This window comes from Paenibacillus sp. NPDC057934 (genome assembly GCF_042887565.1).
GTDB lineage: Bacteria > Bacillota > Bacilli > Paenibacillales > Paenibacillaceae > Paenibacillus_AQ.
Genome location: NZ_JBHVPB010000017.1, coordinates 1 through 55,380 on the forward strand (window position 1 = coordinate 1; position 55,380 = coordinate 55,380).

The 55,380-nt window shown below is 47.0% G+C and carries 73 protein-coding genes and 1 other annotated feature (1 of these 74 only partly in view); of the genes, 4 read left to right on the forward strand and 69 right to left on the reverse strand.

The features are described 5' to 3' along the window. Positions 1-332 precede the first annotated feature (332 nt). Both ACFVRY_RS27455 and ACFVRY_RS27460 read right to left on the reverse strand, forming a co-directional pair. The gene (locus tag ACFVRY_RS27455) at positions 333-563 is read right to left on the reverse strand and encodes a hypothetical protein (protein WP_066367494.1); all 231 of its coding nucleotides are present in this window, start codon (positions 561-563) and stop codon (positions 333-335) included. Positions 564-737: 174 nt separating this feature from the next. Beyond that, on the reverse strand, positions 738-1,349 hold the full coding sequence (locus ACFVRY_RS27460; RefSeq protein WP_387503483.1) for a stage II sporulation protein M: 612 nt from the start codon (positions 1,347-1,349) through the stop codon (positions 738-740). A 110-nt stretch (positions 1,350-1,459) separates the two neighbouring features. On the opposite strand from ACFVRY_RS27460, the gene pdaB reads away from it, so the two are divergent. Further along, on the forward strand, positions 1,460-2,266 hold the full coding sequence (gene pdaB / locus ACFVRY_RS27465) for a polysaccharide deacetylase family sporulation protein PdaB (RefSeq protein ID WP_066367506.1): 807 nt from the start codon (positions 1,460-1,462) through the stop codon (positions 2,264-2,266). 63 nt (positions 2,267-2,329) lie between these two features. Here pdaB and ACFVRY_RS27470 read toward each other — a convergent pair whose 3' ends face one another. Continuing rightward, positions 2,330-3,151 carry a PPK2 family polyphosphate kinase gene (locus ACFVRY_RS27470; RefSeq protein WP_066367508.1) on the reverse strand — a complete coding sequence of 274 codons (822 nt, stop codon included), beginning with the start codon at positions 3,149-3,151 and terminating at the stop codon, positions 2,330-2,332. Between the two features lie 150 nt (positions 3,152-3,301). After that, positions 3,302-3,892, reverse strand: a complete 591-nt coding sequence (locus tag ACFVRY_RS27475) for a KinB-signaling pathway activation protein (protein WP_387503518.1) — start codon at positions 3,890-3,892, stop codon at positions 3,302-3,304. A gap of 129 nt (positions 3,893-4,021) precedes the next feature. Between ACFVRY_RS27475 and gerD the strand changes: the two genes are divergently transcribed. Next, positions 4,022-4,708 carry a spore germination lipoprotein GerD gene (gene gerD, locus ACFVRY_RS27480; RefSeq protein WP_387503484.1) on the forward strand — a complete coding sequence of 229 codons (687 nt, stop codon included), beginning with the start codon at positions 4,022-4,024 and terminating at the stop codon, positions 4,706-4,708. Positions 4,709-4,784: 76 nt separating this feature from the next. On the opposite strand, the gene ACFVRY_RS27485 is transcribed toward gerD, so the two are convergent. The 40 genes from ACFVRY_RS27485 to ACFVRY_RS27680 form a co-directional block, all read right to left on the reverse strand. Continuing rightward, a complete protein-coding gene (locus tag ACFVRY_RS27485; RefSeq protein WP_387503485.1) occupies positions 4,785-5,897 on the reverse strand; it encodes an Mrp/NBP35 family ATP-binding protein in 1,113 nt (370 codons plus the stop codon). Between the two features lie 62 nt (positions 5,898-5,959). Beyond that, complete coding sequence (gene cwlD / locus ACFVRY_RS27490) at positions 5,960-6,733, reverse strand: N-acetylmuramoyl-L-alanine amidase CwlD (protein WP_387503486.1); 774 nt, start codon at positions 6,731-6,733, stop codon at positions 5,960-5,962. A 76-nt stretch (positions 6,734-6,809) separates the two neighbouring features. After that, positions 6,810-7,982: a sulfate adenylyltransferase gene (gene sat / locus ACFVRY_RS27495; RefSeq protein ID WP_387503487.1), complete on the reverse strand. Its 1,173-nt coding sequence runs from the start codon at positions 7,980-7,982 to the stop codon at positions 6,810-6,812. A gap of 38 nt (positions 7,983-8,020) precedes the next feature. After that, positions 8,021-8,713, reverse strand: a complete 693-nt coding sequence (locus ACFVRY_RS27500; protein ID WP_387503489.1) for a phosphoadenylyl-sulfate reductase — start codon at positions 8,711-8,713, stop codon at positions 8,021-8,023. Positions 8,714-8,891: 178 nt separating this feature from the next. Further along, the gene (gene rpsI, locus ACFVRY_RS27505; RefSeq protein WP_175370335.1) at positions 8,892-9,284 is read right to left on the reverse strand and encodes a 30S ribosomal protein S9; all 393 of its coding nucleotides are present in this window, start codon (positions 9,282-9,284) and stop codon (positions 8,892-8,894) included. 20 nt (positions 9,285-9,304) lie between these two features. After that, positions 9,305-9,742: a 50S ribosomal protein L13 gene (gene rplM, locus ACFVRY_RS27510; RefSeq protein ID WP_066367540.1), complete on the reverse strand. Its 438-nt coding sequence runs from the start codon at positions 9,740-9,742 to the stop codon at positions 9,305-9,307. A gap of 195 nt (positions 9,743-9,937) precedes the next feature. Then, entirely contained in the window at positions 9,938-10,729 is a 792-nt protein-coding gene (truA, locus tag ACFVRY_RS27515; protein ID WP_387503490.1) for a tRNA pseudouridine(38-40) synthase TruA, read from the reverse strand. Between the two features lie 185 nt (positions 10,730-10,914). Next, complete coding sequence (gene rplQ, locus ACFVRY_RS27520; protein ID WP_066367544.1) at positions 10,915-11,280, reverse strand: 50S ribosomal protein L17; 366 nt, start codon at positions 11,278-11,280, stop codon at positions 10,915-10,917. 33 nt (positions 11,281-11,313) lie between these two features. Beyond that, a complete protein-coding gene (locus ACFVRY_RS27525; RefSeq protein ID WP_066367546.1) occupies positions 11,314-12,258 on the reverse strand; it encodes a DNA-directed RNA polymerase subunit alpha in 945 nt (314 codons plus the stop codon). A gap of 130 nt (positions 12,259-12,388) precedes the next feature. Continuing rightward, the gene (gene rpsK, locus ACFVRY_RS27530) at positions 12,389-12,784 is read right to left on the reverse strand and encodes a 30S ribosomal protein S11 (protein ID WP_066367554.1); all 396 of its coding nucleotides are present in this window, start codon (positions 12,782-12,784) and stop codon (positions 12,389-12,391) included. Between the two features lie 19 nt (positions 12,785-12,803). Then, complete coding sequence (gene rpsM / locus ACFVRY_RS27535) at positions 12,804-13,172, reverse strand: 30S ribosomal protein S13 (protein ID WP_066367557.1); 369 nt, start codon at positions 13,170-13,172, stop codon at positions 12,804-12,806. A gap of 19 nt (positions 13,173-13,191) precedes the next feature. Continuing rightward, complete coding sequence (gene rpmJ / locus ACFVRY_RS27540) at positions 13,192-13,305, reverse strand: 50S ribosomal protein L36 (RefSeq protein ID WP_003322638.1); 114 nt, start codon at positions 13,303-13,305, stop codon at positions 13,192-13,194. 53 nt (positions 13,306-13,358) lie between these two features. Continuing rightward, positions 13,359-13,574 carry a translation initiation factor IF-1 gene (gene infA, locus ACFVRY_RS27545; protein WP_006212898.1) on the reverse strand — a complete coding sequence of 72 codons (216 nt, stop codon included), beginning with the start codon at positions 13,572-13,574 and terminating at the stop codon, positions 13,359-13,361. Positions 13,575-13,576: 2 nt separating this feature from the next. Beyond that, positions 13,577-13,885 (reverse strand): hypothetical protein, encoded by a 309-nt coding sequence (locus ACFVRY_RS27550; RefSeq protein ID WP_379205163.1) that lies wholly within the window; start codon positions 13,883-13,885, stop codon positions 13,577-13,579. 11 nt (positions 13,886-13,896) lie between these two features. Next, positions 13,897-14,649: a type I methionyl aminopeptidase gene (gene map / locus ACFVRY_RS27555; protein WP_387503491.1), complete on the reverse strand. Its 753-nt coding sequence runs from the start codon at positions 14,647-14,649 to the stop codon at positions 13,897-13,899. Between the two features lie 4 nt (positions 14,650-14,653). After that, on the reverse strand, positions 14,654-15,298 hold the full coding sequence (locus ACFVRY_RS27560; protein WP_066367572.1) for an adenylate kinase: 645 nt from the start codon (positions 15,296-15,298) through the stop codon (positions 14,654-14,656). A gap of 96 nt (positions 15,299-15,394) precedes the next feature. Next, complete coding sequence (secY, locus tag ACFVRY_RS27565) at positions 15,395-16,693, reverse strand: preprotein translocase subunit SecY (protein ID WP_387503492.1); 1,299 nt, start codon at positions 16,691-16,693, stop codon at positions 15,395-15,397. Continuing rightward, on the reverse strand, positions 16,693-17,133 hold the full coding sequence (gene rplO / locus ACFVRY_RS27570; protein ID WP_066367583.1) for a 50S ribosomal protein L15: 441 nt from the start codon (positions 17,131-17,133) through the stop codon (positions 16,693-16,695). Before rplO ends, secY begins: the two co-directional genes overlap by 1 nt. A gap of 41 nt (positions 17,134-17,174) precedes the next feature. Beyond that, a complete protein-coding gene (rpmD, locus tag ACFVRY_RS27575; RefSeq protein ID WP_175370341.1) occupies positions 17,175-17,360 on the reverse strand; it encodes a 50S ribosomal protein L30 in 186 nt (61 codons plus the stop codon). Positions 17,361-17,374: 14 nt separating this feature from the next. Beyond that, positions 17,375-17,872 carry a 30S ribosomal protein S5 gene (gene rpsE, locus ACFVRY_RS27580; protein WP_066367590.1) on the reverse strand — a complete coding sequence of 166 codons (498 nt, stop codon included), beginning with the start codon at positions 17,870-17,872 and terminating at the stop codon, positions 17,375-17,377. Between the two features lie 27 nt (positions 17,873-17,899). Beyond that, on the reverse strand, positions 17,900-18,268 hold the full coding sequence (rplR, locus tag ACFVRY_RS27585) for a 50S ribosomal protein L18 (protein ID WP_387503493.1): 369 nt from the start codon (positions 18,266-18,268) through the stop codon (positions 17,900-17,902). Positions 18,269-18,351: 83 nt separating this feature from the next. Further along, on the reverse strand, positions 18,352-18,894 hold the full coding sequence (rplF, locus tag ACFVRY_RS27590; protein WP_066367610.1) for a 50S ribosomal protein L6: 543 nt from the start codon (positions 18,892-18,894) through the stop codon (positions 18,352-18,354). Positions 18,895-18,924: 30 nt separating this feature from the next. After that, positions 18,925-19,323, reverse strand: a complete 399-nt coding sequence (gene rpsH / locus ACFVRY_RS27595) for a 30S ribosomal protein S8 (protein ID WP_387503494.1) — start codon at positions 19,321-19,323, stop codon at positions 18,925-18,927. A 32-nt stretch (positions 19,324-19,355) separates the two neighbouring features. Further along, positions 19,356-19,541: a type Z 30S ribosomal protein S14 gene (locus tag ACFVRY_RS27600; protein ID WP_036589425.1), complete on the reverse strand. Its 186-nt coding sequence runs from the start codon at positions 19,539-19,541 to the stop codon at positions 19,356-19,358. Positions 19,542-19,589: 48 nt separating this feature from the next. After that, positions 19,590-20,132, reverse strand: coding sequence for a 50S ribosomal protein L5 (gene rplE / locus ACFVRY_RS27605; protein ID WP_066367613.1), 543 nt, complete (start codon positions 20,130-20,132; stop codon positions 19,590-19,592). A gap of 30 nt (positions 20,133-20,162) precedes the next feature. Next, entirely contained in the window at positions 20,163-20,516 is a 354-nt protein-coding gene (gene rplX, locus ACFVRY_RS27610) for a 50S ribosomal protein L24 (RefSeq protein ID WP_083205138.1), read from the reverse strand. A 49-nt stretch (positions 20,517-20,565) separates the two neighbouring features. Beyond that, a complete protein-coding gene (gene rplN / locus ACFVRY_RS27615; protein WP_066367616.1) occupies positions 20,566-20,934 on the reverse strand; it encodes a 50S ribosomal protein L14 in 369 nt (122 codons plus the stop codon). Positions 20,935-20,972: 38 nt separating this feature from the next. Continuing rightward, complete coding sequence (rpsQ, locus tag ACFVRY_RS27620; protein ID WP_387503495.1) at positions 20,973-21,239, reverse strand: 30S ribosomal protein S17; 267 nt, start codon at positions 21,237-21,239, stop codon at positions 20,973-20,975. A 43-nt stretch (positions 21,240-21,282) separates the two neighbouring features. Continuing rightward, the gene (gene rpmC / locus ACFVRY_RS27625) at positions 21,283-21,480 is read right to left on the reverse strand and encodes a 50S ribosomal protein L29 (RefSeq protein WP_066367623.1); all 198 of its coding nucleotides are present in this window, start codon (positions 21,478-21,480) and stop codon (positions 21,283-21,285) included. Continuing rightward, positions 21,470-21,904, reverse strand: coding sequence for a 50S ribosomal protein L16 (rplP, locus tag ACFVRY_RS27630; RefSeq protein WP_066367625.1), 435 nt, complete (start codon positions 21,902-21,904; stop codon positions 21,470-21,472). The genes rpmC and rplP overlap by 11 nt, the downstream gene beginning before the upstream one ends. Positions 21,905-21,906: 2 nt before the next feature. After that, on the reverse strand, positions 21,907-22,572 hold the full coding sequence (gene rpsC, locus ACFVRY_RS27635; RefSeq protein WP_066367628.1) for a 30S ribosomal protein S3: 666 nt from the start codon (positions 22,570-22,572) through the stop codon (positions 21,907-21,909). 14 nt (positions 22,573-22,586) lie between these two features. Beyond that, entirely contained in the window at positions 22,587-22,919 is a 333-nt protein-coding gene (gene rplV / locus ACFVRY_RS27640; protein ID WP_036680546.1) for a 50S ribosomal protein L22, read from the reverse strand. A 31-nt stretch (positions 22,920-22,950) separates the two neighbouring features. Next, positions 22,951-23,229 carry a 30S ribosomal protein S19 gene (gene rpsS / locus ACFVRY_RS27645; protein WP_019908227.1) on the reverse strand — a complete coding sequence of 93 codons (279 nt, stop codon included), beginning with the start codon at positions 23,227-23,229 and terminating at the stop codon, positions 22,951-22,953. Between the two features lie 75 nt (positions 23,230-23,304). After that, entirely contained in the window at positions 23,305-24,135 is an 831-nt protein-coding gene (gene rplB, locus ACFVRY_RS27650; protein ID WP_066367631.1) for a 50S ribosomal protein L2, read from the reverse strand. A gap of 27 nt (positions 24,136-24,162) precedes the next feature. Beyond that, a complete protein-coding gene (rplW, locus tag ACFVRY_RS27655) occupies positions 24,163-24,456 on the reverse strand; it encodes a 50S ribosomal protein L23 (protein ID WP_019908225.1) in 294 nt (97 codons plus the stop codon). After that, entirely contained in the window at positions 24,456-25,079 is a 624-nt protein-coding gene (gene rplD / locus ACFVRY_RS27660; RefSeq protein ID WP_066367633.1) for a 50S ribosomal protein L4, read from the reverse strand. The genes rplW and rplD overlap by 1 nt, the downstream gene beginning before the upstream one ends. Positions 25,080-25,104: 25 nt before the next feature. Further along, on the reverse strand, positions 25,105-25,728 hold the full coding sequence (gene rplC / locus ACFVRY_RS27665; protein WP_387503496.1) for a 50S ribosomal protein L3: 624 nt from the start codon (positions 25,726-25,728) through the stop codon (positions 25,105-25,107). A 41-nt stretch (positions 25,729-25,769) separates the two neighbouring features. Continuing rightward, positions 25,770-26,078 carry a 30S ribosomal protein S10 gene (gene rpsJ, locus ACFVRY_RS27670; RefSeq protein WP_017692074.1) on the reverse strand — a complete coding sequence of 103 codons (309 nt, stop codon included), beginning with the start codon at positions 26,076-26,078 and terminating at the stop codon, positions 25,770-25,772. Positions 26,079-26,323: 245 nt separating this feature from the next. After that, positions 26,324-27,673, reverse strand: coding sequence for a protoglobin domain-containing protein (locus ACFVRY_RS27675; RefSeq protein WP_387503497.1), 1,350 nt, complete (start codon positions 27,671-27,673; stop codon positions 26,324-26,326). 172 nt (positions 27,674-27,845) lie between these two features. Beyond that, the gene (locus tag ACFVRY_RS27680; RefSeq protein ID WP_387503498.1) at positions 27,846-28,586 is read right to left on the reverse strand and encodes a Crp/Fnr family transcriptional regulator; all 741 of its coding nucleotides are present in this window, start codon (positions 28,584-28,586) and stop codon (positions 27,846-27,848) included. A gap of 165 nt (positions 28,587-28,751) precedes the next feature. Here ACFVRY_RS27680 and ACFVRY_RS27685 point away from each other — a divergent pair, with 165 nt between their 5' ends. Both ACFVRY_RS27685 and ACFVRY_RS27690 read left to right on the forward strand, forming a co-directional pair. Next, the gene (locus ACFVRY_RS27685) at positions 28,752-29,213 is read left to right on the forward strand and encodes a V4R domain-containing protein (RefSeq protein ID WP_387503499.1); all 462 of its coding nucleotides are present in this window, start codon (positions 28,752-28,754) and stop codon (positions 29,211-29,213) included. A gap of 17 nt (positions 29,214-29,230) precedes the next feature. Further along, positions 29,231-29,563 carry a cupin domain-containing protein gene (locus ACFVRY_RS27690; protein ID WP_387503500.1) on the forward strand — a complete coding sequence of 111 codons (333 nt, stop codon included), beginning with the start codon at positions 29,231-29,233 and terminating at the stop codon, positions 29,561-29,563. 79 nt (positions 29,564-29,642) lie between these two features. Here ACFVRY_RS27690 and tuf read toward each other — a convergent pair whose 3' ends face one another. From tuf to ACFVRY_RS27815, 25 genes are all read right to left on the reverse strand, one after another. Further along, the gene (gene tuf, locus ACFVRY_RS27695; RefSeq protein WP_066367658.1) at positions 29,643-30,833 is read right to left on the reverse strand and encodes an elongation factor Tu; all 1,191 of its coding nucleotides are present in this window, start codon (positions 30,831-30,833) and stop codon (positions 29,643-29,645) included. 106 nt (positions 30,834-30,939) lie between these two features. Continuing rightward, positions 30,940-33,018 carry an elongation factor G gene (fusA, locus tag ACFVRY_RS27700; RefSeq protein ID WP_387503501.1) on the reverse strand — a complete coding sequence of 693 codons (2,079 nt, stop codon included), beginning with the start codon at positions 33,016-33,018 and terminating at the stop codon, positions 30,940-30,942. Positions 33,019-33,065: 47 nt separating this feature from the next. Continuing rightward, on the reverse strand, positions 33,066-33,536 hold the full coding sequence (rpsG, locus tag ACFVRY_RS27705) for a 30S ribosomal protein S7 (protein WP_019908219.1): 471 nt from the start codon (positions 33,534-33,536) through the stop codon (positions 33,066-33,068). Between the two features lie 43 nt (positions 33,537-33,579). Then, the gene (gene rpsL, locus ACFVRY_RS27710) at positions 33,580-33,999 is read right to left on the reverse strand and encodes a 30S ribosomal protein S12 (protein ID WP_066367672.1); all 420 of its coding nucleotides are present in this window, start codon (positions 33,997-33,999) and stop codon (positions 33,580-33,582) included. 136 nt (positions 34,000-34,135) lie between these two features. Beyond that, entirely contained in the window at positions 34,136-34,387 is a 252-nt protein-coding gene (locus ACFVRY_RS27715; RefSeq protein ID WP_066367675.1) for a ribosomal L7Ae/L30e/S12e/Gadd45 family protein, read from the reverse strand. A gap of 180 nt (positions 34,388-34,567) precedes the next feature. After that, positions 34,568-38,179, reverse strand: a complete 3,612-nt coding sequence (rpoC, locus tag ACFVRY_RS27720) for a DNA-directed RNA polymerase subunit beta' (RefSeq protein ID WP_387503502.1) — start codon at positions 38,177-38,179, stop codon at positions 34,568-34,570. Between the two features lie 114 nt (positions 38,180-38,293). Next, positions 38,294-41,839: a DNA-directed RNA polymerase subunit beta gene (gene rpoB / locus ACFVRY_RS27725; protein WP_387503504.1), complete on the reverse strand. Its 3,546-nt coding sequence runs from the start codon at positions 41,837-41,839 to the stop codon at positions 38,294-38,296. Positions 41,840-42,264: 425 nt separating this feature from the next. After that, positions 42,265-42,861, reverse strand: coding sequence for a class I SAM-dependent methyltransferase (locus ACFVRY_RS27730; protein WP_387503505.1), 597 nt, complete (start codon positions 42,859-42,861; stop codon positions 42,265-42,267). Between the two features lie 141 nt (positions 42,862-43,002). Then, positions 43,003-43,362, reverse strand: a complete 360-nt coding sequence (rplL, locus tag ACFVRY_RS27735; RefSeq protein ID WP_387503506.1) for a 50S ribosomal protein L7/L12 — start codon at positions 43,360-43,362, stop codon at positions 43,003-43,005. A gap of 66 nt (positions 43,363-43,428) precedes the next feature. Beyond that, positions 43,429-43,932 carry a 50S ribosomal protein L10 gene (rplJ, locus tag ACFVRY_RS27740; RefSeq protein WP_175370354.1) on the reverse strand — a complete coding sequence of 168 codons (504 nt, stop codon included), beginning with the start codon at positions 43,930-43,932 and terminating at the stop codon, positions 43,429-43,431. Positions 43,933-43,995: 63 nt separating this feature from the next. Continuing rightward, positions 43,996-44,148, reverse strand: a sequence feature (ribosomal protein L10 leader region). Between the two features lie 68 nt (positions 44,149-44,216). Beyond that, on the reverse strand, positions 44,217-44,909 hold the full coding sequence (gene rplA / locus ACFVRY_RS27745) for a 50S ribosomal protein L1 (RefSeq protein WP_379469887.1): 693 nt from the start codon (positions 44,907-44,909) through the stop codon (positions 44,217-44,219). 80 nt (positions 44,910-44,989) lie between these two features. Continuing rightward, positions 44,990-45,415 (reverse strand): 50S ribosomal protein L11, encoded by a 426-nt coding sequence (gene rplK / locus ACFVRY_RS27750; RefSeq protein WP_387503507.1) that lies wholly within the window; start codon positions 45,413-45,415, stop codon positions 44,990-44,992. A gap of 75 nt (positions 45,416-45,490) precedes the next feature. Continuing rightward, on the reverse strand, positions 45,491-46,024 hold the full coding sequence (gene nusG / locus ACFVRY_RS27755) for a transcription termination/antitermination protein NusG (protein ID WP_066367701.1): 534 nt from the start codon (positions 46,022-46,024) through the stop codon (positions 45,491-45,493). 21 nt (positions 46,025-46,045) lie between these two features. Then, a complete protein-coding gene (secE, locus tag ACFVRY_RS27760) occupies positions 46,046-46,237 on the reverse strand; it encodes a preprotein translocase subunit SecE (protein WP_387503508.1) in 192 nt (63 codons plus the stop codon). 21 nt (positions 46,238-46,258) lie between these two features. Then, the gene (rpmG, locus tag ACFVRY_RS27765; RefSeq protein ID WP_076099620.1) at positions 46,259-46,408 is read right to left on the reverse strand and encodes a 50S ribosomal protein L33; all 150 of its coding nucleotides are present in this window, start codon (positions 46,406-46,408) and stop codon (positions 46,259-46,261) included. A gap of 400 nt (positions 46,409-46,808) precedes the next feature. Beyond that, positions 46,809-47,453, reverse strand: a complete 645-nt coding sequence (sigH, locus tag ACFVRY_RS27770) for an RNA polymerase sporulation sigma factor SigH (protein ID WP_066367714.1) — start codon at positions 47,451-47,453, stop codon at positions 46,809-46,811. A gap of 166 nt (positions 47,454-47,619) precedes the next feature. Beyond that, on the reverse strand, positions 47,620-48,141 hold the full coding sequence (locus ACFVRY_RS27775) for an NYN domain-containing protein (protein ID WP_066367715.1): 522 nt from the start codon (positions 48,139-48,141) through the stop codon (positions 47,620-47,622). 2 nt (positions 48,142-48,143) lie between these two features. Beyond that, complete coding sequence (gene rlmB, locus ACFVRY_RS27780; RefSeq protein ID WP_066367721.1) at positions 48,144-48,905, reverse strand: 23S rRNA (guanosine(2251)-2'-O)-methyltransferase RlmB; 762 nt, start codon at positions 48,903-48,905, stop codon at positions 48,144-48,146. 37 nt (positions 48,906-48,942) lie between these two features. Then, a complete protein-coding gene (locus ACFVRY_RS27785; protein WP_387503509.1) occupies positions 48,943-49,380 on the reverse strand; it encodes a Mini-ribonuclease 3 in 438 nt (145 codons plus the stop codon). Beyond that, entirely contained in the window at positions 49,377-50,786 is a 1,410-nt protein-coding gene (cysS, locus tag ACFVRY_RS27790) for a cysteine--tRNA ligase (RefSeq protein WP_387503510.1), read from the reverse strand. Before cysS ends, ACFVRY_RS27785 begins: the two co-directional genes overlap by 4 nt. A 53-nt stretch (positions 50,787-50,839) precedes the next feature. Continuing rightward, on the reverse strand, positions 50,840-51,535 hold the full coding sequence (gene cysE / locus ACFVRY_RS27795; RefSeq protein ID WP_066367735.1) for a serine O-acetyltransferase: 696 nt from the start codon (positions 51,533-51,535) through the stop codon (positions 50,840-50,842). Between the two features lie 605 nt (positions 51,536-52,140). Continuing rightward, positions 52,141-53,604 carry a glutamate--tRNA ligase gene (gltX, locus tag ACFVRY_RS27800; protein WP_387503519.1) on the reverse strand — a complete coding sequence of 488 codons (1,464 nt, stop codon included), beginning with the start codon at positions 53,602-53,604 and terminating at the stop codon, positions 52,141-52,143. A gap of 52 nt (positions 53,605-53,656) precedes the next feature. Further along, positions 53,657-54,145 carry a 2-C-methyl-D-erythritol 2,4-cyclodiphosphate synthase gene (ispF, locus tag ACFVRY_RS27805; protein WP_387503511.1) on the reverse strand — a complete coding sequence of 163 codons (489 nt, stop codon included), beginning with the start codon at positions 54,143-54,145 and terminating at the stop codon, positions 53,657-53,659. After that, positions 54,142-54,840: a 2-C-methyl-D-erythritol 4-phosphate cytidylyltransferase gene (ispD, locus tag ACFVRY_RS27810; RefSeq protein WP_387503512.1), complete on the reverse strand. Its 699-nt coding sequence runs from the start codon at positions 54,838-54,840 to the stop codon at positions 54,142-54,144. The genes ispF and ispD overlap by 4 nt, the downstream gene beginning before the upstream one ends. A 95-nt stretch (positions 54,841-54,935) precedes the next feature. Further along, positions 54,936-55,380: the 3' end of a PIN/TRAM domain-containing protein gene (locus tag ACFVRY_RS27815; RefSeq protein WP_387503513.1), read on the reverse strand. Its footprint extends 644 nt past the window's final position; only the last 445 of its 1,089 coding nucleotides appear in the window; its start codon lies beyond the right edge, outside the window — the gene reads right to left on this strand; it ends in the stop codon at positions 54,936-54,938.

A 55,380-nucleotide genomic window follows, 5' to 3' on the forward strand; every position in this document is an offset into this window, starting at 1 on the left:
TCATTTTGAAACATCTGACGAGAATTAAAAATTCTCATTTTGAATTCACTTTCGTGAATTCGATACTCACTCGTTGTTCAGTTTTCAAAGATCAATTTCTCGCTCGTCCGCTGCTTAATGTCTCAGCAGCGACCTTTATAATATATCATACTGTTGTGCTTTTTGGCAAGTGTTTTTTTCAAAAAGTTTTTTTCGTTTTTCTTGCCTGCGTTCTCCTTTTTAATAACCAAAAGGGGCGCGAGATATAATTTATCACGGCGCCCCCGTTTTAGTCAAGCTATTATTTTATATTTTTTAACTTGCCTTGAATTCTTACTATAACCTTTCTTTTTTCAATGCTTGAACTGAGAGGACTTCCCGCCCCAAGCATACTTGGACAGCTCTTTCTGGGGAGCGAAACGCGCATACATACGAAATACTGTTTTGTATCTGTTGGCGATAGCATGCCTAATATTCTGATCCAAGCGTTGATCGCTTAAGTCCAACAGCATCTCATCAAGCTCTTTTCGCAAAACATAATCCAGTTCCTTGCACTCCTTCTCGTTGAACAACATCCCCAACATATGCTTGGCCTCCTTCGCAAGGGTTTCATTTTGCAATTACCTCAAATTACAGAAACTGATGGCTATGGAAAAGTAGTTCATTGGACGGTATGGCACACTTTAAGTTGCTTACCTTTTATTTACCCACTTTCCTCAAATACATGACTCTAATGTTATGCTCATTTCCCAGATATTTTATGATAAAAGAGAAAATGTAATTGTGCTTTCAATAATAGCTGCGACAAACAGGAGGATGACGATCCATATGGATGCCGTTAATGTCTGTCTCATAAAGAAAGACCAATCTTCTCCCCTCGTCCCGCTCCTCTCAGCTCTTCTGAAGATACTAGCGACAACCTTAGCTCCAAATTGCAGTCCAAAAGCACAAGCAATAATAATAGCGGGAATCTCAATAATCCCGTGCGGCAACAATCCTTTCACAATCAACGAGAACAAATCTTGGCCTTGAAGTGCCGACAAATGCACAATATAGCCGATTACTGCACCATTGATTAGCAGGAATAACGCCGGCAGTATGCCAAACAATGCTCCTAGAAAGATAATAACGACACCTTTAATACTGTTGTTTAAAAATATAAACACAAAGAAGCTCCATTGGGGGTTAGACGATTCCTTTAGTGTTCCGCTAATTGTTCTGAGACCCTCCAGTTGCTGCATAAGTAGTTTTTCCAAACCTTCTGTGCCGATCCAGCCGAACACTATACCCAAGGCGAACAGCAGCAGTGAGAACAACAATGCCTTTTGGATAGATTTAAGATCTTTGGCAAAAGTGAAGAACGATAGCATAGATACCTCCTGATATTAGTGATCTCCCTATCCCGAGGGTCATAACATGACGGTACGAGCATACATTTAGAACAAACAAGCATTTACTGGGGAGAGGAGCGCTGTCATTTATGAATTCTTTTTATGTATTTAGCGGCAAGAAGATCAAAAGGTTCTTTTACATCTTCGCTGCTGCGCTGCTTGCTGCCGGTGTAGTGTATGTCGAGAGGGGGAATATTACGGTGTTTTCACAAGCCGCCCCCCCTTCCGCGATCTACAGTGTACCGACGGAGAAGAAGCTGATTGCCCTGACGTTTGATATTAGCTGGGGAGAGAAAAGGCCTGGACCAATTCTCAAGGTGCTGGAAGACAAAAAGGTAGATAAGGCAACCTTCTTCCTGTCCTCGCCGTGGAGTAAAACTCACACTGATATTGTAACAAACATCAAGGATGCAGGCTATGAGATTGGCAGTCATGGACACAAGCACGTCAATTACAGTCAACTTAGCAACGAGGAAATTCGCACACAAATTAGTACCGCTCACACCGTATTGACCGAGTTGACAGGGAAAGAACCAAATCTGATCCGTATGCCCAATGGCGACTTTGACAAAAGAGTGCTTCAGGTGGCCACCGATCTCGGTTACAAAGTGATTCAATGGGACACCGATTCCTTGGACTGGAAAAACATCGGCGTGGATAATATCGTTAAACGTGTGACGACAAAAGCTCATCCGGGAGATATCGTGCTTCTGCATGCCAGCGACTCTTGTAAGCAGACTCACGAGGCCCTCCCAAGAATTATTGATGAGCTGCGCGCCCAAGGTTATGAATTCGTTACCGTATCCGAGCTTCTCAGCCAAAGCAGCACTGAGGGCAAGGAAGTCCGGGATTCTGCTTGGCTGAATGACCGGCTGGAGGATGCAGCCGGCATGTAATACCTGAATTGCCTTCCCTGTGGTACCGCTGATTGCACAAGAGGCCTATCCATTCCTCAAATCTTAACGATGTGGAGAAATGAGCTCCGAGATATTGGGTGTGGGGGTGTCCAGTTTCGGATAACTCAGATCAAGCCCCTCCAGCGTCTTCACTACAATGGATAGAGCCAAATAATTGCGGTACCACCGGTGATTGGCAGGAATCCAGTACCACGGTGCTTTTTCTATACTGCTCTCCCGGAAAACATCTTCGTACGCCTTCTGGTAATTATCCCAATACTCCCGCTCCTGCAGATCACTAACATCAAATTTCCAGTGCTTCTTGGGATCATGGAGACGCTCCTGGATCTTCTCCATCTGCTTCTCCTTGGATATATGCAAAAAGAGCTTGACGATAGTCGTCCCCTCTTCAGCGAGCATTTCCTCAAACTGGCGAATATATCGAAAACGGCGCTTCAACTCCTCTTTGCTCAGATCGCCGTGTACACGGGGAACCAGCACATCCTCATAATGCGAGCGATTGAAGGCAGAGATGTAGCCCTTAGGTGGTGTCTTCTGATGGACTCTCCACAAGAAATCATGCGCCGCTTCATCCAGAGTAGGTTTCTTAAAGCTGGTGACTGTGAAGCCTTGGGGATTGAGTCCCGAGAAAATATGTTTGACTGTTCCGTCCTTCCCGCTGGAATCCATGCCTTGCAGTATCACGAGCAGTGAATGTTTCTTTTGGGCAAAAAGAATGTCCTGCAGTTCTGCAAGCCGCTCTTTCAGCCGCTCCGTCTCCACGCTTGCCTCTTCCTTCGACTTGAACGTTCCTTTCTCACCCGGATCCAATTTGCTTAGCGAGATTTCGTTTGTGTCTTTTATCATATAGCGCTTGATGCCCATATATTCCCCTCCCCATTAAGATGAATTCGCAATAAAAGCGTCTTTCTGAGATTACCCTCCAGTGTCCGTTTTTAACCGTTCTTCCCACATAAAATAAAAATCCTCGCCTCCTTGCACAATAAGGAAACGAGGAATTCAGCATATTCTCCTTCAGGCAGCCTGGGGCTTCAAAACACGGTGAAGCATCAAGATTTGGAAGGCATTGCAGGCTATCAAAGGAACAATAATAAATACAGTGGCACTGTCAACGCCAATGCGAAGCACGCCGATGGTTTCTACGATAGTAATCGCTGTCATAAAGAAAAAAGTGGGGATCCAGGCAGAGAAGTTCGTACTCCGCACCTTAAAGTAAGTTACTAAAATAGCGGATAGCAGAATCAAAATCCCTAAGAACAGGTCTGAGGTTACGTTTCGCTCCCCGCCCACGACAGAGCGCAAGAAGACGAGTTCCAGCAAGGCGAGCACGGCCAGCACCAGTTGTATGTACTGCCAGACTTTTCGCGGAAATACGCCAATGCCCATGTAGTTCAGAATCAGATAGGCGAAAAAGCCAAGCTGAGAATAGACGCTAACCAGCATTCCATATCCCAATAAAATAAGCGGGTACAGCAGAAAGTCTGCCGTACTTTTAAAATCAATCTTGCCATTCACTGCCTGCAGTGCAAGACCGGTAATGACAGCCCCGGCCGCTCCGATAAGCAGCGTAGTCCAAAATAAATAAAACCACTTTTTAATGCTCAGCCAGTTCACCCCCCTCATGTCAGATTTATTTTACCAAGGTTACCGGCAAAAAACCATTGCTGAGTGACATTAAATGTATTCTCAAGCGGCATACTACATATCAAAATCCTACAAAGGAGGGCAGTGCCAATGAAATGGAGGACGATGGGTTTCGCCAGTTTAACATTGAGCTTGGTCCTGACCTTGACGGCCTGTGGAGGCGAACAAAGCAGTTCTTCCTCAGGACAAGGCGGATACAAGGAAATGAAGACCATGGTTGTTGATATATTAAAAAGTGATGATGGGAAAAAGGCGGTCGAAGAGGCTCTTTCAAGTCCCAGCTCAGGTGGCGGTGAAGGTGGCGGGAGCGGAATGAGTATGAAAATGGTTCCGCTTCAGACCACAGAACAAATTCGCGTGGCAGTCAAGGACACACTGACCGCGCCGGAGTACAAAAAGGAACTTGAGAAGATCATGACAGACCCGAAGTTTGCGGGTGAATTCGCCAAAGCGATTAACGCACAAAGCAAAGAACTTCATCAACAGCTGATCAAGGACCCCACGTACCAGAAATCGGTTGGGGAAATTATGAAGTCTCCAGAAATGACGAAGATGTATCTGGATCTCACCAAAACCCCAGACTACCGCAAGCAAACGATGACGATTATGCAGGATGCGATGCAGAATCCCCTGTTCCGGATGGAAGTGCTCAATCTTCTGAAGAGCGTGGTTCAGGAAGAGCTTCAGCCGAAGGCTCAGAAGAAGGAAGGCGGAGGGCAAGGCGAAGGTGGAAAGCAAGATGGTGGTGGGGGCGGAGGGGACGACTCCGGATCTTAAATAATGCACAACAAAGAGGCCCTTCCCCCGCAAAACGGAGAAATGGCCTCTTTTTCTTTTTTAATGAGATGCAGTTTTATTCTTGCTCATATTTAGCGATCAGCTTGTCCGCCACTTCGGCAAATAACAAGGCTGCCGTTGTCTCTTCTTTATATATCGAAGGGGAGAAGTCCGGCTCTGAAATATGATTATCCGGTGCCCCGAGTGGAATTTGAGCCAAAAGCTCTGTATGTAGAGTCTCCGCCAGTCTGGCACCGCCACCACGTCCGAAGATATATTCCTTCTGTCCACAGGCCGAGCATTCGTAATAGGACATATTCTCAATGACCCCGATAACCTCATGATCCGTCTGCAAAGCCATAGCGCCCGCTCTAGCGGCTACAAAGGCCGCAGTGGCATGTGGAGTGGTTACGATGATCTCTTTGCTCTGCGGAAGCATCTGATGCACGTCCAGGGCCACATCACCTGTTCCTGGAGGAAGATCCAGCAACATATAGTCTAATTCTCCCCAGCCTACATCGCTGACGAATTGACGCAGCATCTTGCCAAGCATCGGCCCACGCCAAATGACAGGGCTGTTCTCACGGATGAAGAAGCCCATGGACATCACTTTTACACCAAAACGCTCCACAGGAATGATTGTCCCTTCTTCGACGACCGGACCTTCCTCAATGCCCATCATATCTGGGACACTGAAGCCATAGATATCGGCGTCAATCAGGCCTACCTTCTTACCTTTACGGGCCAAGGCTACCGCCAAGTTGACTGTGACGGTTGATTTTCCTACACCGCCTTTGCCACTCGCTACAGCAATAAACTTCACACCTGATTCCGGACTGATCAGTTCATGATCATCAAGACCGGCAGCATGGCCTTTTTTCAGCTTAGCCTCTTTCTCCGCTTCGGACTCCTCGAAACTTCCACCTCTATGGAGCGAGCGCTCATAGTCTGTGGCGTCCCTAAGCCGGATATGCACGTTCCCAGCCCCGCCTTTCTCCAGCAAATCACGCACCTGCTGTTCCAACTCTATGCGTCTTTGCTCTTCTGAATCCAGACAGACAATGGACAGTGAGACACGATCCTCTTTAATCATAATATCGCGAATTAATTGCAGTTCGATAAGGCTTTTTCCGGTTTCCGGGTCTTTAATGTTCTGCAAAAGTTCCTGAATTTGTTCCCTGGTCAGCATGGAAAGCACCTCAGTTTCACTTCCGGACAGAATTGCTCCGGTGTTTTTGTCTTATTATAGCATTACCTTTCTATGGAAGAGTAGTCCTTGCCCGGCTGCTCCGATGCGTATCGGAGGATTCCCCGGTATATACTGGTCGCTACCTTGCGCTGATAAACATCATCCCCAAGAAGCAACGATTCCTGTGGATGCGATAGAAACCCTACTTCTACCAGCACAGACGGCATCTTCAGCGCCTTCAGCAGATACACCGTATTAACTGTCTTGGCCACACGATCCGTATTCTCCAGTGTATTTCTCAGCTCGGCCTGTACGAAATCTGCTAGTGGCTTGTTATCCTGGTTATTGGGATAGTAAAAGGTTTGTGCTCCGCTCCAGCGGTTGGAGGGAATGCTGTTCATATGAACGCTGATAAACAGGTCCACCCGCTTCTCTTCAATCGTTCTGACCCGTCGCTTAAGGTCCTCTGTCTTGCGCTTCGCATAACCCTTTGTATCATTCTGTGCCAAGTCGTAATCGCCCTCACGGGTCATCACTACAATAGCACCGGCCTGCTGTAGATAATCACGTAGATAGAGAGAAACGGACAGATTGATATCCTTCTCAATCAACCCTTCTCGACTGACAGCACCGCCATCCGGTCCCCCGTGGCCGGCATCTACAGCGATAACTTTGCCAGACAGAGGCAGACTCCAATAATTCGTTGTTTTCGCTGTAGGCATGTCATAGGCGATGATTCCAATCATCAATGCCAGTAAGGCCATACCGAGCATGCCTTTTTTGATACTGCTCCATGAGATCCAGACCGAGACTTTACTCTGCTTTCGGCCAGACATAACAAAGACCCCCTCGTCCCGATAGATTCTACTCATCTATATGGGACAAGAGGGTCAATTATTACTAGCTTTGGATTTATCGAACAGAGGCTTCCGGTGACATCCCTTCAATTAACACCTGTGCGACCTCTGGGCGGGTGAATTCTGGTGGTGGGCAAGTGCCCTCACGCAGCAATCCCCGCACTTTGGTGCCAGACAAGGTTAAATGATCTTCTTCTGGATGCGGGCAAGTTTTGTTCGAAGCCATATTGCCGCATTTTTTGCAGAAAAAACTATGTTCAAAGAATAATGGCGTTATTCCAAGCTCATCAGCGGTAAAGTTCGTAAAGATTTCCTGTGCTTCGTAGGTGCCATAATAATCTCCGACCCCGGCATGATCGCGTCCAACAATGAAATGGGTACAACCGTAGTTTTTACGCACCATGGCATGGAAAATCGCTTCCCGTGGCCCTGCGTAACGCATGGCAGCCGGAAACACACCAAGAAAAGTACGATCTTCCGGATAATAATTCTCCAAAAGAACCAAATAACTTTTCATGCGGACATTGGCCGGAACATCATCCGACTTGGTCTCTCCAACTAGCGGATTCAGGAACAACGCGTCTACAACCTCCATAGCGCACTTCTGGATGTACTCATGAGCGCGGTGCACCGGATTGCGTGTCTGAAAGCCTACAACCGTTCTCCAGCCCTTATCCACAAAGATTTTACGGGTCTCCGAAGGGTCGAAATAGAATTCTCCGAACTTCGCCGGTTGTGGACGATTCAAAACAGTAATGGGTCCGCCAACATAAGTGGAGGGACGCGCTAATAACTTGCTCACACCCGGATGTTCGGGGTCCGTTGTCTTGAAGACATGCTGTGCTTCTACAATCTGATCCACATTATATAGGCTCTCAACATCCAGCACTCCATAAATCACGCCATCTTCCTGCCCAACCAGCGTGACCTGCTCTCCTACACTAAGGCCGGCTGCAACTTCTTCTTCCACAGCCAGTGTTATCGGAATACTCCATACCGTACCATCCGCCAGGCGCATATCTTGAACAACGGAATGGTAGTCCTGCTCATTCAGAAAGCCCGTAAGCGGCGAAAAAGCACCCACTGCTATAAGATCAAGATCAGAGATTGTCCAAGTGTTAATGGCGATGGATTTGTTATGCACTGAGGCTTGTAGCAGTCGCTCCCGCTCTGCCCCTTCAGCTATTCTTTGAACCAGTGTTCCGCCATGCGGAAGTATTGAAGTCATCTATACTCTCCCTTTCCGTGTTGTGGCGGCAGTATGCCTTATTTGTGCAACCCGCATTCGGTTTTCTCCGATCCTGACCAACGTCCCGCACGCGGGTCTTCACCAGGCATAACCTGTCGTGTGCAATACTCACAACCGATACTCGGGTAATTCTGATCATGCAGTGGATTATAGAGCACATTATTCTCACGAATGTAGTTCCAGACATCTTCACTTGTCCAGTCAGCAATGGGATTGAATTTGACAAGGCCGAACTTATAATCATATTCGACTTTTTTGGCATTGGCACGTGTAGGTGCCTGATCGCGTCTGATTCCTGTTATCCAGGCTTCATACTGAGACAAAATTCGCGTAAGCGGTTCAACTTTACGGATACCACAACATTGATTGGGATCTGTACTCCATAGCGCATCACCGTACTGAAGTGCTTGTTCCTGCGGAGTGATTTGTGGAGCTACACGGACAAACTCCAAGCCGTATTTCTCTGACATCACGTCTCTGGTTTCATAAGTTTCTTTGAAATGAAAATCGGTATCGAGGTAAAACACATCTGTAGAAGGGCTGACTTTTTGGAGCATATCCACCAAAACCACATCTTCTGCACCAAAGCTGCAGGCAAACGTTATATTAGGAAAGGTGTCTACTGCCCAGCGAATAATTTCCTCGGGAGAGGCATTTTCCAATTCATCAGCCTTGATCTTGGTCAAATCTTCCTTCTCAAGCAGATTCATATTTAATTCCCCCATCCTTATAGAAAAACCTTATTAATCCCAACTATTTTTATATGGAATAGTATATAACTTTCCCTGAAGATGTCAATAAAATTGGATGAAATAAACATTTGCCCAGCGAATAATAATATAAAAAGAAGACCCATCTCCATAGGAAAAGGGTCTTCTTGTATAAATATTAACGTTTCGAGAACTGAGGAGCACGACGAGCTGCTTTAAGGCCGTATTTCTTACGTTCCTTCATACGTGGGTCACGAGTCAGGAAGCCGGCTTTCTTCAGCGATGGACGGAACTCAGGATCAGCTTTCAGCAACGCACGGGAAATTCCGTGACGGATTGCGCCAGCTTGACCAGAGATACCGCCACCATGAGCCAGTACGATTACATCGTAGCTGTTCAAGGTTTCAGTCAGGTTCAAAGGTTGTTTTACGATCAGTTTGAGTGTTTCCAAACCGAAATATTCGTTGATATCGCGTTTGTTAATGACAATGCGTCCTTCACCCGGTACAAGGCGAACACGTGCTACCGAATGTTTACGACGACCTGTCCCATAGTATTGTACTTGTGCCATGAAACTGTCCTCCCTTATTCTTATCCGCGAAGTTCGTAAACTTCAGGTTTTTGTGCTGCATGTGGATGCTCAGCGCCTGCATAGACTTTCAATCTCAACTTCATCTGATTGCCTTGACGAGTCTTAGGAATCATACCGTGAACAGCAGATTCAAGAACACGCTCAGGTTTAGTCTTAAGCAACTCTCCAGCTGTAGTAACTTTCAAGCCGCCCGGGTGCATCGAGTGACGGTAGTACTTTTTGTTCTCCAATTTCTTACCAGTCAATTCGATCTTCTCAGCGTTGATAACAACTACGAAATCTCCTGTATCAACATGTGGAGTGAATTGCGGTTTGTGTTTGCCACGGATCAAAGCAGCGGCTTCGCTTGCCAAACGACCAAGTGTTTTGCCTTCGGCATCAATGATGTGCCAATTGCGTTCAACTTCGTTTGGTTTCGCCATATAGGTGGTACGCATGAATGTTTCCTCCTTGTTCTCGTACGAAAATCATCTGTTTCGTATATCTTGTTTCTCATTGAATTACAATTGTGAATGTTAGTGTAAAGCAGACTTAGTTGGTGTAATCTTGATCGGGGCTGTGGGATAGCCATCAAGAAAACACAACTTTTATTCTACAGTATAAGCACCACAAGTGCAAGTGAAACTTAGGTTTCAATCAGCTTTTTTATAATCGGCCTCTTCATATTCTACGCTCCACAGCGTAAGCCCTTTAGCCACAGCTGTAGGGCCTGCTGCACCACGATCACAGGCTGCCAGAATATGTGCTACTTTATCCGCAGGGCATTTCCCTTGTCCCACATTGATCAGCGTTCCCATAATAATACGGACCATATGCTGCAAGAAACCACTCCCGGTAATAAAAACATGAATAACTCCCTGATCCCTTGGATTCAGCCTGCACATACTTCTGTCTACCTCCATATGCGCCTCATAGATCGTTCGAACATGGGATGTCTTCGTCGAATGCCGTGAAGCAAAGGAAGTAAAGTCATGTGTACCCAGAAGGTAGGCCAAACCCTGCTGCATAGCAGTTACGTCCAGAATGCCTGGATGATGCAGCTGCCAGCGTCTCTGAAAAGGATCTGGGAACTGATTCGCGTTAATCGTATACCGGTAGGTCTTGCGCTTTGCGCTTCTCCGGGAATGGAACGACAGCGGAACTTCTCTCGCTTCCGTAACCACAATATCCTGCGGTAATCTCGCATTCAGGGCCAGACACCAGCGTTCCAGCGGGATTTTCGAGGAGGTGATGAAATTGAACGGCTGGCCGTATGCATGTACTCCGGCATCCGTGCGCCCTGAAGCGTGTATCTTGAGGTCTTCGCCCGTCAAATGGAGTATAGCCTCTTCCAACCGATCTTGAATCGTATTGCCCTGTGGCTGGGTCTGAAAGCCATCATAAGTCGTTCCGTCATAATTGACCTTCATCAATAGATTGCGCATTCCATTCTCCTTTACAAAAAAAAGAGCCCCTGCGGGAGCTCCTTCTACTCTAACAAGGCGATTCCCGCGGTTAGTTGTACGGCAGGGCCTATAAGCCCCTGCTGCACAATAACACTGATCTTTCCCATGAACCATTTTCCGAGGAAAATGATCTCTGGGGTTACCGGAAATCAAAACCTCCGTTACTACGCGCGGTCTACCAGCTCAAGGTAAACCATTGGCGCAGCATCGCCACGGCGAGGTCCCAGTTTCATGATACGAGTGTATCCACCTGGACGCTCTGTGTAACGAGGAGCAATATCAGAGAACAACTTTTGGATTGCATCTTGTTCGCCATCTACAGTCTCGCGACGCACAAATGCAGCTACTTGACGGCGAGCATGAAGATCGCCCTTTTTCGCTTTAGTGATTAGTTTCTCAGCGATGGAACGAACTTCCTTCGCCTTGGCTTCCGTTGTTTGGATACGCTCATACAAGAACAGATCCGTTACCAAGTCACGAAACAAAGCTTTACGCGCACTGGAATCACGGCCCAATTTTTGGTATGCCATTATATTCCCTCCTTTACTATAGCAATCTGATCGCTATTCTTCTGTACGGAGTCCTAAACCGAGTTCCTCAAGCTTTTCCTGAACTTCTTCTAAAGATTTACGACCAAGGTTACGCACCTTCATCATATCTTCTTCCGTCTTCGTGGTAAGCTCCTGCACGGTGTTGATACCGGCGCGTTTGAGGCAGTTGTAGGAACGGACAGAAAGATCAAGCTCTTCGATTGTCATCTCAAGCACTTTTTCTTTTTTGTCTTCTTCTTTTTCAACCATAATTTCGGCGTCTTTCGCTTCATCCGTAAGTCCTACGAACAATACGAGGTGCTCGTTCAAAATTTTGGCTCCGAGGCTTACAGCCTCTTCCGGTCTGATGCTACCATCTGTCCAGATCTCAAGCGTCAATTTGTCATAGTTGGTTACTTGCCCAACACGAGTGTTGTCAATGACGTAGTTAACGCGTGAGATAGGCGTGTAGATGGAGTCAACCGGGATAACGCCGATTGGCTGGTCTTCGCGTTTGTTCCGGTCCGCTTGGACATAGCCACGACCACGGCCTGCAAAAATTCGCATGTGAAGTCTCGCACCAGGTCCCAGCGTTGCAATATGAAGATCCGGGTTCAGGATCTCAACGTCGCTGTCCGCACGGATATCACCTGCGGTCACGACGCCTTCCCCTTCAGCATCAATCTCGAACACTTTCTCCTCATCGGAATGAATCTTCAGGGAGAGAGCTTTCAGGTTCAAAATGATTTCCGTCACATCTTCCATTACGCCAGGAATGGTGGAGAACTCATGCAGAACACCGTCAATTTGGACCGAAGTCACTGCGGCTCCCGGAAGGGAGGACAGCAGTATCCGGCGAAGCGAGTTCCCCAGAGTCGTGCCATATCCACGTTCCAGCGGTTCAACTACGAATTTCCCATAGGTTCCTTCTTCATTGGCTTCTACGGTCTCAATTTTCGGCTTTTCAATTTCTATCACGAGTGTACCCCTCCTTCAAACGTCGCTCCTATATGAAACTGTCACCCATCAGGTGCATCATGTAGTATGCCTAAACACCTATTATTAGCAGATGCGTCAGAATTATACCACAATCACGATACTGATTTCACTATACGCGGCGGCGTTTTGGCGGACGGCATCCATTGTGAGGAACTGGAGTAACGTCTTTAATGAGGTTAACTTCAAGACCAGCGGCTTGAAGGGAACGGATGGCTGCTTCGCGGCCCGCGCCCGGTCCTTTAACCATAACTTCAACGGATTTCATGCCGTGTTCCATAGCGGCTTTCGCTGCTGTCTCGGCTGCCATTTGCGCTGCATATGGAGTCGATTTACGGGAACCTCTGAATCCTTGGCCGCCGGAGCTAGCCCAGGAAATTGCATTACCGTGAGGATCCGTGATGGTAACGATGGTGTTGTTGAACGTGGAACGAATGTGTGCCACGCCACTCTCGATATTTTTACGGTCGCGACGTTTGGTACGTACGACTTTTTTCGGTTTAGCCATTGTCTCTTATCCCCCCTTATTATTTCTTTTTGTTTGCTACCGTACGACGCGGGCCTTTCCGGGTACGGGCATTCGTTTTAGTGCGTTGACCGCGAACAGGCAATCCACGACGGTGACGAACACCGCGGTAACAGCCGATCTCAGTAAGACGCTTAATATTTAAGGAAATTTCACGACGAAGGTCACCTTCAACCTTAACGGACTTGTCGATCGTTTCACGCAGTTTGCTGACTTCATCTTCCGTCAAATCACGGACACGTGTATTAGCGCTAATGCCTGTTTCATTAAGAATTTTCTGGGAAGTCGTTTTACCGATTCCGAAAATATAAGTCAAGGCGATCTCAACGCGTTTGTCACGTGGCAAATCCACTCCAGCTATACGAGCCATTTTACGCTACACCCCCTTCTTAACCTTGTTTTTGTTTGTGTTTCGGATTTTCGCAAATTACCATAACAGTCCCTTTGCGGCGGATGACTTTGCATTTCTCGCAAATGGGCTTTACAGAAGGTCTTACCTTCATGCTAATTACCTCCTCAAAGTTTTGCGAAGCAAAACTTTTTTCGTAGTTCCCATCTATTTACGGTAAGTTATACGACCTTTAGTCAAATCATAAGGCGATAACTGCACGACCACTTTGTCTCCGGTCAATATACGGATAAAGTGCATCCGCAATTTACCGGATACATGGGCAAGTATTTGATGACCGTTTTCCAGTTCAACCTTAAATGTTGCATTAGGCAACGGCTCAATGACCGTACCTTCCACCTCAATGACATCTTCCTTAGCCACAGTTAGTCTCCTTTCTCTTTCGCGCTTATTCCTTCGGGATCACCATACTTCGTCACTGCAAAACGCAGCTTTCCGTTGGTCACCCTTCCGGTCTCTTTCAAACTGTCCACAACCTCACTGCTGATGAAAGGTATGAGCTCCAGATGAAGAATATTCTTCTTCTTCGGCACGTCAAACTTGCGTTTGTCCCCATCGGCAATGTATACAAATCTGCTGTCAACAACTGCGATAACAATGGCAGCCTCTCCGGCATCCTTGCCTTTGAGAATTCTCACCAATTGACCAACCTGCGGGCTGCTCCCAGTACTCAAATGAAGATCACCTACGCATTCAGTTTTGTGAAAATTTCCATGCCGTCCGGAGTAACTGCTACTGTATGCTCAAAATGAGCACACAATGAACCGTCTACCGTAACGACCGTCCAGTTATCTTCCAGCGTTTTGACATACCGTTCACCCACGTTTACCATCGGCTCAATCGCCAGCACCATGCCAGGTTTAAGCCTTGGTCCGCGGTCCGCTACGCCATAATTCGGAATTTGCGGTTCTTCATGCAGTTCTGCCCCAATGCCATGACCAACATACTCGCGTACCACCGAAAACCCGGCTTCTTCAATGTATTTCTGTATGGCGTGGGAGATTGTAAACAAGCGCACATCCGGCTTAACTAACGCCAGTCCTGCGTACAGGGAGCCCTCCGTAACGTCCAGCAAACGCTGAGCCTCTTCGGAAATGCTGCCCACCCCGTAGGTCCAGGCGGAATCACCGTGATAACCGCGGTACTCTGCGCCGATATCCAGCGTAATGATATCGCCTTCGATCAGCTTGCGTTTACCCGGAAATCCATGCACCAATTGTTCATTGACTGAAGCGCAAATGCTGGCAGGAAAACCGTTGTAACCTTTGAAAGACGGCACAGCACCTTGACTGCGAATGTATTGATCGGCGATTCTGTCGAGCTCTCCGCTTGTAATCCCTGGCTCAATGGCCTGTGATATCAAACGGTGACTCTCGGCAACAATTCGACCAGCTTCCCTCATAAAGGCAAGTTCCTGTTCGGACTTACATATGATCATTACACTAACCTCGCAGTAAAGACACTATTTCGGAAGAAACGACATCGATTTCGTTTTCCCCGTTCACCTGACGCAAAAGACCTTTATTCTCATAAAACGTGAGCAGAGGCGCTGTCTTGTTGTCGTACTCATCCAGACGCTTTCCTACACTCTCTTCGTTGTCATCCGGACGTTGATATAGCTCGCCGCCATCAATGTCACAAATGCCTTCTTGCTTTGGCGGGTTGAAGATCAGATGATAGGATGCTCCACACACACTGCAAATTCGGCGTCCCGTAAGACGTGCCATAAGCAGGCCGCGGTCAACATTCAAGTTGATCACATGATCTAAGGAAGTGTTCAAACGACTCAGGATTCCATCCAGCGCTTCCGCTTGCGAAAGGGTTCTTGGAAAACCGTCCAATAAAAAACCTTTTTCGCAATCGGACTGCTGAAGTCGTTCTTCCACAATTCCAATGGTCACATCATCTGGTACAAGCAAACCCTGATCGATATAGGACTTGGCCTTAAGTCCCACTGGAGTTTCCTGCTTGATTGCCAAGCGAAAGGCGTCTCCAGTTGAGATATGAGGAATACCAAGTTCCTTCACGACCACAGCTGCTTGTGTTCCCTTGCCTGCCCCAGGAGGGCCCATGAATAAAAAGTTCACGATTTCTCTCTCCCTCCAAAGTTCGCCACCAAGCAAGAAACAGCACAATAGGTGCCGGGAAGTCTTCGTTTCTTAAGCCTCACCGGAACCTATCGCCTATTTATTGATGAAGCCTTTGTAATGGCGTTTGATCAAATGGCTCTCAATCTGTTTCATTGTATCCAATGCCACCCCGATCACGATCAGAATCGATGTACCACCGATTTGAACCGAATCAGGCAACCCGGAGATCTTCCCGAAGAATACAGGAAGTACGGAAATCAGAGCCAGGAACAACGCGCCTGACATAGTCAGACGGGACATTACCTTGGTCAAATATTTCTCCGTAGCTTTACCAGGACGAATTCCCGGAATGTATCCACCATTCTTCTTCATGTTGTCAGCCATCTGCTGTGGGTTCATCTGAACGAACGTATAGAAGAACGTAAATCCGATGATCATCACAATATACAGAACCATGCCGAGGGGCTCATTAAACTTCAGGTTGCCAGCAACCCATTTTGCCCACTCATGTGTTGACCAGAAGCTAGAGATTACAACTGGAAATTGCAGTAGGGATACAGCGAAAATGACAGGGATAACGCCCGCTGCGTTAATCTTCAACGGAATATGCGTGTTCTGTCCACCATACATCTTGTTGCCGACTACGCGTTTGGCATATTGTACAGGAATTTTCCGTATACCTTGTTGTACAAAGATTACTCCTGCAACAATAGCCACAAGCACGATCACAACAATCACGACTTTAAGAATATTCAGGAACATCTGATCCGGCTGAATAAAGCTGGACTGAGCCGTAGCTGCTATATGTCCCGGAACGCCTGCGACGATTCCCGCAAAAATCAGGATCGAGATCCCGTTTCCGATACCCTTTTCAGTGATTTGTTCACCTAGCCACATCAGGAAGGAAGTACCCGCCGTCAATATGATGGCAACCAGCAAGTAATCGGCAAACGTTGCATTCGGCATCATCTCAGTACCATAAATCCGGTTAAACCCGATAGACGTGGCAAAACCTTGGATCAAAGCTAATACTACAGTACCATAACGCGTAATTTGCGCCAGTTGCTTTTTCCCGTGCTCCCCTTGTTTTGCCCACTCAGCAAACTTAGGAACAACATCCATCGACAATAACTGCACGATGATGGATGCTGTGATGTACGGGTAAATACTGATCGCAAATATTGAGAAGTTCTTGAGCGCTCCTCCAGAGAAGGTGTTCAAAAGACTCATCAACGCTTCGCCTGTCTGATTAGCCGACTGCAAAACATCCTTGTTTACACCTGGAACCGGTACATACGATCCAATACGGTAGATGATCAAAACGAACAGGGTGAATAGGATCTTTTTGCGCAAATCTTCAACATGCCATATATTCTTAAGCGTCTTGAACATTAGATCACCTCGGTTTTACCGCCGGCAGCCTGGATTTTCTCTACCGCAGATTGAGAGAACTTATTTGCTTGTACAGTCAATTTAACGGATAGTTCACCGTTGCCGAGGATTTTGATACCGCTCTTGGAGTTCTTGACAACGCCTGTTTCCAGCAACAACGCAGGAGTTACTTCTGTTCCTTCTGCGAAGTTGTTCAGATCTTCAAGGTTCACAATCGCATACTCTTTACGGGTAGGATTGATGAAACCACGTTTAGGCAGACGACGGTAGAGTGGGTTTTGACCACCCTCGAAGCCCGGACGAACACCACCGCCGGAACGGGAGTTTTGACCCTTATGACCGCGACCGGAAGTTTTACCGTTACCGCTACTAGGACCGCGACCAACGCGGTTGCGTTCTTTACGGGATCCTGGAGCAGGAGCAAGTTCATGTAACTTCATCGTTTGCACCTCCTTATTGTTGTTAATTTATTACGAAGGATTTAGCCTTCGATTTCAGTAACAGATACCAAGTGGCTCACTTTGTTGATCATTCCGCGAATTGCGGGATTGTCATTGTGAACCACTGTCGAATTGAGTTTACGCAGGCCGAGCGTCTTAACTGTAACACGTTGTGTTTCAGGACGTCCAATTACGCTGCGTACGAGGGTAATCTGCAATTTTGCCATTGACGTTCCCCTCCTTAACCGCGCAGTTCTTCGACAGATTTGCCGCGAAGTTTCGCGACCTCTTCAATGCGCTTCAGACGGGAAAGACCCTCCAAAGTTGCATTGACCATATTCATGGAGTTCGAAGAACCCAAAGATTTTGTCAAGATGTCGCCAACGCCTGCCAATTCCAATACCGCACGAACTGGTCCGCCAGCGATAACGCCCGTACCTTCGGATGCTGGTTTCAGCAACACGCGTCCTGCGCCGAAGTGACCAGTAACCAAGTGAGGAATCGAAGTTCCTACGATTGGAATGTGAATCAGGTTTTTCTTAGCATCTTCAATGCCTTTGCGGATGGCTTCCGGAACTTCGCCGGCTTTACCGATACCCGCTCCGACGTAGCCGTTGCCATCGCCCACAACAACCAATGCACTAAAGCTGAAACGGCGTCCGCCTTTTACAACTTTAGCAACCCGGTTAATGTGTACAACTCTTTCTGTCAGCTCTAAACTGTTCGGATCTACACGCAAGTCGTTAACCTCCTTTTAAGAATTATTCTAGAATTCAAGACCAGCTTCGCGAGCTGCATCAGCCAATGCTTGAATCCGTCCATGGTACAAGTATCCACCGCGGTCAAATACAACCACTGCGTGACCTTTAGCTTTAGCGCGCTCAGCGACCAATTGGCCTACTTTGCTTGCAGCTTCAACGCTGCCGCCATTACCGATGCTACCGCTCAGTTCTTTATCAAGTGTAGAGGCAGATACGATAGTAACGCCTGTAACATCATCAATCAATTGAGCGTAAATGTGTTTCGAAGAACGGAACACATTCAAACGTGGACGCTCAGTAGTACCCTGAATTTTCTTACGAACACGCAGGTGTCTTTTGAGACGAGCCTTGTTTTTGTCCTCTTTTGTAATCATGCTTCCCTTTCACTCCCTTCAGTTTGCCGTAAACAGCTTCACTTTAAGATGCACGGGGTATCTTACAATTAAGATTGGGCCGATTATTTCTTCTTACCGGCTTTACCTTCCTTGCGGATGATACGCTCGCCTTCATATTTAATACCTTTACCTTTATACGGTTCAGGTTCACGTACGGAACGGATTTTGGCAGCATAAGCGCCTACGCGTTCTTTGTCGATACCTTTAACGATGATCTTCGTGTTCGCAGGAACTTCGAACTCGATGCCCGCTTCCGGTGTAATTTCAACCGGGTGGGAGTAACCAACGTTCAGAACGATTTTATCTCCGGATTTGCTTGCACGATATCCGACCCCAACCAGTTCCAGAGATTTCGAGAAACCTTCAGTCACACCACTCACCATGTTGTTGACAACGGAGCGGGTTGTGCCGTGAAGTGAACGATGCAATTTGTTATCCGACGGGCGAACAACAGTGATTTCGTTATTTTCAACCGTAATCTTCATGTCTTTATGAAGCTCACGAGTCAAAGTGCCTTTAGGGCCTTTTACTGTAATAACGGCGTTGTCCAAAGTGACATCTACACCGCTAGGTACTGCGATTGGTTTGCGACCAATACGAGACATGTGTTGCACCTCCTTATCTTGTGACGTTTATTACCAAACGTAGCAGACAACTTCTCCGCCCGATTTAGATTGACGAGCTTCTTTGTCGGTCATAACTCCCTTGGATGTGGAGATAATCGCGATTCCAAGGCCGCCGAGTACACGAGGAACTTCATTGCTCTTCGTGTAAACGCGAAGGCCTGGCTTACTGATTCTTTTCAAGCCAGAAATAACACGCTCTTGGCTAGGGCCGTATTTCAAGAAGATACGGATAATCCCTTGTTTGCTATCCTCAACGAATTCAGCATCACGAATGAAGCCTTCACGCTTCAAGATGTCCGCGATTTGTTTTTTCATTGTAGAAGCAGGCATTTCTACTGTCTCGTGACGCACAATGTTAGCGTTACGAATACGAGTAAGCATATCTGCGATAGGATCAGACATAGTCATGTGTGTAAACCTCCTTCCCGTTTATAAACTTCTTACCAACTTGCTTTTTTCACGCCAGGGATCTGGCCTTTATAAGCTAATTCACGGAAACAAATTCTGCAAATTTTGAACTTTTGCAGTACCGAATGTGGACGACCGCAACGCTCGCAGCGTGTATATGCACGCACTTTAAACTTAGGCTCACGTTGTTGTTTAACTTTCATTGAAGTTTTTGCCACTTAGCCTGACACCTCCTAAACATTTTCGGAGAAATGGATTAACCGACTTTATTTTGCGAAAGGTGCTCCCAGTTGCGTAAGCAACTCACGGGATTCCTCATCCGTCTTTGCCGTCGTTACGATAACGATGTCCATACCGCGGACTTTATCCACTTTGTCATATTCGATCTCGGGGAAGATCAATTGTTCTTTAAGACCAAGCGTGTAGTTACCACGGCCATCAAAAGCCTTAGTGGAAATACCACGGAAGTCACGTACGCGTGGAAGCGTTACGTTGAACAATTTGTCCAGGAAGTAATACATACGCTCACCGCGAAGTGTTACTTTAACCCCAATCGGCATATTTTCGCGCAGTTTAAAACCGGCGATGGATTTTTTAGCTTTAGTGATAACTGGCTTTTGACCAGCGATCAATTGCATATCGTTAACTGCTGCATCAAGTACTTTCGAGTTTTGAACAGCGTCACCCACACCCATGTTGATGACAATCTTCTCGATCTTAGGTACTTGCATAACAGTCGAATAGTTAAACTTCTGCATCAAAGCAGGTGTAATTTCGTTCAGAAAACGTTCTTTCATTCTTGCTGCCATGAAGATTTAACCTCCTTTCCTTAAGGGTGATTAGTCGATAATCTCTCCGGATCTCTTAGCAACCCGTACCTTTTTACCGTTATCCAATACTTTGTAACCGATGCGGGTTACTTTACCACTCTTCGGATCAATGTGCATTACGTTGGACACATGGATCGAAGCTTCCTGCTCAATGATTCCACCTTGTGGATTCAACTGGTTCGGCTTTTGGTGTTTTTTCACCAAGTTTACGCCTTCTACCAGGACTCGGTTTTGGCGAGGATAAGCAGCGATGACACGGCCTTTTTTACCTTTGTCTTTCCCGCTGATCACAAGCACCACGTCGTCTTTTTTCACGTGCAGTTTATTGTTATGGGATTCCAGAACTTTTTTCACTCTAGGCATTTATTACACCTCCTATGACTAACCTTCGGTTTTATTAGAACCGTGTGTATTAGATAACTTCCGGTGCCAAGGAAACGATCTTCATGTAGTCTTTATCGCGAAGTTCGCGAGCAACTGGTCCGAAGATACGCGTTCCGCGTGGGCTTCTGTCGTCTTTAACAACAACAGCTGCGTTTTCGTCGAAAGAGATGTAAGATCCGTCTTTACGACGTACCGAACGTTTAGTGCGAACAACTACCGCTCTAACTACATCACCCTTTTTGACAACGCCGCCTGGTGTTGCTTGTTTTACCGAGCAAACGATCAGATCGCCAATTGCTGCTGTACGGCGTCCAGTACCACCCAGTACGCGGATACACATCAGTTCCTTCGCACCAGAGTTGTCAGCCACATGCAAACGTGTAAATGGTTGAATCATTATATTTTCCTCCTTCCGGAAAGGCTTTGTTAGCTATCTTAGATAATAATCGCTTTTTCTACCACTTCAACCAGTCTCCAACGTTTGTCCTTAGACAATGGACGAGTTTCCATGACTTTAACGACATCACCAATCTTAGCTACATTCGATTCATCATGTGCTTTGAATTTCTTCGTAGACTTGATGCGTTTGTGATACAAATTGTGCTTCTTATAGGTTTCAACAGCAATTACGATGGTTTTATCCATTTTGTCGCTGACTACTTTACCAACCAGCACTTTACGTGCATTACGCTCTTCACTCATAGTTAGCCTCCTTCCTGAATTCGGATACTATATCCGCCCTCACTTAACTAATCCCAAGTACTCTTTGATGGATAATGGTTTTAGCACGAGCTATTTCCTTACGCACATCACGAATCCGAGTCGGGTTGTCCAGTTGGCCAGTTGCCAATTGAAAACGGAGATTGAAAAGCTCTTCCTTGAATCCGGCGATCTTTTGTTCAATCTCGGCAGTGGTTAAGTTGCGAAGTTCATTAGCTTTCATTTGCTTCACCACCCACTTCTTCACGTTTCACAAACTTAGTCTTAACAGGCAGTTTGTGAGCGGCAAGACGCATAGCTTCACGAGCGATTTCTTCCGAAACGCCTCCGAGTTCGAACATAATCTTGCCCGGTTTAACTACGGCTACCCATTTCTCAACGTTACCTTTACCACTACCCATACGAACCTCAAGAGGCTTTTGAGTAATTGGCTTATCCGGGAAAATCTTAATCCACACTTGACCGCCACGTTTGATGTAACGTGTCATTGCGATACGTGCAGCTTCGATTTGACGGTTAGTGATCCAAGATGGCTCCAGAGCTTGCAGACCGTATTCGCCGAAGTTCAGCGTGGTGCCGCCTTTTGCCATACCCTTCATGTGACCGCGTTGTTGCTTGCGGTGTTTAACGCGTTTTGGTACCAACATGATTAGTTGCCTCCTTCCTGAGCAGCTTGTTTCTTAGCTGGGGGAAGAACTTCTCCACGGTAGATCCATACTTTTACGCCGATACGGCCGTAAGTTGTATGTGCTTCAGCCGTTCCGTAATCGATATCGGCACGAAGCGTATGAAGTGGAACTGTTCCTTCGCTATAACCTTCTGAACGGGCAATCTCAGCGCCGCCAAGACGTCCGCCAACTTGTGTTTTAATCCCTTTTGCACCGGAACGCATAGTTCTTTGAATTGCTTGTTTCAACGCACGACGGAACGATACGCGACGCTCCAATTGTTGTGCAATGCTTTCAGCAACCAGAATTGCATCCAATTCAGGGTGTTTGATTTCATTGATGTTGATGTGTACTTTCTTACCGCTGGCAATAGTAGTAACTGCGCTACGAAGAATTTCTACTTCTGCGCCGCCCTTACCGATAACCATACCTGGCTTAGCAGTATGAATTGTTACGTTCACACGGTTTGCCGCTCTTTCAATCTCGATGCGGGAAACAGCGGAATCTTTCAATTTGCCTTTAAGGTATTCACGGATTTTGACGTCTTCCATTAAAAGAGTACCGAAATCTTTACCTGCATACCATTTAGATTCCCAATCGCGAATAATACCGACCCGGAGTCCGACTGGATTTACCTTTTGACCCACACGTTATCCCTCCCTTATTTCTCAGATACCACCAAAGTAATGTGGCTTGTGCGTTTATTGATCCGGCTAGCGCGGCCCATGGCGCGTGGACGGAAACGTTTCATAGTAGGACCCTGGTTAACGAAAACTTCGCTAACGAACAAACTGTTCACGTCCAAAGAATAGTTGTGCTCAGCATTCGCAATTGCCGAGTTAAGCAACTTCTCAACCACTGGAGAAGCCGACTTAGGAGTGTGGCGAAGAATTGCAATCGCTTCTCCAACTTGTTTACCGCGAATCAAGTCAACAACCAATTTCGCTTTACGAGCAGAAATGCGCACCGATCTAGCATGTGCTTTTGCTTCCATTGTTTTCCCTCCTCTCGAACGAAGAACTTAATTATCTTCTTGTTTTCTTATCGTCACCCGCATGGCCTTTGTAAGTACGTGTTGGCGCGAACTCGCCCAACTTGTGACCTACCATATCTTCCGTTACGTATACTGGCACGTGTTTGCGGCCGTCATATACACCAAACGTATGTCCGATAAACTGAGGGAAAATAGTTGAGCGACGGGACCAGGTTTTTACTACGACTTTCTTGTCTGCCGCGTTCAGTTCCTCAACTTTTTTCAGCAGGTAGCCATCGATGAATGGCCCCTTTTTTAAACTGCGACCCATATATGAATCCTCCCTTCATCCGGTTCTTCAAACCGCGAAACGACGCTTCGCGCTAATCTTGATGCCAGAAGCGTCTTATTTCGTGCGGCGGCGAACGATATATTTATCAGATGCCTTGTTTTTCTTACGCGTTTTGTAACCAAGGGTTGGTTTACCCCAAGGAGACATAGGCGATTTCCGTCCGATTGGAGCGCGGCCTTCACCACCACCGTGTGGGTGATCGTTCGGGTTCATTACAACACCGCGTACTTCAGGACGTTGGCCAAGCCAGCGACTACGTCCAGCTTTACCGATTTTGATCAATTCGTGATCTTCGTTACCTACGGAACCGATCGTTGCGCGGCAAACGCTCAGGATCTTACGAACTTCACCGGAGTTCAAGCGAACGGATACGTACTTTTCTTCTTTACCCAGCAATTGAGCTTCTGTACCAGCAGCACGAACCAATTGTCCGCCTTTACCTGGTTTCAACTCAATGTTGTGGATAACTGTACCAACCGGAATGTTTTCCAGTGGAAGGGTGTTACCAATTTTGATGTCGGCTTTAGGACCGGACTCAATCTTATCCCCAACTTTAAGGCCTTTAGGAGCGATGATGTAGCGTTTCTCTCCATCAGCATAGTGGATCAAAGCAATATTGGATGTACGGTTCGGGTCATACTCGATTGTAGCAACGCTACCAGGTATACCGTCTTTCGTACGTTTGAAGTCGATGATACGGTATTTACGTTTGTGTCCGCCGCCGTGGTGACGAACCGTAATTTTACCTTGGTTGTTGCGGCCCGCTTTTTTGCTCAGTGGCGCAAGCAACGATTTCTCTGGCTGGTTTGTTGTGATTTCTTCAAACGTAGACACGGACATTGCGCGTCTGGCCGGAGAGGTCGGTTTGTACTTTTTGATTGGCACGATATTTCCCTCCTTACTTTAAGAGTATTATTCTACCGCTTCAAAGAATTCGAGCGGCTTGCTGTCTGGGCTCAGCTTAACGATGGCTTTTTTCCACTCTGGAGTATATCCGGAGTATTTACCATAACGTTTCAGTTTACCAGGTACACGCATTGTGTTCACACTAACTACTTTAACTTTGAAAATAGCCTCGACGGCTTTTTTGATTTCGGTCTTGTTAGCACGAATATCCACTTCAAAAGCGTATTTCAATTCGCTCATGTATTCGGATGTGCGTTCCGTAATCACCGGACGTTTGATAATATCACGAGGATCTTTCATTACGCGAACACCTCCTCTACCTTCAGAACTGCTTCCTTGGTGATGATCAGTTTGTCGTACGACAGTACGTCAAGAACATTGATGCCATCAGCCGCTACGAATTTCACCCCAGGGATGTTACGAGCGGAAAGAGCTACGTTATCGTTGTAGCTGTCAGCTACGATCAACGCTTTGCGATCTACCTTCAGGTTGTTCAGAATAGCTGCGAATTCTTTCGTTTTCGGAGCATTCAATGTCAAGCTATCCAATACGATAATGTCTTTATCGAGAACTTTCGAAGACAATGCGGATTTAATAGCCAAACGGCGAACTTTCTTAGGCAGTTTCCAGGAATAGCTGCGAGGAGTTGGTCCGAAGACTACGCCGCCGCCTTTCCATTGTGGAGAACGAATGGAGCCTTGACGAGCACGACCTGTACCTTTTTGTTTCCAAGGTTTACGTCCGCCGCCACGTACTTCAGAACGTCCTTTAACTTTGTGTGTTCCACGGCGAAGGGAAGCTCTTTGCAGCAATACAGCTTCATGCAGCACGTGCACGTTCGGTTCAATACCGAATACTGTTTCGCTCAATTCAACTTCGCCAACTTCGTTACCACTGATATTAAAAAGTGTTACTTTTGGCATTTCATGTTCCTCCTTTCTTCAGGAATTATTTCTTAACGGTTTGTTTCACTTTCACAAAGCTGTTTTTAGGGCCCGGAATCGCGCCTTTAACCAGCAATACGTTACGTTCTACATCCACTCTGATGATCTCAAGTTTTTGAACCGTCACAGTTGTGTAGCCCATGTGACCCGGAAGGCGTTTGCCCTTAGGAACACGGTTAGCTTGGATCGAACCCATGGAACCTGGTCTTCTGTGGTAACGGGAACCGTGAGCCATTGGTCCGCGGCTTTGTCCCCAACGTTTGATAACGCCTTGGAAACCTTTACCCTTGGTTGTACCGGTTACGTCAACAAATTCGCCTTCTGCGAAAATGTCAGCCTTAAGCTCTTGTCCAACCTCGAGTGCCCCGAGATCAACACCGCGAATTTCGCGAACGTAGCGCTTAGGTGTTGCATTTGCCTTTTTGGCGTGACCTTGTTCAGGCTTGTTGGAGCGACTTTCCTTCTTGTCGGAAAAGCCCAACTGCACTGCTTCATATCCGTCGATATTCAGGTCTTTCTTTTGCAGTACCACACAAGGTCCAGCTTCGATAACAGTAACAGGAATTACGTTACCTTCCGCAGTAAACACTTGAGTCATACCGAGTTTTTTTCCCAAGATACCTTTCATGTTGACACCTCATTTCTTTTCCTAAGTTCGTAAAGTAAGTATTACAATTTGATTTCGATATCTACACCGGACGGCAGATCCAAGCGCATCAAGGCGTCCACAGTTTGTGGTGTTGGGTTCACAATATCGATCAAACGTTTGTGAGTCCGTTGTTCAAACTGTTCACGGGAATCCTTGTACTTGTGCACCGCACGGAGAATAGTAATGATTTGCTTCTCAGTTGGCAGCGGGATCGGCCCGGATACACCAGCACCCGAACGTTTTGCTGTTTCAACGATTTTCTCTGCGGATTGATCAAGAATTCTGTGGTCGTATGCTTTCAAGCGAATACGAATTTTTTGCTTTGCCATTTTAGTCCCTCCTTCTATCGCCCAATTTGGTATCGGACATACTCCGTGAAAATTTTCCGACGTTCGTCCCCATGGCAAAGGGGCCGGGTGTGTCAGTAACCTCTCACATCATCGCAACGTCTCAGAACAACATTTATTATTATATAGAATAGGCGGATACTTTGCAAGCGAAAATAAAAAAACGCGCATAAATTTCTCATGCAGCGTTAATTTTGGTCATAAAACTTGTTTCTTCTATATATATGTTAAAGATTTTCCGTAGTTGATTTAAAAAACACTGCCGAGGACGCGGACTGGGCCGTTGTGGACCCGATTCCTTCAATCGTCTGGATTAGAGTTCTTATTTCCTCTTCTACCGTAACAATCTCCTGAGTACTGCTCTGCATGGCTTCCACAATCTCAGAGAAGAGTCGACTGGTCTCCATGGATTTCTGCTTACCACTTTTAGTGAGTTCCTGTACTTTACGGATCTCCTCTACCACCTGCTGACTGAGAAGGCCGGACTTGCTCGTCAGCTCCCCAATCAATACCACTGTGCTCTTGGTATCTTCCGCAAGCCGGCTGACCTCCTGTGCGACTACAGAGAAGCCTCTTCCATGCTCACCAGCCCTAGCCGCCTCAATAGTAGCATTGAGTGAAAGAATCTTCGTTTGATCGGCAATCTCCTGTACCGCAGCCACAATCTTTTGGATCTGCTTAGAGGAACTGGATAGCTCATTCACCGACAGCTCCATCGCCTCACTCCGCTCAAAAATATAGTTAATCCGTTCTGTGAGATCACTCAAATGCTCTCGCCCATCCTGCGCCATCTCCTGTGACTCCTGGGCAGAAGCAGCTGTACGCTTGAATGTATCATTAACTTCATTACTGCTAGCCACCAGCTGCTCTACAGCAGCGTTAGTATCAATACTGAGATCTACCAGTTCACCACTGAACTCAGCTATTTTCTGTTTCAATTCATTTTTAACGGTCTGATAGTGTATTTCTTTCTCCCGGTTGTTCTCTTTCTCGTATGCTTCCAGCACTAGTTGCTGTTCCAGATTCAATAGTTTAGTCACAGTCTGGATAAAGGCCACTCGTTCCTGGTCGTTGCTTGCTTCATTGTGGATAACAGTGATAAATACATTTTGGAGGTTCTGAAAAGCGGATAAGTACCATTTGGGCTCCAGCCCAACTCTTTTGTGGATGTTTGCAATATGGAGGCGTTTGGCAATATATTCTTCATTAACATTGCCGTCGAAGATTTCGATGATGTGGTCGCGCAGCGTATTTTTCAGCCGCTCAATACTACTGTGCTCTTTAATGATGGCCTCTAACTTACGGACGCCTAACACTGAGTTGTAAAAATGATCAATGATGTATTCAATATTGCGTTCGAGAATCGGCTTAACCTTATGTAACTGAGATAAATCTTCTTGTGTAAGATGAATCATTCTCATCTGCTCATTAAGCTCCTCATGCCCTTGGAGACTGTGATAATCCCCGTTAGTAGGCAATAAGGGAGCAGCATCATGTATAGAATTTATATCGGGAGGTTTCGCAGTGTTGCTTCGTGAAGCTAAAGTGTGCATAAAAGAAAACGGACATTTCCCCATAATAACACTCCCCAAATTCCTATCATTTTACAGCGATTTATTCTCTCATATTACCTTATCCATCAATAGACTGTAAAGAATTTTAAATAGTTTTCTTGTAGATATATGTTGAAATAAATCAAATAAAAGAGAATTTTATTTCATTTCATGTCGAAATATGTATTTATATATCTTATTTTGCTTGTCTAGAATATTTACTACTCGTCCGTATCTCGCTCATTCTAATTAGGGCATCCAAGTCTAAAATCTCAATCACACGTCTACGTATCGTAATCCATTTCCACTTAGCAAATTGATTGAGCTTTCGACTTAGTGTTTCTGCGGTTGTTCCGATCATTGCTGCGATTTCTTTTTTGGATGCCGGCAAAAGAATCTTCATTGAATAACCTCCATGAGCCTGAACTACTGCATCCTTTGAATAGAAATACATGAGGATTTTGGCCAGTCGCTGTTCTACTTCTAGCATATGCATCGCACCAGCCCAATCTTCCGCATATTGAAGCAGCTCATTCATCGACAGTAAGAAGTTATACGCTAGTGTCGCATTGCCAGCCAATAAAGGGAGAAACTGTTCTCTATGTAAGCAGCATACCGTACCCTCTTCCAGCATTTCAGCATTCACATAGCTCTCTGTGTTCTTCAGCATAGAGAACTGACCGCAATAATCGCCTGGAAACAGAAAGCGCAAAATATGCTCCTTTCCATCCCTGCTGCTTTGAGTAAGCTTAATCATTCCCGAGTGCAACACAAATAAAGAATCCGATGGCTCACCTTCAACGCATACCAGACTCCCCTTTCTATAGTACTTCGATTCAGTAATCCCCTCTATAAGTGCTACTTCTACATCCCTTAGACCTTTAAATACCGGCACAAGCTGAACACAGGAAGATAAAGAACAACTAGAACAGGACATTTTATCCCCTCCTTTATAGTGCTACTCCTACCATAACAAAGGGTTATCTTCATCCCTGTGATCCCCCTCACGGTAATTTTGAACAATTGATCTATATCAAGGACTCCATTCCTTTTGGTTGTCACAATAGACATATAACAAGAAGATTATCAGGAGGGAATACTTATGCTGCAATACACCTTTGAGGATATGAAGAGAATGGAGCGGGCCGAACTAGGCAATATGGTTCCACTAGAGCTTTTTCGCACAATACGCCTGATCGGACTAAACCAGGGACTCCCTATGGGAGGCAAGGCAACAACACTGACGATTGGTCGCAAAATCGGCGAAAGTTTGCCTGTACAAAATTTAGACGAGCTGCTGCAGCTGTTTGAGGAATTGAAAATTGGCATTCCGCGCATTGTTTACAAGGATACTCACAAGATAAATATCGCTGTGGATGACTGTTTTTGCAAAGGACTACCGGTACTGGAGGAAACAATGGTCTGTGACTTAGAAGGGGCAATTCTCGAGGGGGCTATGTCCAAAATTATGGGACGAAAAACGCCGGTCAGAGAGATCAAGTGTAACGTCAGTGGTCATGAACACTGTGAGTATGAGATCAGACTTTACCAAACCAACCTGTAAAGAAAGGAAGATCATCTATGCATAAGTTGTTATTATCCGAAGCTATTCAATACCAGGAGGGCCGCTTTACGAAAAGAATTCTCTTTCAAGAAGGCGAAAGTGTCGTATTCGTTCTAAATTTCTTGCCTGGACAACAATTGCCCACCCATACGCATCCAGAAACTGATGTCTACATTCTGATGCTTGATGGCAGTGGGACAGTCACTGTGGACGGAGACGATAAGGAGATCATCAAAGGCGAAGTTATCCACATTGGTGGAAAGGAAGCATTTTCTTTTCATAACAGTGGAGAAATACCGGCGAGTCTACATGTTGTATTATGTAAAGTTCCAGATCCATCCTATCTATGAATATATAAAAAACAGAGGACCTTCATGAGAAGATCCTCTGTTCCTATGTTCAGGAACTATCCTAATGGATAGAGCCTAATTATTTTTGAATGGATGCTACAGCGCCGGCGCCAACTGTACGTCCGCCTTCACGAATGGAGAATTTAGTACCTTCTTCAATCGCGATTGGGGAGATCAGGGATACCGTTACAGTGATGTTATCACCAGGCATAACCATTTCAGTACCTTCTGGCAGGTTGATGATACCAGTTACGTCAGTTGTACGGAAGTAGAACTGTGGACGGTAACCAGTGAAGAAAGGCTTGTGACGGCCACCTTCTTCTTTTGTCAGAACGTAGATTTGAGCAGTGAACTCAGTGTGTGGCTTAACGGAGTTTGGCTTAGCCAATACTTGGCCACGCTCGATGTTGTTACGGTCTACACCACGAAGCAATGCTCCGATGTTGTCGCCCGCTTGAGCGGAATCCAGCAATTTACGGAACATTTCAACGCCCGTAACTACGGATTTCTTAGTTTCTTCGTGAATACCAACGATTTCGATTTCTTCGCCCACTTTAACTGTTCCGCGTTCTACGCGACCAGTTGCCACAGTACCGCGGCCAGTGATGGAGAATACGTCCTCGACAGGCATCAAGAAAGGCTTGTCAGTTTGACGCTCTGGAAGTGGAATGTACTCATCGATGATGTTGAACATTTCAACAACTTTTTGAGCCCATTCGCCTTCTGGGTTTTGTAGAGCTTCACGAGCGGAACCACGGATGATTGGAGTGTCGTCGCCTGGGAAGTCATACTCGCTCAGCAAGTCGCGAACTTCCATTTCAACCAATTCCAACAACTCTTCGTCTTCAACCATATCACACTTGTTCAAGAAGACAACGATGTAAGGAACGCCTACTTGGCGGGACAACAGGATGTGCTCGCGAGTTTGTGGCATAGGGCCGTCAGCTGCGGATACAACCAGGATCGCTCCGTCCATTTGCGCTGCGCCAGTGATCATGTTTTTAACATAGTCGGCGTGACCAGGGCAGTCTACGTGTGCGTAGTGACGAGCAGGAGTTTCATATTCAACGTGAGCTGTGGAGATAGTGATACCACGCTCGCGCTCTTCAGGAGCTTTGTCGATTTGGTCGAATGCTACAGCAGCACCACCGTAAGTTTTGGACAATACAGTAGTGATTGCAGCAGTCAGAGTCGTTTTACCATGGTCGACGTGACCAATAGTACCGATGTTAACGTGCGGTTTGTTACGTTCAAACTTTGCCTTTGCCATTTGAACAGTTCCTCCTTAATATGGTTTCCTTTTTATTAGAGCCGTCCGCCTACAAGTATATCTAGATGACTGATTAGTTTACCGGACGGCAAGTTAAAACGGGTAATTATTCTCCGCCTTTGTTCTTAACGACGATCTCTTCCGCAATGGATTTAGGAACTTCTTCATAGTGAGAAAGCTCCATTGAGAATACGCCGCGTCCTTGAGTACCGGAACGGAGAGTTGTGGAGTATCCGAACATTTCGGAAAGAGGTACCTTCGCACGAATAATTTGAGCACCACCACGGGAATCCATACCTTCGATCCGTCCACGGCGGGAGTTCAACATACCCATTACGTCGCCCATGTATTCCTCAGGAACAGTTACTTCCACTTTCATGATTGGCTCAAGCAAGATAGGTTTACACTTATCTTTAGCTGCTTTAAGCGCCATCGAACCGGCAATTTTAAATGCCATTTCGTTGGAGTCAACATCATGATAAGAACCATCAACGATGGTAGCCTTAACGTCTACAAGCGGGAAGCCTGCAAGTACGCCGTTTTTCATTTGCTCTTCAATACCGGCAAGTGCAGGAGCGATGTATTCTCTTGGTACAGAACCACCGACAACTTTACTTTCGAATTGGCTGCCAGTACCCGGCTCGAGAGGTTCAAATTCAACCCATACGTGACCATACTGACCGCGACCGCCGGATTGGCGAACGAATTTACCTTCAACGCGTGCTGGAGCTTTGAATGTTTCACGGTAAGCAACCTGTGGTTTACCCACGTTGGTTTCTACCTTGAATTCGCGGCGCATACGGTCGATGATAATATCCAAGTGAAGCTCACCCATACCTGCCAGGATAGTTTGACCTGTTTCTTCGTCAGTGTGAGCGCGAAGAGTAGGATCCTCTTCTGTCAACTTACCGAGAGCAACACCCAATTTATCTTGGTCAGCTTTGGTTTTTGGTTCAACTGCGATTTCGATAACCGGATCAGGGAAGTTCATGGACTCCAAGATTACCGGATGTTTCTCATCACATAGTGTATCACCTGTACTTGTGTCTTTCAAACCAACGGCTGCCGCGATATCACCGGAGTATACAATGGAGATTTCTTGGCGGCTGTTCGCATGCATTTGCAAGATACGGCCGATACGTTCGCGCTTGTTCTTAGTAGCGTTAACTACATAAGAACCGGACTCCAGAACACCGGAGTACACGCGGAAGAATGTAAGTTTACCAACATAAGGGTCTGTCATGATTTTAAATGCCAGAGCTGAGAACGGCTCTTCATCCGAAGAATGACGAACAGCTTCAGTTCCATCTTCAAGATGACCTGTGATAGCAGGTACATCAACTGGAGAAGGCAAGTAATCAACAACAGCATCCAGCATAAGCTGAATACCTTTGTTTCGGTAGGAAGAACCCGCAATTACAGGGAAAATCTTAACTTCAACTACGCCTTTGCGAATTGCAGCTTTGATTTCCGGAATTGTAATTTCTTCGCCTTCCAGATACTTCATAGTCAGATCTTCGTCAAGTTCAGCAACTTTCTCGATCAACTCGGTACGCAGTTCCTCAACTTTAGCCAAATATTCTTCCGGAATATCCGTTACTTCGATGTTTTGGCCCAGATCATCTTTGAACATGTGTGCTTTTTGCTCAACTAGGTCGATAATACCAGTGAAATCACTTTCTGCACCAATTGGCAATTGAATAGCAACTGCATTGGCTTGAAGGCGATCACGCATAGTTTCGATTACGTTAAGGAAGTCTGCACCGATAATGTCCATTTTGTTAACATATGCGATCCGTGGAACGTTATAACGGTCAGCCTGTCTCCATACGGTTTCAGACTGAGGCTCAACGCCCTCTTTCGCACTAAATACGCCTACTGCCCCATCCAATACACGCAGGGAACGTTCAACTTCAACAGTGAAGTCAACGTGCCCTGGGGTATCAATGATATTGATGCGGTGACCTTTCCACGCAGCAGTCGTAGCAGCGGAAGTAATCGTGATTCCGCGCTCTTGTTCTTGTTCCATCCAGTCCATTGTAGCTGCACCCTCGTGAACTTCACCGATTTTGTGCGTACGGCCTGTATAGAAAAGAATCCGCTCAGTGGTAGTAGTCTTACCAGCATCAATATGCGCCATGATCCCGATATTACGTGTATTTTTTAAGGAGAACTCTCTTGCCATGGAATGGATCTCCTTCCAAAATAGAAGTTATTTGATTGACTAAAATCCTACCAACGGTAGTGAGCAAACGCTTTGTTCGCTTCAGCCATTTTGTGCGTGTCTTCGCGTTTCTTAACAGAAGCGCCTGTGTTGTTGGAAGCGTCGATGATCTCAGCCGCCAAACGCTCTTCCATAGTCTTCTCACCGCGGTTACGTGAATAGTTCACGAGCCAACGTAATCCCAAAGCAGTACGTCTTTCTGGCTTAACCTCGATAGGTACTTGGTAGTTCGCACCGCCGACACGACGAGCTTTGACTTCCAAAACCGGCATGATATTCTTGATGGCAGCTTCGAAAACTTCCATCGGCTCTTTACCCGTACGTTCTTGAATCAGCTTGAACGAATTGTACAGAATGCTTTGAGCGACACCTCTTTTACCATCCAGCATAATGCGGTTGATCAAACGAGTAACCAACTTGCTATTATACAATGGATCTGGCAGTACGTCTCTCTTAGTAACTGGACCTTTGCGTGGCATGGATATCCCCCTTTCTTAAATGGTTCTTACTCAAGTTTTAATCTTATTTCTTCACTTTAGGACGTTTTGCACCATACTTGGAGCGAGCTTGCATACGGTTAGCTACGCCAGCTGTATCCAGTGCACCACGAACGATGTGATAACGAACTCCCGCAAGGTCTTTAACTTTACCTCCGCGCAGCAATACAACGCTGTGCTCTTGAAGGTTATGTCCGATACCTGGAATGTAAGCAGTCACCTCAAGACGGTTCGTCAAACGAACACGGGCATACTTACGAAGTGCGGAGTTTGGTTTACGTGGAGTCATTGTGCCTACACGAGTGCACACACCGCGTTTTTGCGGGGCGCTCAAATTTGTAGTCTCACGCTTCAGGGCGTTATACCCTTTTTGAAGAGCAGGAGATTTGGATTTGTCGATTTTGGCTTGACGGCCTTTACGAACCAATTGATTAATTGTTGGCATGTTGTGCCACCCCCTTCCTGAATTGATAACCTTCTTATGAACTTAAGTCCACAGACCCAGGTGGTTCATAAAAAGACAAATGAAAAGTCCTTGCTGCCGAAGTACACCCCGGTACAAAAACATTTCTAGATGCTTGCTATTGTTTTAAGACGGCTGCCATCGCAGCGCCCACTTCTATTCCGCAGGCCTTGCCCAAATTTAGCATCGTATCTACATAAGTGACCTTGACACCTTGTTTGTTACAAAGCATAACAATCCTGGAAGTAAGCCGTTGATCTCCGTCCTCTGCCACATATACTTCTGCGGCCTGGCCCATCTCCACCGCTTTGACGGTTTGCTTGGTACCGATCTTGACCTGAGCATCCTGTAATCCTCTATCTTCAGTCATGAAAGATCATTACCTCCAATGAACAAGAATAACAAGACTACTCACGCACCTTAGACATATTAGCATTATCAGAAGGCCCTGTCAAGAAAATCAGCAATAAATTTATAAATCCATATCAGGCAATCGCGTCACGTCTAACCAAGTAGAAGTGACGCGAATACACTGACAATGGTTGTTCTATTACTCAGCAGGAACTGTCTCTAGAGACTCTAGTTCTTCCTTAGCATTTGGATCAGAAAGTTTTACATTGCGGTAACGATTCATACCTGTACCGGCAGGAATCAGCTTACCGATGATAACATTTTCTTTCAAGCCGAGGAGTTTATCCACTTTTCCTTTGATGGCTGCATCTGTAAGCACGCGTGTTGTTTCTTGGAAAGACGCGGCAGACAGGAAGGAGTCTGTCTCAAGGGACGCCTTGGTAATACCGAGCAGTACCGGTTTGGCAACTGCAGGCTCATTACCCGACAGGATAGCTTCTTTGTTCGCTGCTTCGTATTCATGGATGTCCGCAAACGCACCTGGCAGGAGATTGGTATCCCCGGCATCAATGATGCGGATTTTGCGTAGCATTTGTTTGATCATTACTTCAATGTGCTTATCGTTGATCTCAACGCCCTGGTTACGGTATACACGCTGTACTTCTTGCAGAATGTAGTTCTGTACCCCGCGGATCCCTTTGATACGCAGCATTTCTTTAGGGTCAATCGAACCGTCTGTCAGCTCATCGCCAGCTTCAATCTCCTGGCCTTCGCTCACGCGCAGCCGTGATCCGTAAGTAATGGAGTAAGTTTTGGATTCCGCTTCACCTTGAACTTCGATTTCACGACGGTCTTTGGTTTCACGAATTTCCTTGATTACACCATCAATTTCACTGATTGTCGCCTGACCTTTAGGGTTACGGGCTTCAAACAGCTCCTGGATACGCGGCAAACCTTGTGTGATATCGTCTCCCGCAACGCCCCCGGTATGGAACGTACGCATGGTAAGCTGTGTTCCTGGTTCCCCGATGGATTGTGCTGCGATGATACCAACCGCTTCCCCGATTTCCACGTGCTTACCTGTTGCCAGGTTACGTCCGTAACACTTCTTGCAGACACCGTGACGGGCACGGCAGCTCAGAACAGAACGGATTTGCAGTTTGGTTACGCCAGCATTAACGATCGCTTCCGCTTTGTCGGAATCAATCAGGTCATTGCGGTGTACGATGATTTCGCCTGTTTCTGGATGACGAACAGTTTCGAAGCAATAACGACCTTCAATACGGTCGTACAGATCCTCGATAACTTCCTTACCATCCTGAATGCGGCTAACAGTGAACCCTTTATCTGTACCACAATCTTCTTCGCGAACGATAACGTCTTGTGCTACGTCAACGAGACGACGAGTCAAGTAACCGGAGTCCGCTGTACGCAGCGCTGTATCGGCCAGACCTTTACGCGCTCCGTGCGTGGAGATAAAGTACTCCAAGACGGTAAGACCTTCACGGAAGTTCGCTTTGATTGGGAGTTCAAAAATTCGTCCGGATGGTGTCGCCATCAGTCCGCGCATACCACCAAGCTGGGTGATCTGCGATTTGTTACCCCGTGCCTTCGAATCAACCATGAGCATAATGGAGTTGTAACGGTCCATTGATTTCAGGAGGATATTCGTAAGCTCGTCTTTAGTCTTCGACCAGATCTCAATGACACGGTCATACCGTTCGTCATTGGTGATCAAACCGCGACGGTATTGGTTCGCAACTACATCAACCTTGGCGTCGGATTCCTTCAGAATTTGTGCTTTTTCCTCAGGTACAACAACGTCCGACACGGCAACCGTTACACCGGAACGAGTGGAGTATGTGAAGCCAAGCTGCTTGATCTTATCCAGAATCACAGATGTTTTGGTCGTATGATAAGTCTCAAAACAACGAGCGATGATAAGCCCAAGATATTCTTTACCTACAGCACCGGCATCTGGAGCATTCATGATGCGCTCGAGGACGTCGGCACCTTTTTCATAGATGAAATAATTTTCAGGCGTACCATGAAGCAAGTTTGTTTTGGTTGCTTCGTTAATATAAGGGAAGCTGCTCGGATAGATTTCGTTAAAGATAATCTTTCCGACAGTTGTAATCATCAACGCATTTTGTTGTTCTTCAGTAAAGCATGTTTTGTTAAGTGCCTTAACTGGAATAGCAACACGCGCATGCAGACCTGCAGTTCCACGTTGGTAAGCCGAAACAGCTTCGTTTACGGTACGCAGAATCATACCGCTACCCTTTTCTTCCTTGTTGTCCATGGTCAGGTAATAAGTACCAAGAACCATATCCTGGGAAGGGGTAACAACCGGTTTACCGTCTTTAGGGTTAAGAATGTTACCGGATGCCAGCATGAGAATGCGGGCTTCGGCTTGAGCTTCTGCTGACAGAGGCACGTGTACCGCCATTTGGTCACCGTCGAAGTCGGCGTTATAAGCCGTACATACGAGCGGGTGAAGACGGATAGCATGACCTTCTACCAGAATCGGTTCAAATGCCTGGATTCCGAGACGGTGAAGCGTAGGGGCACGGTTAAGTAGAACCGGGTGCTCTCTGATTACTTCTTCAAGCACATCCCATACTTCAGGACTAACACGCTCAACTTTACGTTTTGCGCTCTTTATGTTGTGGGCAAGCCCTTTATTAACCAATTCTTTCATGACAAACGGCTTGAACAATTCCAGTGCCATTTTCTTAGGTAGGCCGCATTGGTACATTTTGAGGTACGGTCCTACGACGATAACGGAACGTCCAGAGTAGTCAACCCGTTTACCGAGCAAGTTCTGACGGAAACGTCCTTGTTTACCTTTCAGCATGTGGCTGAGGGATTTAAGTGGACGGTTACCAGGACCGGTTACCGGACGGCCACGACGACCATTGTCGATCAAGGCGTCAACAGCTTCCTGGAGCATCCGTTTTTCGTTCTGCACGATAATATCAGGAGCACCGAGATCAAGCAGTCTCTTCAGACGGTTGTTCCGGTTAATTACACGGCGATACAAATCATTCAAGTCAGACGTAGCAAAACGGCCACCATCCAATTGAACCATTGGGCGAAGCTCCGGTGGAATAACCGGAAGCACATCCATGATCATCCAATCAGGTTTGTTGCCGGAGTTGCGGAAAGCCTCGATAACTTCCAGGCGTTTGATAGCCCGGTTGCGGCGTTGGCCTTGAGCCGTACGCAGCTCTTCTTTGAGGAATTCCAGTTCCTTGTCAATGTCGATATCTTGAAGAAGCTTTTTGACAGCTTCTGCACCCATACCGGCTTGGAACCCGTAGCCGTATTTCTCACGGTAGCTGCGGTATTCTTTTTCAGACAGCAGTTGCTTCTTCTCAAGCGGAGTTTCGCCTGGATCAGTTACAACATAGGAAGCGAAATAGATAATCTCTTCCAGGGATCTTGGAGACATGTCCAGTGCCAGGCCCATCCGGCTAGGAATACCTTTGAAGTACCAGATATGCGATACAGGAGCTGCTAATTCGATATGCCCCATACGTTCACGACGTACTTTCGCACGTGTAACTTCTACGCCACAACGGTCACAGACGACACCCTTATAACGGACGCGTTTGTATTTACCGCAATGACATTCCCAGTCTTTTTGGGGTCCAAAGATACGCTCACAAAAAAGACCCTCTTTTTCCGGTTTCAATGTACGATAGTTAATGGTTTCCGGTTTTTTAACTTCTCCGCGGGACCAAGAACGAATTTTTTCCGGAGATGCGAGTCCGATTTTCATAAATTCAAAATTGTTAACGTCCAACAAGGAGCAACCCTCCTTAACCTAATCCTGATTTAGTACCGCTGGCCCTCCCTTGATCATGACAATCAAAAGAGGGCGCGGTTCTTTTGTAATGGAATTCCAACGTTTCGGGATCTATTAATCTACTCCGACTTCTGAGCCTTCCAAATTGAGGCTGAGCTTGTCGCCTGACGTATCGTCCTCATCATCCAGTTCTTTCATCTCGATCTCCTGCTCATCACCGCTCAGGATTTTAACATCCATACCCAGTGACTGCAGCTCCTTGATCAATACTTTGAATGACTCAGGAACGCCCGGTTCAGGAACGTTCTCGCCTTTGACGATGGATTCGTACGTTTTCACACGGCCGACCACGTCATCGGATTTCACAGTCAGAATTTCTTGCAAGGTATAAGCGGCGCCGTAAGCTTCAAGCGCCCACACTTCCATCTCCCCGAAGCGCTGACCACCAAACTGAGCTTTACCACCCAGAGGCTGTTGCGTAACGAGAGAGTAAGGTCCAGTAGAACGAGCGTGAATCTTATCATCAACCATGTGCGCCAGTTTGATCATGTGCATGACGCCAACCGTAACTTCACGTTCGAAGCGTTCACCAGTCCGGCCATCATACAGAATGGTCTTACCATTACGCTGCATGCCTGCTTCTTCCATAGTGTCGAAGACGTCATTCTCACGCGCACCGTCGAATACCGGTGTAGCGATGTGAATACCAAGACGCATAGCAGCCATACCGATATGCACTTCAAGCACCTGTCCGATGTTCATCCGTGATGGAACGCCCAGCGGGTTGAGGACAACCTGTACTGGAGTACCGTCCGGCAGGAACGGCATGTCTTCTTCTGGCAGGATACGGGCAACGACACCCTTGTTACCGTGACGTCCGGCCATCTTGTCGCCTTCAGAAATCTTACGTTTCTGAGCGATGTACACACGAACCAGTTGATTCACACCCGGTGGCAGCTCATCGCCGTTCTCGCGTGTAAATACTTTAACGTCAACAATAATACCATCACTACCGTGAGGAACACGCAAGCTTGTATCACGCACTTCACGAGCTTTCTCACCAAAGATTGCATGTAGCAGGCGTTCTTCAGCTGTAAGCTCCGTTACACCCTTAGGTGTTACTTTACCCACAAGAATGTCGCCAGCGCTGATTTCCGCACCGATGCGGATGATGCCGCGCTCGTCAAGATTGCGCAATGCTTCTTCCCCAACGTTTGGAATATCACGCGTAATTTCTTCAGGTCCGAGCTTCGTGTCACGGGCTTCCGACTCGTATTCCTCGATATGAATCGAAGTGTATACATCCTCTTTAACCAGCTTTTCACTCAGCAAGATCGCATCCTCGTAGTTGTAACCTTCCCAAGTCATGAACGCAACGACTACGTTGCGACCAAGAGCCAATTCGCCCATTTCTGTGGAAGGTCCGTCTGCCAGGATATCACCTTTCTTAACCACGTCGCCTCTCTTAGCTAGCGGACGTTGATTAATGCAGGTACCTTGGTTCGAACGCATGAATTTGTGTAATTTATATTTAACGATATCGCCTTTAACTTCTTTGCCTTCGACACTCTCGACACGGCGCAGCCAAATTTCATTGGCAGAAGAACGTTCGATGATACCGTCATATTTGGAAACGATACATACGCCAGAATCCTTGGCAGATTTATGCTCCATTCCTGTACCCACGAGTGGGGCCTTAGGAATAAGCAGTGGAACTGCCTGACGTTGCATGTTGGATCCCATCAGTGCGCGGTTGGAGTCATCGTTCTCAAGGAACGGAATGAGCGCCGTAGCGACCGATACAACCTGCTTAGGTGATACGTCCATGTAATCGACACGATCACTAGGCATGGATGTAATGTTATCCGAATCTTTGTTGTAACGAACGATAACCATCTCTTCTTTGAAAGAACCATCTTCCTCCAAGAGAACGTTAGCCTGTGCGACAACGTAGTTGTCCTCTTCGTCCGCAGTCAGGTAATCAATTTGCTCAGTAACCTTACCTGTCTTCGGATCAACCCAACGGTACGGAGCTTCAATAAATCCGTATTCGTTGATACGAGCGAAGGTGGACAAGGAGTTGATCAAACCGATGTTCGGACCTTCCGGCGTTTCGATTGGACACATCCGGCCATAGTGACTGTGATGGACGTCGCGAACCTCAAAGCCTGCGCGTTCCCGCGTAAGACCGCCGGGTCCGAGTGCGGAGAGACGACGTTTGTGTGTCAACTCTGCAAGCGGGTTGGTCTGGTCCATAAACTGGGACAGCTGGGAGCTACCAAAGAACTCTTTAATCGATGCGATAACCGGACGAATATTGATAAGCGCCTGTGGTGTAATCGCATTAGCATCCTGAATGGACATTCTCTCACGCACTACGCGTTCCATACGGGACAACCCGATACGGAACTGGTTTTGCAAGAGCTCTCCCACAGAACGCAAACGACGGTTACCCAAGTGGTCGATATCATCCGTATTGCCGATACCATGCAGCAAATTAATAAAATAGCTGATTGAGGAAATAATATCAGCCGGAGTAATATTCTTGACCGCTTTATCAATGTTACCATTGGCAATCAGTTTGATTACCCGACCTTCTTCAATCGGCGAATATACGTCGATCGTTTGAAGCGGGATATCTTCACTATCAAGCACTCCGCCAGTTACGCGGTAGTTCTTGTGGGCAACATCTTTCTCAAAATGCGGAATCAGTTCATCAAGCAGACGACGGTCTACCATTTGTCCTGCTTCAGCTAGGATTTCGCCAGTGGACTCATCCACCAAAGGCTGTGCCAGACGCTGATTGAACAGACGGTTCTTGATGTGCAGCTTTTTGTTGATTTTGTAACGACCTACATTAGCTAGGTCATAACGTTTTGGATCAAAGAAACGTGCAACCAGCAAACTCTTGGCATTATCAAGAGTAGGTGGCTCGCCCGGACGAAGACGCTCATAAATTTCGATAAGCGCTTTTTCCGTAGAATCCGTATTGTCTTTATCCAGCGTATTGCGAATATATTCATCATTACCAAGCAATTCCAGAATCTCAGCATCACTGCCGAAACCCAGTGCACGCAGAAGCACGGTAACTGGAATTTTACGAGTCCGGTCAATCCGGACATACATAATATCCTTAGCGTCGGTCTCAAGCTCCAGCCATGCACCACGGTTAGGAATTACTGTAGCGGTGTAGGTTTTTTTGGCGTTCTTATCTACTTTTGTGCTGAAATAGACGCTTGGAGAGCGAACCAACTGGCTGACAATTACCCGTTCTGCACCATTGATAATGAAAGTGCCGGTCTCCGTCATCAGCGGGAAATCCCCCATGAACACTTCCTGCTCTTTGACCTCACCGGTCTCCTTATTGATGAGACGCACCTTTACCCGAAGAGGAGCCGCATACGTTACGTCCCGCTCTTTAGCGTCATCAACCGTGTATTTCGGTTCACCCAGGCTGTAATCAATGAACTCGAGTACCAAATTACCTGTGAAATCCTGGATCGGCGAGATGTCCTGAAACATTTCCCGCAATCCCTCTTCCAAAAACCAATCATACGATTTTTGTTGGATCTCGATCAGGTTCGGGACCTCGAGAACCTCGTTAATTCTCGCATAGCTTCGCCGAGTGCGTCGACCATACTGAACAAGATGTCCTGCCAACTTTACTCACCCCTCATGTCTACTCACTTAAAAATTGATTGCGAACCCTTGTTTGGAACCGTATAATGGAACCATACCAGCAGGATCCAGCCCTAAATAAAGAAAAGCCCTTATCGAAAATCTTCGAATAAAGAGCGCATTTATTTACGGCGAAAATACTCCTTATCCAGTAGATTTGCCCAAAACGTACATATTATACGTCAGCAAGCAACAGTTTATGCATTTTGCCTCCACATCCTCGGCTTCGAAATACTACCACAGACAATGAAGTACACTTTCGCAAAAACACGCCGTACGGCATGCGCTTGCCGGCCGACAATATATCACTTGACATTTCAGCAAACTAAAGACATGGAGCCTATCTTAATACTGACATTTTATAATAATACCACTATCAGTATCTCATGTCAACGACTAAATGCCTTTTATTTTTGAGCCCGCAGAATTCGGTAGCCCTTCTCTTTCCCCACTTCTTCTACGAGTGAGAATAAACTCTCCAGCTTGGCCACTGCCGACGGTGAACCTTGTTTCTTCTGAATGACCACCCATAAGCTTCCGCCTACTTTCAGGTGCTCACAAGCTTCTTCAAAGATTTGATGAACTACGGCTTTTCCCGCCCGAATCGGGGGATTGGTAAGGATCACATCGAATTCCTGGCCCTTCAATACGCTGAGCACGTCGCTTTCCATTACCGTAACATTCCTTATCCCGTTCTGCTGTGCATTCTCGCGCGCCAGTTCAACTGCACGGCTGTTGATATCGATCATTGTCACATGCCCCGCTGGGGCAAGATGAGCTGCGCTGATTCCAATAGGTCCATACCCGCAGCCGACATCGAGCACAGCCGAACCATCCGGGATTTCCATCATTTCAATCAGTACGCGGCTACCATAATCAATATCACCTTTGGAGAAAACACCGGCATCACTAGTAAAGCTGAGGTTCTTCCCTCTGAGAACGGTATTAATCGTACGTCTGTTATGACGTACTTCGGGCTGCTGCGAATAATAATGCTGCGACATGTCGCTCCTCCCTTTTCCTTAAACCATTGAATATAAAGACACTCCCTATTCATACAGCAAACCCCTTGAACATGTTCAAGGGGTCTTTGTAAGCCGGAAGAAATGACTTCGCTTCCGATTGCTGTACCTGTTGCTTTAATACTATTTTACTTCTACTACTGCGCCAGCTTCTTCCAATTTTGCTTTGGTAGCTTCTGCATCTTCTTTGCTTACTTTTTCTTTGATTGCTTTTGGTGCGTTGTCTACAAGGTCTTTAGCTTCTTTCAAGCCAAGGCCTGTGATTTCGCGAACGATTTTGATAACGTTGATTTTGGAAGCACCAGCGCTATTCAAGATTACGTCGAATTCGCTTTGCTCTTCAGCAACTGCTGCTGCTGCGCCGCCAACAACTACTGGAGCTGCTGCAGTTACGCCGAATTCGTCTTCAATTGCTTTAACCAGGTCGTTCAGTTCCAATACGCTCATGCCTTTAATTGCTTCCAAGATTGCTTCTTTACTCATGATTGAACCTCCATTTTATATTTAAATTTGTTTGTGTTAATGAATTACATTGCAAAGAGCAAAGGCTTACGCGCTTTGTTCTTCTTTCTCAGCGACAGCTTTAACTGCAAGTGCGAAGTTACGCACTGGAGCTTGAAGCACGCTAAGCAGCATGGACAGCAAACCATCGCGGGATGGAAGCTCTGCCAGTGCCTTAATTTGGTCCGCGTCGATGACACGTCCTTCTACTACGCCGCCTTTCAATTTCAAAGCGTCGTTTTTCTTGGCGAATTCGTTCAAGATCTTAGCCGGAGCTACTGCATCAGTTTCACTGAATGCGATCGCTGTAGGACCAGTCAGAACTTCGTCCAACTCAGTCAATTCAGCCGCTGCAGTTGCACGACGAAGCAATGTGTTCTTCAGGACTTGAAAGTCAACGCCAGCTTCACGAAGCTGCTTACGCAGTTCAGTCACTTGGGCAACGTTCAAACCGCGGTAGTCCGCAACAACAGTAGTTACGCTACCTTTAAACTTAGCAGTAACAACATCTACTGCATCTTGTTTAGCTTGAATTACTTTTGCATTTGCCAATGTATACACCTCCTGAAAATTTATGTGACGGCGTTCCATCCGAAGAATCCACGCCGTTCCTACGCAGGCATTAGAAAAGCCTCCGCAGAATCACGAAGGCTTGATAAAATGATAGCTACACGGCATGCCGGGCAACTTCTTATTTCTATCACAACACCTCGGTAGGAAATTAAGCCTTAGGGCACCTACTGTCTACGGTAAGCATATTCAAGTTCAAAAATGATACCTTAGTTCGTCACAACTGTTATAGAATATCAAAGATGACTGCAAGAGTCAATCCCTAATTATCTGAAAACAGTAGTGTTTACACGAGCGCTTGGTCCCATAGTGGAAGAAATCGAGATGCCTTTCAGGTATACACCTTTAGCAGCAGCCGGTTTCGCACGGTTCAAAGCGTCGATAAGAGCTTTAAGGTTGTCATTCAATTTTGCTTCGTCAAAGGACACTTTGCCGATTGGCGCGTGAATTTGACCAGCTTTATCGAGACGGTATTCAATTTTACCGGCTTTGATTTCTTGCACAGCCTTGGTAACATCGAATGTAACTGTACCTGCTTTAGGGTTAGGCATAAGGCCTTTACCACCGAGCAGACGTCCCAGTTTACCGACTTCACTCATCATGTCAGGTGTAGCTACGCAGACATCGAATTCAAACCAGCCTTGTTGGATTTTGTTGATCATATCTTGATCGCCTACAAAATCAGCACCAGCAGCTTCCGCTTCCTTCGCTTTTTCACCTTTTGCAAATACAAGCACGCGTTGTGTTTTACCTGTGCCATGAGGCAGGACAACAACACCACGAACAGCTTGGTCTTGTTTACGCGGGTCTACGCCCAGACGTACTGCTGCTTCAACGGTTTCGTCGAATTTTGCAGTCGCAGCCTTTTTCACAAGCTCTACAGCTTCTGAAGGCTCGTAAGTCGCTTCGCTGTTAATCAGCTTAGCAGCTTCTTGGTATTTCTTACCGTGTTTAGCCATGAAATGTTCCTCCTTTGTGGTAATAGCGGAATTTCCTCCCACATATTGCGGTCATAATCGACCAATGCATCGAATACTTATTAGTCTTCGATTGTGATACCCATACTGCGGGCAGTACCTTCAACCATAAGCATAGCAGCTTCTACGGAAGCAGCGTTAAGGTCGGGCATTTTTTGCTCAGCGATTTCACGAACCGCTGCGCGGCCCAGCTTAGCAACTTTCTTCTTGTTTGGTTCACCGGATCCTTTTTCTACTTTCGCAGCGATGCGAAGCAGAACGGCAGCCGGAGGAGTTTTGGTGATGAATGTAAAGGAACGGTCTTCAAATACTGAAATTTCAACCGGGATGATCAGGCCAGCCTGGTCAGCAGTACGAGCGTTGAATTCCTTACAGAATGCCATGATGTTGACACCCGCTTGACCAAGCGCCGGACCTACTGGTGGCGCAGGGTTCGCTTTCCCTGCAGGAATTTGCAGTTTCACCATTTTAATAACTTTTTTAGCCATGAGTGACACCTCCTTGCGTCAATAGTGGTCTTCGAACGCACTTAGCGCTCTCCCACAAGAAACCCTTGCGTTTTGTTATATTTTCTCCACTTGAGTGAAATCCAACTCCAGCGGGGTTTCCCGTCCAAACATGTTAACGTGTACCTTGATCTTGCTCTTGTCAGCCAAAATTTCTTCCACGGAGCCCACAAAATTCGCAAAGGGACCAACCATAATACGTACGGATTCCTTGATTTCGAAATCAATCTTCGTCTTAGGTTCAACCATGCCCATATGCTTCAGAATTTGTTCTACCTCTTCTGGAAGCAGTGGTGTAGGTTTGGAACCCGAGCCTGTCGAACCAACAAATCCAGTAACGCCCGGTGTATTGCGAACAACATACCAGGAATCATCAGTCTGAACCATTTCCACCAAAACATATCCGGGGTAAACTTTACGCATGACAGTTTTTTTCTTGCCATCCTTGTTCACCAGTTCTTCTTCCATAGGAACAAGAACACGGAATATTTTGTCTTCCATGCCCATGGACTCAACGCGCTTTTCCAAATTGGCTTTGACCTTATTCTCATACCCAGAATAGGTATGAACGACATACCATCTTTTTTCCATACCAAGCCACCTGGAACCTCTCTAAATAATCGCTTCAATCACAGCGGAAATACCGATGTCCAGAACCCAGAAGTAAACAGCGATAACTATAATTGTACCGACAACGATCAATGTATAGTTCTTCAATTCCTTACGACTAGGCCAGCGAACTTTTTTGAGTTCACTCCAGCTCTCAGTGAAAAAGGAAAACAACGACTTGAAACTACGTTTCACGCCGACTACACCTCCCAAAGACTATCTGGTTTCGCGATGAGGAGTTTGCGAGTTACAATACTTGCAAAATTTCTTCATCTCCATGCGGTCGGGGTGATTTCGCTTGTTTTTGGTTGTCGCATAGTTTCTTTGTTTGCAACTTGTACAAGCCAAAGTGATAATTACCCGCATGATGTGCACCTCCCGAAGACGTCCTTCTAACGGTAAAATTAGAAGACGCAAAATTGATCCTAAAAAATGCCGCGAATTTAGGCCTACCTAAAACACTTTAGCATAATGTCAAGGCCTGTGTCAACGAAAGAATTGCCCTATTGCACTGGGTATTTCCGGGTGTTATCGTCACGTGTTGTACCCTGCCTTTAGTCTTGTCTTTTCCACTGGTTTTCGCTGTCATCCTTATCATTATGGAGCATTCCGACTGTGAATAAACCTGTTTGCACGGCGTTCTATCATTTTGCTGCAAAAGCTAAGAATCTTCCGTTCCGGAAACTATATCAGAATAATCATCCGAAAATTAAGAATCCACTAAAAAAAGACTCGTTTACCCGAGTCTCTCCTGTCCATTATATCATCAATTGTCACGCACTTCCAGATATCTTTCCAATTTGCGCTTCACCCGCTGCAAAGCATTGTCAATAGACTTCACATGTCGCTTCAAGTCCTCGGCAATTTCCTGATAGGAACGGCCATCCAGATAGAGCATCAGCACTTTACGCTCCAGATCACTAAGGATCTCCGCCATCTTGTCTTCCAGCCCGATGAATTCCTCCTGATTAATAATCAGCTCTTCGGGATCAAGCACCTGAGACCCACAGATCACATCCATCAGTGTCCGGTCAGAATCCTCATCATAAATGGGCTTGTCCAAAGAAACATAGGAATTGAGCGGAATATGCTTCTGACGAGTTGCCGTCTTGATCGCAGTAATAATCTGTCTTGTGATGCACAGCTCTGCAAAAGCTTTGAAAGAAGACAGCTTGTCTCCCTTGAAATCACGAATGGCCTTGTACAAGCCGATCATGCCTTCCTGGACAATATCTTCGCGGTCAGCCCCGATCAAAAAGTAGGAACGCGCTTTAGCACGTACAAAATTACGGTATTTGTTAATTAAATGCTCCAATGCGCCACTGTCGCCACCACGGAAAGCCTCGACAATATCTTCATCGCTTATGAAATCATACTCGGACAGCATTATTTCCTTGAGGTCGACACTCACCAAGAATCCCCCCGGCTGCAACGCAAGACACATCGTTACTTCGCAAAATATACGATCAGTATATATTATGTTACCTAAAAACGTCAACCGAAGTTTCCCCAAAAACAATCATGAATAGCATAATATGGGTTTGCAATGACATTTCCGGGTCAATTTCCGTATTTTTTCATTGCCGCCGCCAATTCTCTAGCCTGCTGCGCACATCAGGGGGCAATTTATCCTCCAGCGAATGCCGTATTGAACCTGTACTTCCCGGCTCTATAGCTTTCTTGACTTCCTTCTGATTATCTTCCACTTCAATCCGTAATTCCCTTGCCGAAATTCGAAGTGCCCCTTGCGCAAAAATAACATGCTGTTCCACAAAATCACTGGTGGCCACATAAATCTGCCGGCGGCGATGACTATATTCCCCCACCAACCGTTCGATACATTCATCGGCGGTTTCCTTCTCCTTCGTGAAATAGACCTGAACTTTGCCCTGCACAAACGACCGCCCCAGCCCTGGAACGCGGTATGCATCAAAAACGGCGATGACCCGGCGGCCCGAATATGCCTGATAATCTGCCAGCAGATCCAGAAGTCGGTCGCGCGCTTCCTGCATACCCTTCTTCGACAATGCCGCAAGATCCGGCCAGCCGCCAATCATGTTATATCCGTCTACTAGTAGCACATCGCGCCAGTCGGCCATAGCTATCCCTGCTGACGCCGGCGGCGCAGCGCTTCGTACATCACTACGCCCGCAGCAACGGACGCGTTAAGAGAATTTATTTTTCCGGACATCGGCAGTTTGAGCAACACATCGCATTTTTCCCGAATCAGACGACCCATCCCCTTGTTCTCATTGCCGATTACAACAGCTACCGGTCCTGTGAAAATATCAGAAGCATACAGATCCTGGTCTGTATCGACATCTGTACCCACTACCCATATCCCCTGTTCCTTCAGGCGATCGATAGTCTGTCCAAGATTAGTGACACGCGCTACTGGAACATATTCCACCGCACCGGCTGAAGTTTTGGAAACCGTCGCTGTAATTTGCGCAGAACGGCGCTTCGGTACAATAACACCATGAACGCCGGTGCAATCTGCAGTACGCAGAATGGAACCGAGGTTATGAGGATCTTCGATCTCGTCTAGCAAAATGAGAAAAGGAGCTTCTCCTTTGGCTGCCGCCACAGCCAGTAAGTCATCAACCTCTACATACGCAAACGGTGCCGCTTGTGCTACTACACCCTGATGCTGCACACCCGGAGCCAATTGGTCCAGCTTACGCTTGTCCACATGTTGAATCACAATGCCCGCTTTACGGGCTTCAGCCACGATTGGCGCGGTCAGATGCTTTTGTGCCGTTTCAGAAATCCATATTTTATTCAAAGTACGGCCTGCACGCAGCGCCTCTAGCACAGAATGCTTTCCGGCCAATATTTCTTCTTCTGTCTTCAATTCTTCCATTTTTGTTGCCTCCTGTTTGTGGTCATTCCTAATTAGATCATGGCCGGTTCTGCATAAACTCTATGCCGGTGTGCACAATTTCCTGTAATCTTGCCTGCTGTCCCGTATAGTATAAATACCCGATCAAACATTCAAAAGCCGTAGCATGACGGTATTCCAACACATTAGCATTCTTTGGGATCGTTCCCGACTTTGCATTCCGCCCTTGGCGGGCAATATTCTGCTCTTCTTCATTCAGCACCGGCTCCAGATGAGCAAGAATGGCACACTGCGCCTTGGCCGACACCAGCCCCGTTGCCGTACGATGCAAATGATTCGGCCGCAGATTCGGCAGAGATACGAGGTACTGCCGGACGGCAACCTCATAAATAGCGTCACCTACGTACGCTAGTACGACAGGTGAGAGGAGCCGCGCCGGCTTAGATGGATCATACGGAAACCATCCTTCAAAGTTCATCGTTTCTTCATTGCTCATTTACGCCGCCACCGCATTCCCTGCGGAGTGTCTTCAAGAAGAATTCCCATCGCACTCAGCTCATCGCGAATTTCATCGGAACGAGCCCAGTTCTTATTCGTGCGCGCCTCTACCCGTTCAGCAATTAGCCGCTCAACTTCCTCGCCCGCTACTTCTTCCTCTTCAGCTTCAGACGTCAAGATCAGCACCTTGTTCATCTCATCAAAAGCCTTCAGCAGCGCAGACAGATCGGCAGCAGAAGCGTGATTATCCGTCAAGGTTAGGTTCGCCAGACTCACCCAATCGAATACAGCCGTAATCGCGTCCGGCGTATTGAAGTCATCCTGCATCTTAGCATGGAATACCGCCAGAATACCGTCAATCTTATCGTTGATTTCTTTACTTACGGCAGCTCCGTCAGCAGTTCCGGCTAGTTCCAAGCGATGCTTCACATTGCTCACCGCACCGGAAATCCGCTCCACACTTTTCTCTGCCGAGGCCAACGCATCCGTCGAGAAGTTCAGCGGGTTGCGGTAGTGTGTCGAAAGCATGAAGTAACGGATCGTTCCCGCTTTGAAGCGCTCACGGATATCCTTTACCAAGAGACCATTTCCGAGTGATTTCGACATTTTCTCGTCTCCGATATTGAGGAAACCATTATGCATCCAATAATTAGACAGCGGCTTGTCGGTTAGCGCCTCAGTCTGTGCGCATTCGCACTCATGGTGCGGGAACTGCAGATCCTGTCCACCACCGTGGATATCCATAGTGTCACCAAGAAACTCACGGGCCATAGCTGAGCACTCAATGTGCCAGCCCGGGCGTCCTGCTCCCCATGGACTCTCCCAATATACTTCTCCAGGCTTCGCCGCTTTCCAGAGTACAAAATCCTCTGGTTTCTCCTTGCGGGCATCTACTTCTACCCGAATCCCGAATTGCAGTTCCTCCAGGTTCTGACGCGACAACTTACCGTAGTCCTTGAACTTAGCCGTCCGGTAGAACACATCCCCGCCACTTTCATAGGCATAGCCCTTATCCTCAAGATCCTTAATGAACCCAATAATGATCCCCATACTATCCGTTACTCGCGGATTCAAGGTGGCCGGCTTGACATCCAGCCCTTTGAGATCCTCATAGTAAGCTGCTATAAACATTTCCGCTACTTCAGCCACCGTAATGTTCATCTCTTCTGCCTTGCGGATCATCTTGTCATCGACATCTGTAAAGTTCGTAACATACCGAACCTCGTTACCTAGCTGCTCCAGATAATTGCGAACCGTGTCGAATACGATAACCGGGCGGGCATTACCGATATGCATATATCCGTATACAGTAGGACCGCATACGTACATTTTCACCTTGCCCGGTTCCTGCGGTACAAACTGTTCCTTACTGCGCGTCATAGTGTTGTAAATTTGCAAAGCCATCTTATTCCAATCCCTTCTGTTATCGCCGGTTCCCCTTTTGAATACCGGTAAACTTAAATTTCATAATCGCCAATGTACTGCTGGCTTTCGAGACGCCGCTGCTCGGCCTTCTGTTTGTCTTCTGTACCGCCCAATTGCTCTCTTATTTCTTCAATCTCCTTCTGCAAAAAGCGGAGTGAATCGACAAGCGGATCTGGCATTTTCGTATGATCAAGCCGATCAGATACCCGTTCCCCGTTGCGTTTGACCACACGTCCCGGATTTCCTACAACCGTGCTATTGTTAGGCACTTCGCGCAGGACGACCGCATTGGAGCCTATATTAGAATTGTCGCCGATTCGAAAGGATCCTAATACCTTTGCACCGGAACCAATGACTACATTATTACCTATTGTAGGATGGCGTTTGCCCTTTTCCTTACCTGTTCCCCCCAGCGTGACCCCTTGATAAATGATGACATCATCACCAATCTCACAGGTCTCGCCGATTACAATGCCCATGCCGTGGTCAATAAATAGCCTGTTGCCGATAACAGCCCCGGGATGAATTTCCACGCCGGTCATAAATCTGCTAAATTGCGACACTATGCGCGCGAGTGTATAAAAATGACGCTTAAAAAAATAATGAGCGAGCCGATGACCCCAAATAGCGTGCAGACCTGCATAGGTGAAGACAACCTCAAACCAGCTTCGGGCTGCGGGATCATTGTCAAAAACAGCCCGAATGTCCGACTTGATATGCTTAAACATCGCGCTCCCCTTCTCTTGGCTTCCTTGCCTCCTGCTTACAGGTCTGCGCGGAAGATAATGTCTTCTGGAACAACAACCTGTCTGTCTCTCTATAATAAAAAGCTTCTATAAGACACACGCGGAAATGTCCCAATTCCTTCAATAACCCTCTGCTCCAGCATATGCCGCATTACCTGCTTTGACTGTCCGTACGCAAACAATCATTTCCTACTGCCATTATGGAAAATCAATAAAAAACGCCCCTGCAGCATAATGCTGCAGAGACGTTAAGACGCGGTTCCACTCTGCTTGGACGAGTTCTCGACTGCCGTGAATATCATTGCAGCAGGTTCTCCGTCCCCCTTGGCGTCCATAACGGGGACGTGCCGGCGCAACCTAACGAACCCTTGCAAAAGGACGCTCAGCCGTGCAGCTCACAGGCGCATGTTCCGTGGCAGACAAATGAATAACTCTCAGCCTGAAAAGGTTGAACTCTTCGCGGTTATTCTCTCTGGCAATTGCCTTATTGCACGTACTTTTCCTGATCACAGCTATTATAGTATTCTTCTATCTTAGCGAAAAGATGAAGGACTGACAAGGGGCAGTCCGCAATCGCCCAGCAACGCTTAGGCTCCTTTAATCTGCAATTTCAAGCGTTCAATGACCCGATTTTGACCCAGCAGGGCAATCGTGGCATTGAGATCACGGCCATGTGTTTGTCCAGTCAATGCGACACGGATCGGCATGAACAGCGCTTTGCCCTTATTTCCGGTCTCCTTCTGTACCTCCTTGATCAAAACAGCGATATGAGCTGCATTGAACTCGGAGGCACCTTCAATCTTCGCCAAGAATGCAGATAGCACTACAGGGACCGTATCTTCCGCCAGTACCTGAGCGGCTTCCGCTTCCAGCTCCAGGTCACTGCGGAAGAACAACTCTGACAGGCCTACAATATCGGAAGCCGACACTAGTTGTTCCTGATAGAGGGCTACCAGGCTTTCTGCCCAAGCCTGCTCTTCTTCGTTAAGTTCGGCAGGAAGTCTTCCCGCTTGCTGCAGATGAGGAATGGCCAGCGCGGCAATCCGCTTCGGATCGGCATTTTTAATATAATGGTTGTTCAAGTGGGCCAGCTTGTTTGTATCGAAAACAGCTGGACTCTTGGACAGTCTGTCCGACGTAAAGATACGGATGAGTTCTTCCTGGCTATAGATTTCCTCTTCCCCTTCCGGCGACCAGCCGAGCAGAGAAATGAAATTGAACATCGCTTCCGGCAAATATCCGAGCCCGTCATACTGCTCAATGAACTGAATAACCGATTCATCGCGCTTGCTGAGCTTCTTGTGGTTCTCGCCAACAATCAATGTCATATGCCCGAATAACGGCGGTTCCCAGCCCAGTGCCTCATAGATCATCAGCTGGCGTGGCGTGTTGGAGATATGGTCTTCTCCGCGCAGCACATGCGAGATTTTCATTAGATAGTCGTCCACCGCAACCGCGAAGTTGTAAGTTGGAATTCCGTCTTTTTTCACAATAACAAAGTCGCCCATTTCCTTCGTATTGAAAGAAATACTGCCTTTAACGATATCATCAAAAGTGTACGTCCGGTCTTCCGGCACCCGGAAGCGGATGCTCGCTACACGTCCCTCGGCTTCAAACGCAAGGCGTTGCTCCTCGGTCAGATCACGGTGCTTGCCGGAATAGCGCGGAGTCTCGCCCCGAGCCGTCTGCTCTTCGCGTTCTGCTTCCAGCTCCTCTTCCGTGCAATAGCAGCGATAAGCCAGTCCACGGTCCAGCAAGTCCTGCCAGTGAACACGGTACAGATCCAGCCGCTCTGTTTGGCGGTAAGGTCCGTACTCGCCACCCACATCAATACTTTCATCCCACTCAATACCGAGCCACTTCAAGTATTTCAGCTGGCTTTCCTCGCCTCCGGCGATATTGCGTTTCACGTCCGTATCTTCGATCCGGATAATGAATTTCCCGCCCTTGTTGCGGGCGTACAAATAATTAAATAACGCCGTTCTGGCGTTTCCGATATGTAAATGTCCCGTAGGGCTCGGTGCGTAGCGCACCCGGATTTCATCCGCCATTTCAATCCCTCCGCTCATGTTGTTAAAAATTAAATTCTCTGGTTCAGCCATCTCATGATGATATCACATCTTTAAGCAGACAGACAATAGATTGCGCTGCTATCCCCTCGCCGCGTCCGGCAAAGCCGAGCTGCTCCGTAGTGGTTGCTTTAACGTTGACCTGAGTGCTCTCTGCACCCAGTGTACGCGCGATAATTTCCGTCATTTGTGGAATATACGGTGCCATCTTCGGCTTTTGGGCAATAATAGTGGAATCAATGTTCCCAAGCTTGTAGCCCCGCTCCCGCGCAAGCGCCCACACCTGTTCCAGCAGTTTCAAGCTATCCGCGTCTTTGAAAGCCGGATCAGTATCCGGAAAATGACGGCCAATATCCCCCAGCCCCAGTGCGCCCAGAATGGCGTCGCTGACCGCGTGCAGCAGCACGTCGGCATCGGAGTGGCCCAGCAGCCCCTTTTCATATGGGATGGTCACTCCACCGATAATACACGGCCTGCCTTCCACCAACTGATGCACATCAAACCCTTGTCCTACAGCAATCATTTGTCTCCCTCTCCCCTGGTTCTTTCTGTGAATTCCGCAAAATCAAGATCTTCACGCGTCGTAATCTTAATATTCCTGTAGCTGCCCTCTACTACAGACACAGCAATACCGGCGCGTTCGGCCAGACTGGAATCATCCGTACCGAGAAATCCATCCTGCTCTGCCGCTTCATAGGCCATCAGCAAATCAGACAGACGAAAAGTCTGCGGGGTCTGAATCGCCCACAGACTTCGCCGATCCGGTGTAGACACTACGGTCCCCCCGCTGTCCACCTGCTTGATCGTATCCTTGACCGGCACAGCTAACACAGCAGCTCCGCTCTGAAGTGCCTGCTGGTAACAGGCCTCAATCTCGCTAGGATGCACGAACGGCCGGACACCGTCATGAACCATTACCCATTCGGTGTTCAGTTGCAGTAGTCCACGGTACACTGAATGCTGTCGCTCGGAGCCGCCTGGAACAATCGCCTTAACCTTGTCCAGCTTATAGGATGCAGTCCATTCCCGGCATCGCTCCATATCCTCAGCCCCGGTAACGAGGACGATCTCGGAGATCCGCTCATGCCGCTGGAACACCTCCAGCGTATGTACAGCAATCGGTTTGCCCTCCAGCAGCAAGTACTGCTTGCTTTCTGCCGTCCCCATCCGTGTTCCTTTGCCTGCCGCCACAATCACGACGCCCACACTGTTTGACATTCCCTAAGCTCCTGTCTTTCACGTATACCCCCATCATAACGTGTTTGACCGGCATTTCCAACCCATTTCAGAGCTTGTACAGGTGATGTTCAGACTTATTGTGCCTTCTCCAGCAGCTTCGGCTTGGCAAAGATCATCCGGCCGGCCGAGGTCTGAAGAACACTGGTCACCAGAACTTCCATCGTCGTACCAATATATTCACGTCCGCCTTCTACGACAATCATCGTTCCATCATCGAGATAAGCCACTCCCTGACCATGCTCCTTGCCATCCTTGATGACTTGGACAATAATCTCTTCTCCGGGAAGCACGACTGGCTTCACTGCGTTAGCAAGATCATTGATATTAAGCACGGATACCCCCTGCAACTCACACACTTTGTTCAAGTTAAAATCGTTGGTGACAACTTTGCCGCGCAGCACCTTGGCTAGCTTGACCAGCTTGCTGTCCACCTCGGAGATCTCTTCGAAATCGCCCTCATAGATCAGGACTTTAACATCCAGCTCTTTTTGGATTTTGTTCAAAATGTCTAGTCCACGT

Bases quoted from the DNA above. Each gene is read 5' to 3' on its own strand.
- ACFVRY_RS27485 (WP_387503485.1), bottom strand. From the start codon at position 5,897: ATGCTGACCAGGGAACAAATTCAGGAACTTTTGCAGAACATTAAAGAC.
- rplP (WP_066367625.1), bottom strand. From the start codon at position 21,904: ATGTTGGTACCAAAACGCGTTAAACACCGCAAGCAACAACGCGGTCAC.
- ACFVRY_RS27470 (WP_066367508.1), bottom strand. From the start codon at position 3,151: ATGGGCATCAAGCGCTATATGATAAAAGACACAAACGAAATCTCGCTA.
- truA (WP_387503490.1), bottom strand. From the start codon at position 10,729: ATGCGCAATCTATTGATGAAGGTCAATTATGACGGAACGACTTATGAT.
- rplO (WP_066367583.1), bottom strand. From the start codon at position 17,133: ATGAAGTTACATGAACTTGCTCCTGCTCCAGGATCCCGTAAAGAACGC.
- ACFVRY_RS27685 (WP_387503499.1), top strand. From the start codon at position 28,752: ATGCTGCAATACACCTTTGAGGATATGAAGAGAATGGAGCGGGCCGAA.
- rpmG (WP_076099620.1), bottom strand. From the start codon at position 46,408: ATGCGGGTAATTATCACTTTGGCTTGTACAAGTTGCAAACAAAGAAAC.
- cysS (WP_387503510.1), bottom strand. From the start codon at position 50,786: ATGGCTTTGCAAATTTACAACACTATGACGCGCAGTAAGGAACAGTTT.
- gltX (WP_387503519.1), bottom strand. From the start codon at position 53,604: ATGGCGGATGAAATCCGGGTGCGCTACGCACCGAGCCCTACGGGACAT.
- sat (WP_387503487.1), bottom strand. From the start codon at position 7,982: ATGACTTCAATACTTCCGCATGGCGGAACACTGGTTCAAAGAATAGCT.
- pdaB (WP_066367506.1), top strand. From the start codon at position 1,460: ATGAATTCTTTTTATGTATTTAGCGGCAAGAAGATCAAAAGGTTCTTT.
- rplQ (WP_066367544.1), bottom strand. From the start codon at position 11,280: ATGGCATACCAAAAATTGGGCCGTGATTCCAGTGCGCGTAAAGCTTTG.
- rpsJ (WP_017692074.1), bottom strand. From the start codon at position 26,078: ATGGCAAAGCAAAAAATTCGTATTCGCTTGAAAGCATACGACCACAGA.
- cwlD (WP_387503486.1), bottom strand. From the start codon at position 6,733: ATGTCTGGCCGAAAGCAGAGTAAAGTCTCGGTCTGGATCTCATGGAGC.
- ACFVRY_RS27730 (WP_387503505.1), bottom strand. From the start codon at position 42,861: ATGTCGCAGCATTATTATTCGCAGCAGCCCGAAGTACGTCATAACAGA.
- rpsI (WP_175370335.1), bottom strand. From the start codon at position 9,284: ATGGCACAAGTACAATACTATGGGACAGGTCGTCGTAAACATTCGGTA.
- tuf (WP_066367658.1), bottom strand. From the start codon at position 30,833: ATGGCAAAGGCAAAGTTTGAACGTAACAAACCGCACGTTAACATCGGT.
- rplC (WP_387503496.1), bottom strand. From the start codon at position 25,728: ATGAAAGGTATCTTGGGAAAAAAACTCGGTATGACTCAAGTGTTTACT.
- rplD (WP_066367633.1), bottom strand. From the start codon at position 25,079: ATGCCAAAAGTAACACTTTTTAATATCAGTGGTAACGAAGTTGGCGAA.
- rplW (WP_019908225.1), bottom strand. From the start codon at position 24,456: ATGAAAGATCCTCGTGATATTATCAAACGTCCGGTGATTACGGAACGC.
- rplF (WP_066367610.1), bottom strand. From the start codon at position 18,894: ATGTCTCGTATTGGTCGCAAACCAATCGCAGTACCTAGCGGTGTAGAT.
- gerD (WP_387503484.1), top strand. From the start codon at position 4,022: ATGAAATGGAGGACGATGGGTTTCGCCAGTTTAACATTGAGCTTGGTC.
- fusA (WP_387503501.1), bottom strand. From the start codon at position 33,018: ATGGCAAGAGAGTTCTCCTTAAAAAATACACGTAATATCGGGATCATG.
- rpsK (WP_066367554.1), bottom strand. From the start codon at position 12,784: ATGGCTAAACCGAAAAAAGTCGTACGTACCAAACGTCGCGACCGTAAA.
- secY (WP_387503492.1), bottom strand. From the start codon at position 16,693: ATGTTCAAGACGCTTAAGAATATATGGCATGTTGAAGATTTGCGCAAA.
- rlmB (WP_066367721.1), bottom strand. From the start codon at position 48,905: ATGGAAGAATTGAAGACAGAAGAAGAAATATTGGCCGGAAAGCATTCT.
- ACFVRY_RS27460 (WP_387503483.1), bottom strand. From the start codon at position 1,349: ATGCTATCGTTCTTCACTTTTGCCAAAGATCTTAAATCTATCCAAAAG.
- rpmC (WP_066367623.1), bottom strand. From the start codon at position 21,480: ATGAAAGCTAATGAACTTCGCAACTTAACCACTGCCGAGATTGAACAA.
- ACFVRY_RS27690 (WP_387503500.1), top strand. From the start codon at position 29,231: ATGCATAAGTTGTTATTATCCGAAGCTATTCAATACCAGGAGGGCCGC.
- ACFVRY_RS27775 (WP_066367715.1), bottom strand. From the start codon at position 48,141: ATGGCCGACTGGCGCGATGTGCTACTAGTAGACGGATATAACATGATT.
- ACFVRY_RS27455 (WP_066367494.1), bottom strand. From the start codon at position 563: ATGTTGGGGATGTTGTTCAACGAGAAGGAGTGCAAGGAACTGGATTAT.
- rplV (WP_036680546.1), bottom strand. From the start codon at position 22,919: ATGGAAGCAAAAGCACATGCTAGATCGGTGCGCATTTCTGCTCGTAAA.
- rpsG (WP_019908219.1), bottom strand. From the start codon at position 33,536: ATGCCACGCAAAGGTCCAGTTACTAAGAGAGACGTACTGCCAGATCCA.
- rplN (WP_066367616.1), bottom strand. From the start codon at position 20,934: ATGATTCAACCATTTACACGTTTGCATGTGGCTGACAACTCTGGTGCG.
- rplL (WP_387503506.1), bottom strand. From the start codon at position 43,362: ATGAGTAAAGAAGCAATCTTGGAAGCAATTAAAGGCATGAGCGTATTG.
- rpsM (WP_066367557.1), bottom strand. From the start codon at position 13,172: ATGGCTCGTATAGCTGGAGTGGATTTGCCACGTGACAAACGCGTTGAG.
- rpmJ (WP_003322638.1), bottom strand. From the start codon at position 13,305: ATGAAGGTAAGACCTTCTGTAAAGCCCATTTGCGAGAAATGCAAAGTC.
- cysE (WP_066367735.1), bottom strand. From the start codon at position 51,535: ATGTTTAAGCATATCAAGTCGGACATTCGGGCTGTTTTTGACAATGAT.
- ACFVRY_RS27715 (WP_066367675.1), bottom strand. From the start codon at position 34,387: ATGACTGAAGATAGAGGATTACAGGATGCTCAGGTCAAGATCGGTACC.
- ACFVRY_RS27675 (WP_387503497.1), bottom strand. From the start codon at position 27,673: ATGGGGAAATGTCCGTTTTCTTTTATGCACACTTTAGCTTCACGAAGC.
- rpsQ (WP_387503495.1), bottom strand. From the start codon at position 21,239: ATGAGTGAAGAGCGTAATGCACGTAAAGTGCTGGTTGGTAAAGTAGTC.
- rplR (WP_387503493.1), bottom strand. From the start codon at position 18,268: ATGATTACAAAAGAGGACAAAAACAAGGCTCGTCTCAAAAGACACCTG.
- ispF (WP_387503511.1), bottom strand. From the start codon at position 54,145: ATGATTGCTGTAGGACAAGGGTTTGATGTGCATCAGTTGGTGGAAGGC.
- rplA (WP_379469887.1), bottom strand. From the start codon at position 44,909: ATGGCTAAACACGGTAAGAAATACCAAGAAGCTGCTAAGCTGATTAAC.
- rpsL (WP_066367672.1), bottom strand. From the start codon at position 33,999: ATGCCAACAATTAATCAATTGGTTCGTAAAGGCCGTCAAGCCAAAATC.
- rplX (WP_083205138.1), bottom strand. From the start codon at position 20,516: ATGCCTAGAGTGAAAAAAGTTCTGGAATCCCATAACAATAAACTGCAC.
- map (WP_387503491.1), bottom strand. From the start codon at position 14,649: ATGATCATATGTAAGTCCGAACAGGAACTTGCCTTTATGAGGGAAGCT.
- rplE (WP_066367613.1), bottom strand. From the start codon at position 20,132: ATGGCAGCAAGAATGAAAGAACGTTTTCTGAACGAAATTACACCTGCT.
- rplM (WP_066367540.1), bottom strand. From the start codon at position 9,742: ATGCGTACCACCTATATGGCGAAACCAAACGAAGTTGAACGCAATTGG.
- ACFVRY_RS27500 (WP_387503489.1), bottom strand. From the start codon at position 8,713: ATGAATCTGCTTGAGAAGGAAGATTTGACCAAGATCAAGGCTGATGAA.
- ACFVRY_RS27680 (WP_387503498.1), bottom strand. From the start codon at position 28,586: ATGTCCTGTTCTAGTTGTTCTTTATCTTCCTGTGTTCAGCTTGTGCCG.
- ACFVRY_RS27785 (WP_387503509.1), bottom strand. From the start codon at position 49,380: ATGAGCAATGAAGAAACGATGAACTTTGAAGGATGGTTTCCGTATGAT.
- rpsH (WP_387503494.1), bottom strand. From the start codon at position 19,323: ATGACTATGTCTGATCCTATCGCAGATATGCTTACTCGTATTCGTAAC.
- rpmD (WP_175370341.1), bottom strand. From the start codon at position 17,360: ATGGCAAAATTGCAGATTACCCTCGTACGCAGCGTAATTGGACGTCCT.
- rplK (WP_387503507.1), bottom strand. From the start codon at position 45,415: ATGGCTAAAAAAGTTATTAAAATGGTGAAACTGCAAATTCCTGCAGGG.
- ispD (WP_387503512.1), bottom strand. From the start codon at position 54,840: ATGTCAAACAGTGTGGGCGTCGTGATTGTGGCGGCAGGCAAAGGAACA.
- nusG (WP_066367701.1), bottom strand. From the start codon at position 46,024: ATGGAAAAAAGATGGTATGTCGTTCATACCTATTCTGGGTATGAGAAT.
- rpsS (WP_019908227.1), bottom strand. From the start codon at position 23,229: ATGGGTCGCAGTTTAAAAAAGGGGCCATTCATCGATGGCTACCTGCTG.